Genomic DNA, 40601 nt, shown 5'->3' on the forward strand with positions numbered 1-40601 from the left:
GTGGTGAAGGCGAAGAGGTCACACCTGTTCCCATGCCGAACACAGCAGTTAAGCTCTTCAGCGCCGATGGTAGTCGGGTTTACCCCCGTGAGAGTAGGACGCCGCCACGTCAACAGAAATCCCCTTAGAGAATTTTCTCTAAGGGGATTTTCATAGTATAAAACATTTAATGCTAATGCATGGAAGTGATCTATTCTTTCAAGGTTAGCCTATGCTGAGTATGCTGGACACGTAGATAGAATGGACGGACACTATGATATCCTATGGAAGTTGTATATATCATAGTGTCCCCCCAACGAGAGACATCCACAGACGGTGTTTGTTTGGAACGTGAAAAGGGAATGTGTAAGGTTACAATGTTCAGGAGGTCTGAGAGAATTGGTTAAATATGAGCGCAAACAGGATACTTATTTAAACTGGAAATATGCGATGATGATTGTTCTTATACCGATAGGCTTTTACCTTGCCTCACTTCGTGAAGACATTTCCACCCTTCAGCATGTTGCTTTCATAGCCATCATTCTATGGCTTGCGGGAGTAGGGGTATTCGGAGTGACGAACCGTTATCAGGCTCTGAAGGTGTATGGTTACTTATATGTAAGCAGCAGTATCTTGTTTGCTTACTTGGGATTAGTGTTTATTTGGTAAAAGCGTGTTGAAGTACCGGATTTTTCTCGTTATAATAAATGAGAATATATGTTCGGAGGGATCACTATCGAACTTGTACGTTGGAGCTATTCGCGGAGGAAGATGGTGCGCGGGTATTTTGATAAATTCCCGAATACGATATTTTATTTCCGACGGATACGCAGGTACTACATTTTATACACCTTGGACTGGCAGCCCGATGATCCAGAAGTTACAAAAGAGGATCGCGACCAGATGCAGGTGTTGATCAATGAAGCGTTAGGTCGTGAAAAAGAATATAGAAAAAGAAAATCGAGAAGCATCTAAAGCTTCTCGATTTTCTTATATGAAACGACATGTGGACCGATAGGAGGGAGATCAAACACGTCACCGGCTTGCATGAATCCGAGATGGTCATAGTAGCCCTGTGCACTCATTCGGGCGTTGCACCATAGAATGTCAGCGTTCTTTTCCCCCAGGATTTCCATTGCTTTTGAAATGATTTTCGTTCCGGCTCCTTTGCCTCTATATTCTGGAAGGGTCGCCATACCTCTTAAGCGAAAGGATTTCCCATCAGGGATGTCCGGATGGTGTTCGGCGTAGAAGGAACCTATACTGATCAGCTGACCATCTTTAAAGACACCAAGATGGAAGGTGTCGTTTTCCTCATCGTTTGGGTAGTGACAGTCGTCTAAAGATTGATTAGGACGAAGGATGTCGTGCCTCAACGTCAAGGTGTCCTTTGCATCAATTGTTTTGATCTCCATATTTCTCCTCCTCAGGCCATGGATTCCCAAGCGGCGTGCATACCGGCCACTCGACCAGTCACCATAGCTGATGTAATATTATATCCACCCGTGTAGCCGTGGATGTCTAATATCTCTCCACAAAAGTATAATCCATTCATCACTTTGGACTGCATGGTATTCGGGACGATCTCTTTTATTGAGACGCCACCGCCTGTTACAAAAGCTTTCTCAATAGGCTGGCTGTCATGAATATGCACATGGAACTGTTTCAAGTAATGCGCGAGGTCATACAATTTGGCATTGGAAATGTTCGCGGCTTTCTCTTCATGACTGATCTCAACCAGTTCGAGCACATAATCGAGCATTCTTTCTGGAACAATGCCTTTTACTACATTCCGGAAGGCTTTCTTCGGTTGATCCTTTGACTCTTTTTGTAAGTGTTGATAAAGGTCCTGTAGTTTCCAGTCCGGCAGGCAGTCGATCTCGATAGTCACCGGTCTGTGTCCCTTCATAAATTCTTTGACTACATATTGAGAGCAGCGAAGAATGGCGGGACCGGAAAGACCAAAGTGCGTAAACAGCATATCCATACGGTGGGTGACGATTTTCTTATCTTTCTTGTTCAATACGGAGACGTCTACATCTCTAAGGGACAATCCCTGAAGGACTTTGTTTTTTATAAAGGCATCGTTTGATAGCAGCGGGACCTCCGTCGGGAACAGTTCCGTGATCGTATGTCCCGCTTTCTTTGCCCAGGCATATCCGTCTCCTGTACTTCCTGTATGGGGGACGGCTTTCCCGCCAACGGCTAACACGACGGCATTAGTCTGTATTTTTTCACCGGACTTCAAAATAATTGTATGTTCCTGCTCTCCGTAATCAATCGCTTCAACTGGGGTGGATTTACGAACTTCCACTCCGAGTTCATCGAGTTGATTCAATAGGGATTGGACGACGTCCTTGGCTTTGTTGCTGACTGGAAACATGCGGCCGTGGTCTTCTTCTTTCAGAGCTACGCCCAGCCCTTCAACGAAATCAATGATGTCATAATTATTGAAGACAGAGAATGGACTGTAAAGGAACTTTCCGTTTCCCGGGATGTGCTTGATGACTTCTTCCTCAGGCAGGCGGTTGGTTACATTACAACGTCCTCCCCCAGATATAGCCAGCTTAGTTCCGAGTTTCTTCCCTTTATCGATTAAGAGGGTTTTAACCCCTTGTTCTGCTGCTGCGATGGCAGCCATCAAACCAGATGGGCCACCACCGATTACCGTTACTTGATAGGTCATGGTGTACTTCCTTTCTTTTTTCCGTTCTTTCCTTGTTTACCCTCTATCTATGATAAAATAGATAGGGTCGATTCTACAATTAAATTGAAGGTGAATAAATAAATATGTCGAAGATTTTAAAAGGAACGTTACTATTAACAGCAGGAACCTTTCTCTCCAAGTTTTTAGGTATGATTTACACCGTTCCATTTGAAAATATGGTTGGACCTGCGGGAACAGACCTATTTGCCTATGGTTACACGCCTTACAGTATTTTATTAAGCCTGTCCAGTATGGGAATCCCTGTAGCTGTTTCGAAGTTTGTATCGAAATACAACACGCTGGGGGACTATGAGACCGGACGCAATATGCTGAAGGCAGGAATGGCTTTGATGGCGGTTACAGGCTTCATCGCTTTCCTGATCCTGTTTTTCTCAGCTGAGCAGGTAGCCATTTGGACGGTTGGAAGTGGTTCTCCGCTTATTGAGGACACAACCTTAGTGATCAGAATGGTTAGTTTTGCTTTACTGATTATTCCACCGATGAGCATCACGAGAGGGTTCTTCCAAGGGAATGAATCGATGGCGCCGACAGCCGTATCACAGGTAGTCGAACAGATTGCCCGGATTGCTTTTCTTCTTGTGTCTGTATTCATTATTATACAGCTTATGGACGGGCGTACGGAAGTCGCCGTCGGATTCGCCACATTCGGAGCTTTTATTGGAGGACTTGCCTCCTGTGTTGTTCTTTATATTTACTGGCGGAAGCGAAAGCCATATCTAGATCGGCAATTAAGCGCTCAGGAGTTCACGAACGGACTTTCGACGAAGGATATGTTCAAAGAGCTCTTTACGTATGCCGGTCCATTCATCTTGGTCGGAATCGCAACGCCTTTATACCAGATTGTCGACCAATTCACGCTGAAAAAAGCGATGGAGGCGGCTGGTTTTGCGTACAATGATGCTTATTCCACAATCAACTTTTTGAGTCATAAGCTCGTCATGATTCCAGTTACGTTCGGAATCGGCCTGTCACTGGCGCTTCTGCCCGCGATCACGCAGTCGTTTACAAACAATAACTTGCAGCACTTGAACCGCCAAATCAACCAAGCCCTGCAAATTGTGGCTCTCTTGATCATCCCTGCTGTCTTCGGACTTTCAGCAGTGGCGATGGAGGCGTACGCCACGTTCTTCGGAGTAGAAGACATCGAATTCAGAGGCGGACTGTTAAGGTGGTACGCACCTGTCGGACTAGGCTTGGCGCTTTATACGGTTACTTCATCCATTCTACAAGGAATCGACAGACAAAACTTTGCCGTTGTCAGCCTGGGATCCGGTATTTTGCTGAAAGTATTATGTAACTGGTGGTTCATTCAAATGTTCGGAGCGAAAGGCGCAATCCTTGCCACTGGGCTTGGTGTGACAACAGCAGTGGTACTGAACTTCTGGAGAATCTTCACATCCATTACATTCGACTTAAAGCCGCTCTATAAACGTACATTGCTAATTTTAATCCTGACGGTATTCATGACGGTTGCCGTCTTGATCGCACGTGTACTCCTCGGCTTTGTATTCAATCCGATGGAAAGCAGACTGGATTCTCTCATCGTATTGACTCTAAGCATCATCATTGGAGGGGGCGTCTACTTGTGGTTAATCTATAAAACGACGCTTCTCGAGCGTGTACTCGGCGGACGAATCAATATGCTCGACAAGTTTCTAAAGCGTTCGTAAAAGGAGGACATCTTTTTGAGATTAGATAAATTGTTAGCCAATATGGGCTATGGAACACGAAAGGAAGTCAAGACCATGCTCAAAGCAGGGCATGTGCGGGTGAATGGTACCCCCGAAAAGAGCCCTAAAACCCACGTGGACCCGGATGCGGATTCCGTAACGGTCATGGGGGATGAGGTCGAATACAGGGAATTCATTTATTTAATGATGAACAAGCCCGGGGATCTTATTTCGGCGACAGAAGATGCTCAAGATACAACAGTCATTGATATTCTGCAGCCGGAGGATCATGTATTTGATCCTTTTCCGGTTGGGCGTCTGGATAAAGACACTGAAGGGCTTCTGCTGATTACGAATGATGGTCAGCTTGCCCATCGACTCACATCTCCAAAGAAAAACATCGGAAAAACGTATTACGCCGTGATCGAAGGAAAAGTGACGGAGGAAGATGTGGCTGCTTTTTCAAAAGGCGTGACATTGGACGATGGATATCATACAAAACCGGGTGAGCTGACGGTTCTCCACTCTGGAGAAGAGTCTGAGATCGAGCTGACCATTACGGAGGGAAAATTCCATCAGGTGAAGCGGATGTTCGAAGCAGTCGGAAAAAAAGTCGTGTACTTGAAACGTATCAAAATGGGTACCCTCGAGCTTGATCCTGATCTTGATTTAGGAGAGTACAGAGAATTGACAGATGAGGAACTCGATTATTTAATTTCTAATTCCGGTTTATAAAAAAACACACCCGGAGAGCTTCTCCGGGTGGCCAAATTGTCATTATGATATTTTTACTTTTTTCTCCGTCGTTGTCCACTTTCCACGATTCGGACTACTTACCAGTCCGTTATATTCCAAAATGCTCAAATCCCTTTGCATTGTTCGGTCGGTGATACCGAATTCTTCTGCTAGTTCGCTGGTAGTTACTGTTCCGACTTTGCTGATGTAAAGGTAAACAGATTTGATGCGGTTTAGCATTCGGGATGATGGATGATTCAAAAAACCACTCCTTATTTGTCTTGGAAATATTGTGGTGCTTAGGAACTTCGAAGTTGATTACATTCTACAACACTACTTAAGAACGTGCTACCGAATTGTCGTTATTTAACAGATTATTCACCAAATTTACAAAATATTAATGCGAGGAGGTTGGAAGATGCTGATTTTAAGGAAACTTTTCTTGAAGCTGGTTGGGATCAACAATTATGTCTTGTTCCTTTCAAGTGTGATTCTGGTTGTTTTCTCTTCTATTCTGATTACTTGGGTGGAAAAAGATACATTCCCGACACTGTTTGATGGATTCTGGTGGGTCATGACCACGGTCACGACAGTGGGGTACGGTGACTACTTTCCCGTAACGGTTACCGGAAGGTGGATTGCAATCTTTCTTTATATCTTCGGAATCGGTTTGATCGGGGTAGCCATCGGCAAAATCATCGACAGTCTTGCTATTTTCAGAAAAAAGAGAATCGAGGGTGATATTGTGTACAAAGAATCAGGTCATTTCATCATTATCGGATGGTCACAAAAGGCTCACTTTGCTATTCAGGAAATTGTCGAAACCGACAAGGATGTGGAAGTGGTTCTGATCGATCAATTGAAAGAAGCTCCGATGCTGAGTGATAACGTTCATTACATAAAAGGCGAAGCAGCCAATAGTGAAACATTAGAGAAGGCCAATGTGAAGGAAGCGAAAGCGGTCTTGATTTTCTCCGACGACCTTATGCAGAACGACCAAATGACGGATGGAAAGTCGTTGTTGATTGCCTCTTCTATTGAAGCGGTTGCGCCTGAGGTCCATACAATTGTAGAGATTATGGACGAGAAGCATATTGAGAATTTCAAGCATGTTCGTGTAGATGAATTCATCGTTTCCAATGAAACCATCTCCTCTCTTGCCGTTCGCTCTGCGTTCAGAAAAGGGATATCTGAAATCTACGGTCAGTTACTCAGACGCTCTGTTGGGGAAGACTTATACCATATCCCGAAAAGAAAAGGGTGGAGTACGTACCGCGACGCATTTGAAGCGCTCTTAGAAGAAGGGGCTACACTGATTGCGGATCGACAGGACTTAGCCATCAACCGTAAGTTGGATGAGAACATTCCCGCGTCTGCTGAATTGTATGCCGTCTGCGACAAAGAAACGTATTCCAAAATCATGAGAGGAGAAGGATGATGATGGATTTCAAACAGCTTAGTGAAAAGTACGAACAAGAGTTTATGGATAGAGTGTATCGAATTCTTTCCATTCCAAGTGTCTATGAAGAGAGTGAGACCTACCCTTATGGAAAGGCGGTCGATGATGCTCTACAGGAAACACTGAAGATTGGGGAAGATGATGGATTCACAATCAAGAACATCGATGGCCATGCTGGGCACATTGAATATGGTGAAGGAGAAGAAATCCTTGGAATACTAGGTCATCTGGATGTTGTGCCTGCTGGAAAAGGGTGGTCGACACCGCCGTTTGAGCCGACCGTGATTGATGGCAAGCTTTATGCCAGAGGTGCGCAGGATGATAAAGGTCCTGTAATGGCTGCCTACATCGCCATGAAACTGTTAAAGGACCAAGGATTTGAACCGAAAAAGCGTGTGCGTCTCATAGTAGGAACGGATGAGGAGCGGGATTGGAAGGGGATCGAGCATTATTTTGCGAAGGAAGAGATGCCGAAGTTCGGATTCACACCAGATGCTTCGTTTCCGGTCATCCATGCGGAGAAGGGGTTGCTCGACGGGTACATCACGTTTTCGCTTCACGGGGAAGATGAAGAATCTCTTGTATCGATTCAAAATCTCCAGGCAGGTGACCGCCTGAATATGGTTCCTGATGAAGCTGAGGCGACGCTCGTCTCCAGTTATGACCTTCATGAAGACTTCTATCATTTTCTGGATCAGAACAACCTCCACGGAGAGATTGATAATATCGGGAATCAATACAAGTTGACCGTGAACGGTCATTCTGTACATGCCAGTAAGCCCGAGCTTGGCAAAAATGCCATCACAGAGCTGCTTTCCTTTATCATCCAACTTCCTCTCTCCAGTCAGGATGAGAACCTGCTGAAGGAGATCCATAAAGGGTTCTCTAAAACTGACGGCAGCGGACTCGACTTGAAACGTGAAGATAATGTATCAGGTCCACTGACGTTGAATATGGGCTCTCTCACGGTTACAAAAGAGCAGAAGGCGCAAATAGGCTTCAATCTCAGGTATCCAGTTACAGCGGACTATGAGGCTGTCTGTGATCAACTGTCGAATTACTCACAGAAGTTAAACGGAAAGTGGGAAGAGTATGACCACCTACCGTCCCTTTACCTCGAGAAGGATCATCCATTCATTCAGACATTGCTTTCCGTCTACAATGAGGTGACGGGGGAGAATGAAACGGCTCACTCCATGGGCGGAGCGACATATGCACGGGCTCTGGACGCTGGGGTTGCTTATGGTGCGATGTTCAGCCACAGTCCGGATACTGCCCACCAGAAAGATGAGCATGTGCTTCTTTCGGATATGAGGAAGGCCATCGAAATCTATGCGAAAGTGATTTATGAATTAACGAAATAAATGTAAGAAAGGTTTATGCAAATGTCCGCACCATCAACGGAAAAAACGTATCGGTTCATTCAACTCTTTTACTTTTTTGCCTTCTTTGCCTTTGGGTCTTTGTTTCCACTGTTGTCTGTGTACCTGGAGGAGGAAAAAGGGTTAAATCATACGCAGATCGGCCTTGTCATTGCTGCGTTACCTCTCGTCACCATCTTTATTCAGCCGGTTTGGGGGATGCTCAGTGATGTAACGAGGAGACCGAAGCGATTGTTAATGATTGCTTCGGTTGTGGCCTCTGCGCTGGGCTTTTTTTATCCGGTTTTGGAATTGTTCCCAGCACTTTTACTTGGAATCATCGTGATTGCTCTCTTTCAATCGGGAATTGTTCCTTTGTCCGACAGCTTATCGTTGAATTTTGTACAGAAGCATCATAAGGAGTACGGCAATATACGCTTGTGGGGAGCGGTCGGTTTTGCGGTGGCTGTATTTGTACTCGGCCGGGTAACCGAAGCTTCAGGATCTTTGGATTGGATCTTTACCTTTTTCTCAAGTGGTCTTCTGCTTGCTTTAGTGGCTTTGTTTCAATTTCCGAAACGAGCCGATCACGTCTCGACCTCATTCAGACAAGGGTTAGGCGTGCTGATCAAACGTAAAGCTTTTCTGTTATTTCTTGTATCGAACTTCTTAGTATTCGGACCCGTTCTAGCTAACAATTATTACTTTGGAACATTCATCCTCTCTGTAGGTGGAACGCTGTCAGGTGTCGGGGTCGCCTTTCTGCTGGCAGCAGGAAGTGAAGCGCCATTTATGAAGTTCGCTCAGCAGGTCATCAACCGCATGGGCGTCCTCCGGGTCCTTATGTTCAGTTCTGCGGTGTCTGGGAGCAGGTGGCTCTTGTACTTCTTTGAACCTTCGAGTGAAGTGGTTTACGCCACGACAATCGTTCAAGGGATTTCAGTAGGTCTTTATATACCGGCTGCGCTAATTCTCGTTCGTGAACTGGCACCAGACAATGTTCGGGCAACGGCAGTTGGATTGTATTCCGCCGTAGGGAACGGAATCGGAAATGCGTTTTTCACCTTTATTGGAGGCGTGCTGATTGACGTGTGGAGTGTCACGGGGATGTATGGATTCTTTTCAGTGATGACTTTTACCGGGATGCTGCTCGTACTTGTAGTGATGAGGTGGACCAACCAACCTGTTAAAGGAGCTGTTTAAAGATGGCGGACCATTACTTTATTGGAATTCCTATATCTGAATCATTACAAAAGAACCTCCGGAAGTGGCAGGAGGAGCTCAGAAAGTCCATGAACTATAAAGTTTGGACACACGAGAAAGACTTTCATATTACATTGAAATTCCTTGGTGCTTCTGCCGATGAAAAGATAGAAGAACTGAAAAGGGAGCTTGCCAATGTAAAAACCTTGCCTTCGTTCAACGTTACCATTGGCCCGGCTGGAAGTTTCGGTCAGCCGAAGCAGCCAAGAGTCTTTCACGCCGGTGTAGAAAAACACGCTGCTCTTATAGCCTTGCAGGAGATGGTGGAGACAGCAGCTGTCGAACTAGGCTGGGAGAAAGAGAAGAGAGCCTACACCCCTCATGTGACAATCGCCAAGAAAGGGGCAGAAGGCCTTTCGCCTCTCCTTATCAATGAAAACAAGTTGTTCGATGAGCAGTTTGAAGAGCACGTAAATCAAATCTGCCTGTATCGAATCCATCCAAAACAGAAGCAGAAATATGAAGCGGTTGCCACGATATGGCTGAATGAGGAGGAGTGAGGATGGCTCAATTGATTAAATTGCAGGATTATACATCCCGCTATGAGTCTAATATTTATCAGTACCCTGCACAGTACATTCGATTAAAAAAAGAAAATTGGAATAAAATGAAGCATCTATATGAACAAGGAATGCTGCAACAACCTCAAGAACCAGTGGAATCCTCCTGGAATCATGAAGAGAAGAAACAGGGATGGAAGAAGTTCTTTCAAAAAGAAGAAAAACAGTCGCTTACAAATGAAGAGATGGAAAAGGAGGTTAACGATGATCTCCCTCAAACAATGGAGGAGTTGAAAAAATACTTTCTTGACGGTCTTTTTCCATTTCAATTGAAATGGGCCTCCACAACATTAAGAGAGAAGTCTTTTGTTGACCGATCTTATAAAGAGGATGACCGCCTTAAATATTTTCTGCAGCGATTTCCTGACACCTATTTCCTCATGTATCACCCGATTGTCGTTCTTCGTCAAGCTGAAATGGAAGCTCTGCCTATTCTGATCAGTCCTCATGGAATTGAAATCATCTACTACATGGAAGGACAGGTAAACGGAATCGTTGAACCGAATTCTGAGAACAGTTGGTTTGTAGAGCAGGGGGATGTAAGAAGTAAAGTTCTGAGTCCGCTTTTTGCCTTACAGCGGACGGAATCGTTTGTAAAGAGCGTATGGAAAGCGTACGACTTGAATTTTCCAGTTCAGAAGGTCGTCCTGGCTCCTGACCTCTTCGTTAAAGAAAGCCAGGAACCATATTCAACCCGTTATATCGGTCGTGAGCGGTATGAAGCGTGGCTTCATGAGAAACGGAAGCTTGTGTCTCCGTTGAAGCATGATCAACTGAAAGCAGCTGACGCGTTGTTGAAACACTGTCAGACGACGTCCTTCAAGCGTCCGGAGTGGGATGAGGATCCGAAAGAATTTATGGAAGAATAAATTCTTTCTCCGGAACAGCTTTTGGCTTTCCAATGAAGTATCCCTGTCCGAAATCAACTCCGAGTTGGTTCAGCCATTCCCATTCTTCAGCCGTTTCAATCCCTTCTGCTAAGACGTGAATCCCAATCATCTCTGCTCTCTCCATGACTTGATGTAAGAAAGCCTGATTCTCTTCATTCTTATGACAATCTTGAATGTAAGAGCGATCGACCTTTAAGTAGTCCGGCTCGAGTAGCGACAGCATCTCCAATGTACTGTATCCTGTGCCTACATCGTCCAGGGCGACCTTCATACCGGATGCCTTATATGTGTCGAGAATCTTCTTCAAATGGTCCACGTCGGTCACTCTTTCTGTTTCCACGACTTCGAACACTAAGTCAGCTGGGTCAATTTGGAATTCATTTACGATTTGGAACGTATGCTTTAAGCAGAATTCCGGTACATAGATAGTAGACGGTAAAAAGTTAATGAAAACCTTCTGTCCCTTATTCAAGTGCTCTGATTTTGCCTTTACAGCTGATCTTCTCGCCTTCTGGTCCAGCATCGACTGCAGACCGGACTTTTGGGCATAGGAGAAAAGCTGTCCCGGATTGACGGTAGGATTTTCCGTCCGCAAAAGGGATTCATAGCCGTATACTTCATTCGTAGACATATCAACAATGGGCTGCAGGTGAGAAGTGAAAGCTCCGCTGTGAATGATCGAAGCAAGGTCAGGATACTTCAGTCGTTCATATAAGTGATGGATTGATATTGGGAATGATTGGGAAGTGTCCAAATTCAGAATATGTAGCCAATAGTTCGATTGGTTCTGCTCTGTAAGAAGTTCCAGGGTGGCCACAAGGTTTGGAACAGATGTGTACTGAAAAACCATTGTACTTTCATCCTGGTAATCAAGGACGATTTCACTAGGCGGCTGGTCCATATGAACATTTTTTCGGTTGATAACGAGAGCACCTCTTTCAGGAAGGGTTACGCTCGTTCCACAAAATTGACAATCTTTACTCAATATTCTTCCTCCTTTTCTTTATTATACTAAAATAGAAAGTAGTTTCAAAAGTAATCTGTTCGATCTAGGAGATATGTCTGATGTATATATTGATAGTAAATACGCATGCGGGTCACGGAAAGGCTGACCGAATATTTCAGGCGATTCAAAAAGAGCCGGTGTTTAAAGAAAGAAATTGCCGATCATTCCGTACTTCTTATGAAGGACACGGACAGAAGTTAGCTGAACAGATCGCTGAAATGCACCATGAACATTTGAAATGTGTCATTGTCATCGGGGGAGATGGTACGTTACACGAAGTTGTGAATGGACTTCATGCCTATCCGTCTATTCCCATAGCTTTTATTCCGGCCGGGTCAGGTAATGACTTCGCGCGAGGCATAAAATCTAAATTGAAAGGGGTAGCATTGTTTAAGAAGATTGTAAGAAACCCTAAGCGTATGTCTGTTCATTTGGGAAGGTTCACGACGAATAAAAGATACAGACATGGTCAAAAAGTCTTTGTGAATAACATTGGGTTTGGCTTAGACGGAGAATTGATTCAATTTACCAATCAACCGAAGTTTCGCAAGTGGATTCGGATCTTACACCTTCATCGTTTTATTTATACTGTAGCTCTACTACCCGTTTTGAGAGACTTTCAACCTAGAAAACTAGAAATCGAGATTGATGGAGAAAAGCAACATTCGGGAAGCACCACTCTCGTTGCGGTGACGAACCATCCATACTACGGTGGTGGGATGAAGATTGCACCGGACTCTGACATGAAAAGACGGACATTTTCTGTCACCATAATTGAGGATATTCCAAAGTGGAAAGTGTTGGCCTTCTTCCTGACCGTTTTCTTCGGGAAGCATACGAAACTGAAAGAAGTTCGAACCTTTGAAGCGGGTTCCGTCAAAGTGACCTCCAAAGCCCCGGTTCCGTTTCAAGTAGATGGCCAGCCAGGAGAATGTTTCCAATGCGAAGTGAAAAAAGACGAAAAAACACGAAATATCTACTTCGGTTGAAGAAATTTTCTTGAAATAACCAAGCCGAATGAGTTAGTCTAATGAAGTGAGATTTTCGAGTCGTATAATAAAAACTTTGGCTGGGTACAAAAGTACGATATACTAGAGATAGATAATGAACGTGATGTCATCACAGGAAGATTTGAGGAATTGAAGGTGAATTGGTTGGAACATATACTTGGTAATAATTGGACAGTTACACCAGCAGGCGGTTCAACAGGAGAAGCCTACTACGCCCAGACGGAAGGAAAGCGTTTATTTCTTAAGCGTAACTCCTCTCCATTTCTTGCTGTACTTTCTGCCGAAGGAATTGTACCAAAGCTTGTGTGGACCAAGCGCCTTGAGAATGGTGACGTAATTACAGCTCAGGAGTGGCTCGAGGGAAGAGAGCTGCAGCCGAAAGAAATGAATCACCCGAGGGTCGCTGCACTGTTAAGCAAAATCCACCATTCAACAGAGCTTCTGGATATGTTGATGAGGTTAGGGAAGCATCCTTTAACTCCTGATGAAGTATTGAAAGATATAAAAGAGAATCAGACGGTATTGAACCGAGTCGATCCACATGACGAAGTACAACAGGCTGTTACCTTTCTGGAAGAGAGAGTGGATGATGTCCATCACGATGTGCATGTTGTTTGTCACTGTGATACCAATCACAACAATTGGCTGCTCTCTGCGGATGATCAGCTTTATTTGATTGATTGGGATAATGCGATGGTAGCAGATCCCGCACTGGACCTTGGCATGCTTCTTCATTCTTATATTCCAGAGGAAGAATGGGAGAATTGGTTGAAGGAATATGGAATTTCTCCTGATGACCAACTGTTTGAGCGTATGATCTGGTATGCGGTTTCGCAATCTCTTGCTTTTATTCAATGGCATCAAATGCGTGGAGAATACGACGAAGCAACGTTACGTCTGAACAAGCTGAAAAGTATGATGAGAAAACAAGGGATAATCAAATAACGCTAATATAAAACGAAGCACTTTTAGGTGCTTCGTTTTATTATTGATCTTAAACTTCTTCAATTGGGTAAAGAAAAGGCGGAACTCTGAATGAGGTTCCGCTGAGAAAGAGTTATTTATGTTGAAGGATTATTGACTGATTGTTGGGGTATATTTGAGTTTCTTTTCGCGAACCTCTGAGCTCGTTTTTTCGCTCAACTTTTCAAATGGATATATGAATACAGCATAACCTGCGAATAAAACAGAGAAAACAGCGAGTACAGTCATTTCGAAGAACTTACTAATTAGTTTCATGAGTCTCATCATCACTCCAATTTTGTTTTGTAACACGATTACTATCGTAAATCAGTAAGCGCTTACAATCCAACCCCTCATTTGGGATGAATTTCATACTGGTGTGTGGTAAGGCTCATTCAGGCGTGAATAATCCTGATATGGTCATAAATCGTTCGTTATCGTCCGTTATCCACCTGAATTCGTAAAAATCATGAAAAAGTTTTAAAAATACCGGATAACATGGTACGATTTTAACGATAAGAAGGAGGAAGATGCGCCATGCGTTTACGAAACAAACCTTGGGCTGACGACTTTATGAGAGAGAATGACCATATCGTTGTTCAAAAGCCTTTTGAATGCAAAGAGAATTGGAAAAGTATTTTTGAAAATAAAGAAAACCCACTGCACTTAGAGATTGGTTCTGGTAAAGGCCAATTCATTGCCGGGATGGGAAAACAGCATCCTGATATCAATTTTGTCGGAATTGAACGGGTTAAGAGTGTCATTGTTGGTGCTTTGAAGAAAGTGATGGATAGTGAAGCTAAGAACGTAAGGCTCGTTAATGAAGATGCGGAGGACCTTCGTGATCTGTTTGCTGCAAATGAAGTAGACCACATCTATTTGAATTTCTCTGATCCGTGGCCGAAGAATCGTCATGAAAAACGTAGGTTGACGTACCATACGTTTCTGGAACAATATGAGGGTGTGCTAGTACCTGGGGGAGAAGTAACCCTGAAAACCGATAACAGAGGACTGTTTGAGTATTCATTAATGAGTTTCTCGCAATACGGGATGCTGATTGAGGATGTATCTGTTGATCTGCACGCCGATGAGGATCCGTTGAACGTTCCGACTGAATATGAAGAGAAGTTTTCGGCGAAGGGCCAGCCGATCTACCGTTGCACAGCAAAGTTCAGAACATGATACCGCTTACAATAGCTCCAGTCTCTATGGTAGACTGGAGCTATATTTGTTTATAAGGGGGAGTTTAAATGGAATCGATGCAAATAGGTCGGGCTAAGCTGACATGGTTGAATGGAGGCGTGACTCATATGGATGGCGGTGCCATGTTCGGCGTGGTTCCGAGGCCGCTTTGGAGCAGGAAATACCCTGTCAATGAGAAGAATCAAATTGAGTTGCGTACAGATCCGGTTCTACTCGAGTTAGATGGGAAGAAGGTATTGATCGACTCAGGGATCGGGAATGGTAAGCTGACCGATAAGCAGCGGAGAAATTTCGGGGTGAAAGAAGAGTCGAGCATCGATGCCTCGCTTCAGTCGTTAGGGTATTCAAGAGAAGATATGGATATCGTCTTAATGACTCATCTTCACTTCGATCATGCATGTGGCTTGTCTGTCGTAGAAGGCGACCGTTATGCTTCTGCTTTTCCGAATGCCGTGGTTTATACGAGTCAAGTCGAGTGGAATGAAATGCGTGAGCCAAACATCCGCTCCCAAAATACGTATTGGGAAATGAATTGGAAGCCGGTTGAGCACCAAGTACATACATTTGAATCTTCCATTGAAGTGCTCCCAGGTCTCTCTATGTATCATACGAGCGGTCATAGTGATGGTCATTCGGTCATTGTGTTCAAAGACGGGGAGGAGACGTTTATCCATATGGCGGATATCATGCCTACTCATGCTCACCAGAACGTCCTCTGGGTTCTTGCTTATGACGATTATCCGGTCACATCTGTCCATGAAAAACAAAAATGGATGAAGTACGGATATGAGAGAGAGGCGTGGTATATTTTCTATCACGATGCACAGTACCGTGCGCTGAAGTTCGATTCGGAGGGAAATGTGATTGAAAAGGTGGAAAGAACGCCACATGATTATACGGAGTAAATAGAAAAGCATCGCGTTCCAGGAACGCGATGCTTTCTGTAGTTCTCGCTTACGCAGTTGTCTCGGCAACGTCAACAATTGTACCTGTTTCCGTGTCGATATAGAATTCGAACTGAGAAGTCTTGCCATCTTCCTGCTTAGAGACTCCACCACGGTATACGTCATAGTTGATACCGTTCTTGTTCAATTCCTCTGGTCTCATGTAAATCCATGATCCACTGATAGGACCTTGCTTTTTGAACGCTTCTTTCGCGATTTTAAGTGCCTTCTCAGGCGTTACACTTTGACTATTGCTCAATTGTTCTTTTACAACATAGCCGGCTAATGCTCCTACACCAGCAGCTAAGGCAACTTTTTTCCAATTCAAAACAATCACCTCACAACTATATTCTACTCACAGTATACTAAAGTTTCCCGTAAATAGGAAATCAAAACTTACACAGCGGATTTGTAGAAACGTTTTCAAAGTTCCGTTAAAATAGAGAGAGATTGTTATAAAGGAGATGTACATACGATGAATGCAGATACAAAAGAACTCTTTAAAACGTTAACCGAGCTTCCGGGTGCTCCTGGTAATGAGCATCATGTCCGCCGATTCATGAAGCAGGAACTGGAAAAATATTCTGATGAGGTCGTGCAGGATCGCCTGGGTGGCGTTTTCGGTGTCCGGGATGGCAAAGGGCCGACTGTAATGGTCGCCGGTCACATGGACGAAGTAGGTTTTATGATTACGCAGGTTACAGATAACGGGATGCTCCGCTTCCAAACGCTTGGCGGTTGGTGGAACCAGGTCATGCTCGCTCAGCGTGTACAGGTCATTACAGAAAACGGTCCGGTTGTAGGAGTGATCGGTTCGATTCCACCGCACAACTTGACGCCCGAACAGCGTAAGAAGCCGATGGATGTTAAGAATATGCTGATTGATATCGGAGCAGATGATAAAGCGGATGTAGAGAGGATTGGTATTAAACCGGGTCAATCCGTCGTTCCTATTTGTCCTTTTACACCGATGGCGAACGAAAAGAAAGTGATGGCCAAGGCGTGGGATAACCGCTATGGCTGTGGTCTTTCTGTCGAGTTGCTGAAGGAACTTCAAGGACAGACGATTCCGAACAAACTATATTCCGGAGCTACAGTACAGGAGGAGGTAGGACTTCGTGGTGCTCAGGTATCCGCTAATATGATCAACCCTGATATCTTCTACGCGCTTGATGCATCGCCAGCAAATGATATGAGCGGCGATAAGAAGGAATTTGGTCAGCTTGGGAAAGGAGCCCTATTACGTATTCTCGACCGTTCTATGGTTACTCATAGAGGAATCCGCGACTTCATCCTTGATACGGCCGAGACAAATGACATTCCGTATCAATATTTCATCTCACAGGGTGGTACAGATGCCGGTCGCGTTCATATGTCCAACAACGGTGTTCCGTCAGCTGTCGTAGGAGTATGTTCACGCTACATCCATACATCCTCTTCAATCATTCACGTGGATGACTATGCGGCGGCGAAAGAATTGCTTGTGAAGCTTGTCAAAACGACTGACCAAAACGCAGTGGATCAAATCAATCAGAACGTCTAACGTATAAAAGATGGATTCAGTACCTGCGAAGCGTAGAATCTTATGCTATGATAGTCAGACGAAGAACGAAGAGAAAGGTGACTGGTACTGTGAAGATCGTAGTCGGATCGCTGAACCCTACAAAAATTGATTCCGTGAAGCAGGTGTTTCCGGAGGTAGATATCGTTGGAATGGAAGTTGAGTCTAAAGTAGCTGCTCAGCCTTTCTCTGATGAAGAAACGCTCGAAGGGGCCATCAACCGCGCCCGGGAATGCGCCTCATCCAAAAAGGCCAGCCTCGGAATCGGGCTTGAAGGAGGAGTCATGGAAATTGAAAATGACTTGTACCTTTGCAACTGGGGAGCCCTTGTCGATCAGAAAGAAAATGTGTTCACCGCAAGTGGAGCAAGAATTCAGCTTCCCGATGAAATTAAAAAAGAATTGGAAAAGGGAAAAGAACTGGGCGAAGTGATGGATGACTATGCCAATAAACATGAGGTCAGTAAGAACGAAGGTGCGATTGGGATTTTTACAGACAACATTGTACAAAGGCAGGAAATGTTCAGTCATGTCGTCCGATTACTTAAAGGCCAGTGGCAGTTCTATAAGAAGCAGGGAGAATGAATACCTGGGAAGCGGGTAGAAGGTAAAGAACATTCTACCTTCCGCATTCCAATCAACTTGAAAAGCCGGCATCGGATAAAGATGCCGGCTTTTCGTTATTCGTAAATGTAAGCCAGTACGTCCAGCGCCTGGTCAAGCGTTTCTACCGTTACGTTTGCTTGGTTGGAAAGCTCCTTTAACGGGTGTACGAGTGATTCTGGGCGAACGAGAATGAGTGGCTTGCCCAGTTGGATGGCCGCGCTGGCATCCATGGCAGTGTTCCACTGCTTATACTTCTCTCCGAATAGAGCGACCACCGCATCCGATTTTTGAAGGAGTACTTGTGTCCTGAAATTATTTACGCTCGAAGCGGCATCATCACGGTACACATTGGACGGCTGCTCCCCCATGATAGCCTCTCCGATGTCATCTGAACGGTCGTGGTTTTCCTGGGGCCCGACAAACGTGATCGGCAGTTCTTTTTGTTTAGCTTTTTCTTTCAATTCGTTTCGCCAATCGTCATGAATTTGGCCAGCTAAGTATACAGTTAATTCCATCAGTTCAACCTCCTGATTATGTCATCTACCATGAAGTATGATTGATGAACGGGTTAGAGTCTAGTAATATGTGTTCCTATAATCAAAAAAAGATAGACTAAACGCCCATGTATGTGCTTTTATGCCAGTCAGAAGCGAGACGACCTTCTGAAAGCAAATAAAAAGCCCCTGGATACCCAGGGGCAATCGTTTAAGCTAAACGCTGATTGTGTTCATCTGTATCGTTCTCATTGTCGTTCGGGTGTTCCTCTTCGAGACGTTCGTTGTCTTCGGAGGCTTCTTCTTCGTTACGTTCGCTCTCAGTTGATTGATCATGGTCGTTGGCTTCCATTCGTTCAGCTTCTTCCTCCTGCGATAGAGGGGATTCTTCTTCTAAACTTTCTTCAACAGCACTATTCTCCGAGCTTACCTCTTCTTCAGAGTCGGGGTGAGCGTTGATCGTGAACTGGTTCACCTCCGCGGAAAGTTCCTGGGAGATACCTTGTAAGTCAGTTGCTGATTGATTTACTTTTTCTGTTGAAAGCAGCTGGTTCTCACTTGAGGCCGCGACTTCTTCTGCTGTTGCGACAGCTTCCTCAGAAATGATGCTGATTTCATGTAATTTCTGCTTCACATCTTCGTTCACATGTTCAACACCTTCGACTGCATCTTTCACATGGAAGATTTGTTTATTCATTCCCTCCACATGACTGGAAATGCGGTCAAATGCTTCTCGAGTCTGCATGACGGCTTTGTTTTGTGAGCCTTGGAAGTGATCGAACTGCTCTGCTTCCTCTGATAGTCGTGTCATCTGCTGACTCATGGTTTTCACAAGTTCCTGAATACTGTGCGCCTCTGATTTAGAACGTTCTGCAAGCTTTCGTACTTCGTCAGCGACTACAGCGAACCCTTTACCGGATTCTCCAGCTCTTGCTGATTCAATCGCTGCGTTCAAAGCAAGGAGATTCGTACTGTCAGCAATGTCCTCAATGGTTGAGACGATTTTGTTTACTTCCTGTGATTGCTTCGAAGCTTTCTGAACTTCACGAGACATGTGAGAGGCGAGATCGATAAAGGACAGCGACGTGTTTTCAAGTTCTTCAACGGTCAACAGCCCTGCTTTTCCATCTTGATCGGCTTGTTTAAGGCGATTCTCAATGTCCTCAGCAGATTTCTTCGTTTCGTCAATTGCTTCAGATACGTGTTCAATCAGCTGTGTACTTTCGTCCAGCTTGTTGGCCTGGTCTTGCGAGCCTACGGCAACTTGGTTGATGGCCGCGTTGACTTCCTGAGTCTGCATAGTCGTTTGTTCGGATACATCCGCTAATTGGTCCGAAGAGCCCCGCAGTACTTCACTTGCACCTAACACCTTTTGTAACGAATGTTCCATCCTGTCAGCCATTACGTTGAACTGCTCCGCCACTTGAGAAAGTTCATCCTGTGACTTCACTTCGATTCGGTGGGAAAGATCTCCCTGGCCAATGATGGCTGCCCCATCCTTCAGTGATTTGATCGACTTGGAAATGGAACGGATCAAGACGAAACCTATCCCAAAGGTAATCAACAGAGCGAGGCCACCGATGACAATCAACAGCATAGTCATCGTGTTCTTAAGTGCAGCTTGTTCATCTTCCATGGCTGAGTTGACTTCGTCGGTTGCAATGATCACTTCATTGATATGGTTGGAGACGTTGGATGAAATCGTTGCGAATGACTCTTGAATCGTATCGGCTTGATCGAACGTACTATTGATGGAGACGAGAGTCTGTTCATATTTCAAGAGCGTCGTATCGGTCGAACTCATAAGGCGTTCAGAAATATCCAAAGACTCCGCTTGGTCTTCGAATTCCGAAGCGCTGTCCTGGAAATCAGCAAGATGATTTCCTGTAGGGTTATTTAAGAAAGCCTGTTCAAGCATTTTCATCTCGAACAATTTAGCTTCGAGTTCAGGATTGTCGATGGAGTTGACCAACTTCTCGAACTCGTAGTAGGATTCATTGATGAACTTATACATCCCTTCTGTGCCGGAAAATCCAACTAAGCGGAACATGTTGATGAGGGGATCAAGCTCAGATGCGTATTGCTGTGCGCTTTCCTCTATTAAGCCGAATTTTTCGCTGATTTCCGGATACTCACTGTATTTTTCAGCGAATGAATTCGAACTTGTAATGACGAGTTGGATTGCAGAAGCAATCTCTTCAGCAGAAGCCTCGTCAGGGTCGTTCAAAAATTGCTGCTCCTTATTCGATGTGTAACTCATTAAGTATTTGATTTCTTCACTGTCTTGGCGGGCGGATTGGACGTGGCGGCTTTCTTCAGCAAGATCGGTTTGTTCATTGAAAAAATATGTAGAAAAACCAATAAGTACGAGCAGACTAAGTAAAGATACACCTATGATCAACCAAACCCTGTTGCGTATAGAACTCATGAAGTTCCTCCTTTTTGAATTGTTAGAACATTCTTTACATATCTTTTACAATTATAGAACTTTAGACTTACAAAGACAATAGGCTAAAAGAAGGTAAGAATGCTTTTCCATTTATATCGGTGAAAATCGAAGAAATGTTAGCACAATTTGACTGTCTTTACTCATGTCAAGAAATGATATAATATCAGATAGGGTTTTAAGGGAGGTCTCGCACGTGAAAGCTTTTTTACAACGGAAAGGTGTACATCTATCTGTACATGCTTATTTTATTACGGCGCTTAGCTACATGGCGCTTGGTTTGTTTTCTTCATTAATCATCGGACTCATCATGAAAACGATCGGTGAACAACTTCAACTAGGACCTGTTTCGGATGCGCTGCTGGAAATGGGTACATTTGTTATGGATACGAAAATATGGGGAGGTGCGATTGGAGCGGCTGTTGCTTATGGTTTAAAAGCTCCCCCGCTCGTCATTTTCGCTTCCTTGTTCAGTGGTGCGCTCGGAGCGGACTTAGGAGGTCCGGCTGGAAGTTTCATCGCTGCTCTCGTGGCGACCGAATTCGGGAAGGTTGTCAGCAAGGAGACGAGGCTTGATATTATAGTTACGCCTTTTTCCACCATCACGGTCGGCTATGTGATGGCGACGATGGTCGGACCTCCGATTGCTGCATTCATGACTGGATTTGGTTCTGTCATCAATTGGGGAACAAACCAGCAGCCTCTTATTATGGGGATCGTGGTCGCTGTCCTAATGGGGCTTGCGTTGACGGCTCCAATCTCTAGCTTAGCGATATCCTTATTACTTTCTCTCGAAGGAGTGGCAGCGGGTGCTGCGACAGTAGGGTGTGCTGCACAAATGATCGGATTCGCTGTCATCAGCTATCGAGATAATGGGTTCGGAGGGGCGATTGCTCAAGGAATCGGCACCTCGATGCTTCAGATTGCGAACGTTGTCAAAAAGCCAATCATCATTCTGCCTCCTACAATCGCGTCTGCCATTTTGGCGCCATTTGCTACGGTCTGGCTTCAGCTTGAAAATAACGCAGCGGGTGCCGGGATGGGGACGAGCGGACTCGTCGGGCAGATTATGACCTTTCAGACGATGGGCTTTACTGCGGATATCGCCCTGGCGGTTTTATTCCTTCATTTTATTGGGCCTGCAGTCATCAGCCTTCTGATTGCCATGTGGTTTAGAAGAAAAGGCTGGATCCAGCCTGGAGACATGAAAATCGAGCAGGATTAAGATAGAATAAGGTGTGGAGGTGTTAGGTATGATTCAATTAGAGTCTGATCAACAATTGAAAGATCTTATAAATCAAGAGAACGTCATTCTTCTTTTTTCAGCGGACTGGTGTCCGGATTGTCGTGTGATTGAACCGTTCCTTCCAGAGCTTGAGGAAAAGTATTCTTCCTGGACATTCGTGTATGTCGACAGAGATCAGTTCATCCACGTTTGTGCTGAGAACGATGTGTTCGGAATTCCGAGCTTCCTCGCTTTCCGTGAGGGTGAAGAGGCTGGTCGTTTCGTCAGCAAGGATCGTAAGACGAGAGAGGAAATTGAAGAATTTATAGAGCAGGTAAGCGGATGAAAAAGTTGTGCATCAGCACAGCTTTTTCTTTTCGCCTGAGAAGACAAAAACGATAGGGACAGCTGTTTTTTTTAACATCAAAGAGAAACGTGTATAATGAGAGTGGACTTATGGTAAAATGGTCGAGGCACTGATTTCTTCCCTATACAAAGGAGGAAAATACATGAAAATGACAAGTATGAAAATGAAGAAAAAGTTAGAAGAACGCCTATCTCATGAAGATTGGAAAACGACGTTCAACCGCGATAAAGATACGTTTCGAATCGAGTGGAAGGATTCTGGAGACGGAATTACAATTACGCTCCCGAATGTGATTGCCAAGTATGAATCAAGAGGCGAAGCGGCGTTAGACGAGTTGGAAGACCACGTCCAGGAAGCTCTTCGTATCATGAATGTATCACATGATTTACAAGGAAAAGAGAGTCAGATCTACCCTGTCATTCGTGCCGGTTCGTTTCCTACCGAGACGAATAAAGGGAAGAAGCTTTTGCATCAGGATCACACGGCAGAGACGAGAATCTACTATGCACTCGACTTAGGGAAGTCGTTTCAGTTAATCGATGAAGGCATGCTCGAGGAAAAAGGCTGGACATTTGAAAGAGTTCAAGAGGTGGCCTCCTTCAATGTCCGATCCCTACCTGTAGAAATGAAGAAGGATACCGTATACGGAAATGACTTTTATTTCTTGTCCACACAGGATGGGTACGATGCGAGCCGGATCTTGAATGAAGTGCTCTTAGAAGAGTTGAAGGCGGAGTCTAAAGGTGAACTCGCCATCAGCATTCCGCATCAGGATGTCATCATCTTTGCGGATGTTCAAAACCCGGAAGGCTACGATATCTTAGCTCAAATGGCGATGAAGTTCTTTGCTGAAGGGACGGTACCGATCACTTCGCTATCCTTCCTTTATGAGGACAAGGAACTGGAACCGATCTTTATCCTCGCCCAAAAGAAACCGAAATCAAAGCGAAAGGACGATTAATAAATGGATGTATTTTACAACAAGCAAGGAATCGGAGATGTACTTATTCTCCCTATCAAAGAAGGAGAGCGTAATGAGGTAAAGCATGAAGCTTACGGGGACGTCGTAAAAATCACAGACCGTAGAGACGGTTCACTCCTCGGTTATAACATTTTTAATGCGTCACAGTATTTCGATATCGAGGAAAAAGGTAAGATGCGTCTGACAGAAGAAATGCTGTCTCCGATCAAAGACTTATTCTCCAAGAATCAGTTGGATGACGTGCTTGATTTCGATTTGACACCAAAGTTTGTTGTCGGTTACGTCAAAGAGAAGGATGCTCACGAGAATGCGGATAAATTAAGCGTGTGCCAGGTAGATGTAGGGGACGAAATGCTGCAGATCGTCTGTGGAGCTCCGAATATTGATGCTGGCCAAAAAGTCGTCGTTGCCAAAGTCGGTGCGACAATGCCGAGCGGTATGAAAATTAAAGATGCTAAACTGCGTGGTGTGCCTTCAACGGGAATGATCTGTTCAGCTAAAGAACTGAATCTTCCAGATGCACCACAGGAAAAAGGAATCCTCGTTCTGGAAGACTCTTATGAAGTAGGACAACCTTTTGAGTTTTAATGACAGGAAGACCTTGTTTAAGGTCTTCTTTTTTTATAGGTAGAAGACGACATTTTGTCATATTTTTCGTTCTTTTTCTTCTAACTATATAAGTCATCTCCCTCTTTGGCTGCGAATAATGTTCTCCATATTTCCTACCATTATACTGTTTTGAGCTAAAAACAGTATTTTTAAAGGGATTGTAAACCAATTCTTCTCATAAATTTGTTAAAATACTAGATAACTACAAGAGTGATTTACATATGAAGAGAGAGTGAGAAATGATGTGGAAAGACTTAAAAAATAAGTGGATGAAATGGTTTCAAGATGAAGAGACGGAAAAGACTGAACAAACACCGGCTTCCCATCAATCGATCCAGGAACGACATGAAACGAATGCTAAAACGAAAATGACGTATAAATACCCCAAGCAGGGAGAGTTCCGATTCCCTGTTATACCAGACCAGACAACGAATCGAAGAAGGAAGGCGCCGAGCTTCCAGCCCCATGAAGAAGAACGCCCAAAACGGGAGAAGAGAGAGCGGCAGCCGAAAGAGGTCGAAGAGGAGAGTTCAACTAAGAAGGAGGAAAAAGAGGAAAGATCACTACCTGAGATTTCTTCTATTCCATTTACACCTACAGATGTACCTTCACCCATTTACGGCTACCATGCCCGTGAAATGTCTCAAAGAGTAGAAGAACTTGAGGAGATTGCCTCTACCCATCAAATCTCAGAGCCTGAAGTGGAGGTGGAGACGGATACAGAGACAGGATCAGACGACCGGGAATGGGAAGAACTGCGTACAAGGCTGCGTGAGAGAGTCAGTGCCAAGCGCCAAGCGAAGCCTGCTAGACTAAGTCAGACAGAAGAGCAGCCTGAATTGAACGATTCCCACATTGAACTCGATTCAGAACCAGAAGGACCTGACTTGATGATGGAACCGGAGCCGCATGAGCAACCAATCTCCGTTGAGTCTGATGCGGAAGTCGTTGATGAACAGGGCGACGAGGCAGCAGAACGGGTAGAGAACGAAAGTCAACAGGACCCCCATGAACATGCCGTTCAAACCGAGGAAGTGAAAGAGTCTCTTGAGGCAGATTCTATGAAGGATGTAGAAGATGTAGAAGGTGAAGCCCTTCATGATCCTGAAGCAAACGTACAGGAAGAAGTCGATTCGCCTGCTATGCAGACAGAAGACGATCTTGAAGAAGCTGACGATCATCCGTTCAATCATGTTGCTGAAACGCTATCACTTGAAGAAGAGACTGAGCAAGTCCAGGATAGGGATGACCAACAAGAGAACAACCGCGTACCTGCGGAAGTCGGAAGAGAATCCGAAAAAGAAATCGAGGCAGATCAAACAGGTGTTCAGATGCCTGAAGCAGATTCAAAAGAGGAAATCCTTGAACCAACTGATGAAGACCTCCTAAGTTCCTCGAAAGTCGAGGAAGACCCTGGAGCTGTGCAGGAGGAACCTATCCAACAACCGCTATCCAATGAATCGAAGCCTAAAAAACGGACGGTTCCCTTCAATGTCATCATGACACCAAGAGACAAACGGTCAAGGGATGCACGCGATCATCAAAAAATTCAGAGCGCAGAACGCCTTGTCGAAGAACAAAAAAAGCCGAATGAGGAGCGTTCTGAGATCTTACCTAAGACAAACATTCAGCCTGAGACAAACTCTAAACCTGAGACAAGTGCTCGGCAAGAGACAAATCCTAAGCCTGAGACACCCCCTCAAGAAGAGAAGAAAGAGCGCGTCGACTATAAGACGCCCATGCATTTATTAGATGATGCGTCCCGTCCCACAGAAGATGATGATACGTGGATCAGGGAGCAGATGGAACTTTTAGAAACAACACTAAGGCATTTCCATGTGAAGGCGAAGGTTGTAAATGCCATGAAGGGACCAGCTGTCACACGTTTTGAAGTGCAGCCGGAACCTGGAGTGAAAGTAAGTAAAATTACAAACCTCTCAGACGACATCAAGCTTAGTATGGCTGCAAGAGACATTCGTATTGAAGCACCGATCCCAGGGAAGCAGGCTGTCGGTATCGAAGTGCCGAATCATCAGTCACAGATGGTCGGGCTGCAGGAAATCTTCGAATCAGATTCTTTCCGTACAGAAGGCTCTCCTTTATCCGTGGGGCTTGGGCTGGATATCGGAGGCGATCCGATCGTCACCAATTTGAAAAAGATGCCGCACGGACTGATTGCCGGTGCAACGGGCTCAGGAAAAAGTGTTTGTATCAATACGATTCTCGTCAGCCTGCTTTACAAGGCTCACTATGATGACGTGAAGTTCCTACTGATTGATCCGAAAATGGTCGAGCTTGCACCATATAATGAGCTGCCACACCTTGTCTCGCCTGTCATTACAGACGTGAAGGCTGCAACGACAGCGCTGAAGTGGGCTGTGAAGGAAATGGAGGAGCGGTACGAGAAGTTCGTCGAAGAAGGCGTCAGGGATGTAGAACGTTACAATGATAAGATGTTGAAGCAGAATAGACAATCTGAAAAGCTCCCTTATCTTGTCATTGTTATTGACGAGCTTGCTGACCTTATGATGGTCTCACCACAGGATGTGGAAGATGCCATTTGTCGAATTGCTCAGAAGGCCCGTGCCTGCGGTATTCACTTGCTGCTGGCGACACAACGCCCGTCTGTCGATGTCATTACGGGACTGATCAAAGCGAACATCCCGACTCGTATTGCATTCAGTGTCTCTTCACAAGTGGACTCCAGAACGATCATCGATACATCAGGAGCTGAGAAGCTTCTAGGAAAAGGTGATATGCTGTTTGTCGAGAATGGATCGGGACAAGCTAAGCGGATCCAGGGAGCTTTTGTTTCGGATGATGAAATTGAACGTGTCACCAGCTATGTGAAACGGATGGCACCTCCTCAATACTTGTTCCATCAGGAAGAATTGATGAAGCAGATCTCTTCAGAAGAAGAAACGGATGAATTATTCGAAGAGGCGGTACGATTCGTTGTCGAACACAACGGAGCAAGTGCTTCGCTGATCCAGAGAAGGTTCAAGGTAGGTTACAACAGAGCGGCGAGATTGATTGATCAGATGGAAGACTTCGGGATCATTTCCGAACAAAAAGGAAGCAAACCCCGTGATATTTTGATGGGAGAACAGCAGATTGAAGAATTAATTCATGGATGATTCGGATAATATAGCGTAAAGACTTGTACTTGGAGCGGCATTTTTATATGATTGACAGTGAGTGAATTAATTTTGACCGAACGTTTAAGGAGTAAAGTCATGAAGGAAATCTATCGCAAGTTGAACGGGGAAATAGATCGTTTAACCAATAAAACATTCAAATTTGATGAACGGGTGGCAGATGGATGGTTCTCTGCCGTGTACTTTCTGAAGACGAAAGAAATTGTGAAGAACCACGTGCCTGATAACGAAGTGACTATGCAGTTTTTCCAAAAGGATCATGCTGTACTATGTGGGACGGACGAGGCGATTGCTTTGATCCACACATTTGCAGATCATCCGGAAGAGCTTGATATTTATTCGTTAAAAGACGGAGATAAAATCAGTCCATACGAGACGGTACTTACGGTTACCGGACCTTATCAGAACTTCGGCTTCCTTGAAGGGATCATTGATGGGATGCTAGCACGTCGTACGTCCGTTTCGACGAACGTCTACAATGTGGTAAAAGCAGCCCGGACGTCTGGGCGTCAGAAGCCGATTATTTTCATGGGTGACCGCGATGACCACTTTACCCAGCAATCGGGTGATGGGTACGCTGCCTTTATCGGTGGTTCGACCGCTCAGGCTACTCACGCTATGAACGAATGGTGGGGGAAAGAAGGAATGGGGACAATGCCTCATGCCCTGATCCAAATGTTCAAAGGGGATGTCGTGGCCGCAACGAAAGCCTATCAGGAACAATTCCCGAATGATCAGCTGATGGCGCTTGTCGATTACAACAATGATGTCATCACAGACTCGCTGAAAGTAGCGAGGGAGTTCGGGGAAACATTGAAAGGGGTAAGGCTTGATACATCCCGCAATCTCGTGGATAAATATTTCCTGAGAAATCAACACTTGATGGGTACATTCGATCCACGGGGAGTGAATCCGGAACTTGTCTTTGCCTTAAGACGAGCGCTTGATAAAGAGGGATTCCGCCACGTGAAAATCGTAGTCAGTGGTGGCTTTACCAAGGAGAGAATCCGCGACTTCGAGGAGCAGGGTGTCCCTGTCGATATGTACGGTGTTGGAGGGAGTCTTCTTAAGATCGGCATCGGGTTTACCGGGGATAACGTCTTTATCAACGGTCAACATGAAGCCAAAGAAGGACGAAAATTCAATCCGAACCCAAGACTTGAATATGTAGAATATCATGAAGCTGAATAATTCATACAAAAGGCACAGGCGTAAAAATCGTTCGTGCCTTTTTATGCATGGAAGTTGTAGGAGGTTGAACACTTTTTCTCTGACGGGTTCCGTGGTAAGATAATAAAGCGTTCAAGCTATTCCTGGTATCCACCGAGGATGGTCCTGAGAATAAATCGCAACTTTATGATTTTTACATACACTATACTTAAAGTGATCCACTTTATTTTGGAGGTTCTTGTTTATGACAACTTACCATTTCATTGGTATTAAAGGAACAGGAATGAGTTCGCTTGCTCAAATTCTGCATGATTCAGGAAAAACGGTGCAAGGATCTGACGTAGAGAAACGTTTTTTCACACAAGAAGTGTTGGAAAAGAAAAATATTGAGATTCTGCCTTTCGCTAAAGAGAATATACAAGAAGGTTTAACGATTATCGCAGGAAATGCATTTAGTGATGACCACGAAGAGATTCAAGAAGCCAAAAGGCTTGGTTTACCATTCTACCGCTATCATGATTTTCTGGGAGAATGGTTAAGTCAGTACACGAGTATTGCGGTGACAGGAGCTCATGGCAAAACGTCTACGACTGGACTGTTGGCTCACGTGCTTGCTGAGAATTACCCAACCTCTTACTTAATTGGAGACGGGACAGGGCGTGGACATGAAGACAGTCAATACTTTGCATTTGAAGCGTGTGAGTATCGCAGACACTTCCTATCCTATCATCCAGACTATGCCATCATGACGAATATCGACTTTGATCACCCTGACTATTTCTCAAGCATCGATGATGTGTTCGATGCGTTTCAAGAAATGGCGAAGCAGGTAAAAAAAGGGATCATTGCCTGTGGAGATGACGAGCATTTACAGCACATTCAAGCGAATGTCCCTGTGTTGTATTATGGGTTCTCTGAAACCAATGATTTTCAAGCGCAGAATATAAGAGAAGATGAAGAAGGAACGACCTTCGACGTTTTTGTAAGAAATAATTTCTATGAAACATTTACGATTCCGCAATACGGTAACCATACGGTATTGAACGCGCTGAGTGTCATTGCGATTTGCCACTATGAGAATATGACGCCTGAGCAGATTCGTAAGCTTGCGACATTCGGAGGGGTGAAGCGACGTTTTTCAGAGAAGAAGTGGCATGACCAAATCCTTGTGGATGACTATGCCCACCACCCGATTGAAATAACAGCGACCATTGAGTCTGCACGTAAGAAATATAAGGATCGTCAAGTCGTGGCTATCTTCCAACCACATACGTTCACGCGTACGAAAACGTTCCTTAACGAATTTGCTGAAAGTCTGAAACAGGCCGACCACGTTTATCTTTGTGACATTTTTGGTTCTGCGAGGGAAAATGAAGGAAAGCTTACGATTGAAAACCTGCAGGAGTTAATCCCGCAATCTGAAATCTTGAAGATTGATGAGACAGAGGCTTTGAAATCCTATGAGGACGGAGTGCTTCTTTTCATGGGAGCAGGCGACATTCAGAAGTTTCAGGATGCCTACGAGAAGCATAATGAGTAATGGACGTGCGGGTCATATGATCCCGCACGTTTCTATTTACACTAGATAAGTTATTTCGCACAATAATTGTACGATTGAGAAGGAAATTGTATTTCTTTTATCGAATTAATACCTTAAGCGTTTATAAAAGCCCTGATTTGGGAAATAACTAAAATGTTAAATACATAGTCGAAGGAGTGTGCAGGGGGATGATTATCATTTTGTACATTGCTGCGCTGATTGCAGCAGTGGCTTTTGCTGTTCTCGCCATTTACTTGGCCAGAACGTTGACAGCAGTTCGTCGTACGATGAACAATGTTGCTGACACCCTGGAAGGTGTAGAAAAACAAATGGAGGGAATAACGTTGGAAACGACGGCTCTCTTAAATAAAACCAATAAATTGGCTGAAGATGTAGGGGAGAAGTCTCAGAAGCTGAACACGCTTGTAGATGGCGTGAAAGGAATCGGGGATTCTGTCCAGGAATTTAATCAGTCGCTTCGTTCAGTATCTCGTGGGCTGTCGAAATCTGCCAACGAACATACTGAAACCGCTGCCCAAGCGATGAAGTGGGGGCAGGTTGCCGTCGATTTGTGGAAAAAAGCAAAACAAAGATAACTAAAATTTGAGGAGGAATTTACATGGCACAGCACAAAGATTCAAATGGTAGAGATTTCGTTCTAGGTTCTCTGATCGGTGGAGTGGTAGGAGCAGTCGTAGCATTGCTTTTCGCACCGAAATCCGGTCGTGAACTGCGTGACAACATCAACGAAAGCTCAGGAGAGTGGAGAGAGCGCGCAGGGGAATGGAAAGACGTAGCAGTTGAAAAGAGCGGACACTGGAAAGACCGTGCAGTCGAGTCTTCTTCTCAATTCTCCAAAAACCTATCTGAGAAGTCTACCGAGTGGTCTGACAAAGTGAAGGACTCTACGAAAGACATTCAGGATAAAGTGAAGAATATTCGCTCAAGCGAAGAAGATGAAGCGGAGAAAGCGGCTCAAGAAGTAGCAGAAGCGATCGAAGAAGCAGCGAAAGAACTTGAGAATCAGCAGAACACCACTATATCACCTAACCAATAATACACAAATAAAAGTGGGGGCTTCTGCCTCCACTTTTTTCATCGAAAGGAGACCCATATGAGCATTTCAGTATTGAATTCCCAGCAGGAGTTTGAGAAAGCTTTCGAAGAGAACCCGTCCTTCTTCTTAATGAAAAACAGTACGACATGTCCAATCAGTGCTATGGCGTACGACCAATTTAAAAACTTCAGTGAGAGTGTTGATTTCCCGTGTTACCTGCTTCACGTACAAGAGTCAAGAGAGTTGTCCAATCATATTGCAGAACAGTACTCCGTGCGCCATGAATCGCCGCAGGTTCTTTTATTTAAAGGTCAGGAAGTACTGTGGCATGACAGCCACGGTGCTATTACAGAGAAGACATTACAACAAGTTGTATCATAACCTTCACCAAATATAAAAAAGGCAAGGAGAGACTGCGCTCCTTGCCTTTTTTACAATTCAAACTCGCCTTATCCACTCTTTATACCGTTGACTTTAGTCCGATACTCAATCGGTCTCCAGGGAAGAGCGTGTCGTGGAAAGAGGCCGCCTCTTCATTTTTATAGAGTTGATAAGGTTTAGGGACGGCATTGACATCAATATCGATGTACCTGAAAATGTCCTGGAAAATAAAAGGTTCCGTATCAATTTCTTCTGCCTTCAGTGACTCACCCGGTTCTACATGATCATCTGGGTGAAGAGATTGCTTCCCTCTAAATACCTTGATTTTCTGTTTGTGCATCTTCACAGTGTTCCCCTCAAAAAACACATCAATCTGTTCATACATCGGGTAGTCGTGGTAAATGAGCAATTCTTCTAGTGAAAGAGCAGGAGCAGCATCATGGCGAATGGAATCACCTTGCTTGATGGGGGCGTCTAATTGTGCACTTGTCTCATTGATTGTAAGACTCCCGCTCTTTTCTGGCCAATTGAGTTTTTGGCCGTTTACCGTCAAGGCTGTTTCTTCAGATATGGTATTTTCCCAGACGCCCATCGTTGAAAGGACACTTTTAGCATCCCTCAGATTTCGCAGAGGTTTATGCTCAATACTGTCACGATCATTGATTTGTTGTTTCCCTTGCGCTTGTCTTCCATTTACAAAGACAGCTGGTGAGGTAAGAGAATAGGAGTTTCCATTATAGGAGATTTCAATCGAGGTTAAATCCCCTATAATATCCTCCACCGTGACCTTAGGCTGCTCTCCGTCGGTCCCTTTTGTCACCTCGATGGCATCTTGATGTTGAATAGGAGCGTCAAGGGAGGCTTCTTCTCCGTTTATTTGAACAGTCGGGCGTCTTCCAAAGGAGCCTTTCAGCGGTACGGTTTTTCCGTTTACGGTAACGACAAAGGCTTGACCTGGTTTCCCGTAAAGCTTTGAGAAATCAATACCTGCAGCCAAGAAAGCGTCACCGACTTTGAGGGATTTCATATCGAACAGTCGAATGGTGCGTTGATTGACCGTCACGCTGATGTAATGCACGGGGCTTTGTTTGGCCGCAATGGCAATTCCAATTGGTGTGACGTAATCAGGCCCTTGGGGCAGTTTGTCCTTTTCTTCGAGATTTTGAACGGCATCGATTCCCCTTATTGCTACGCGGTTAGCAGGGAGCTGCAGCTTATCCGCAAGTCTCTTCGTAAGCTCGGGTGTCTGACTTCCTCCGCCGACTAACATCACCGCTTTAGGTGACTTGCCGTTCATAAGAAGGATCTCGTCCCCGATTCGATCAGCTAGTAGTTGAATGCTTGCTTCAATCTCGGTGACTGCTTCCTCGTACTTTACAATCGTCTCAAATCCTAAAATATCTGTCATGGTCGTCTCTTTGTGTTCAGTCAACTCCCGCTTTGCCTTCTCAGCAAGAGGGAAATCAAGTAGATAGGCGTCGCTGATCGCTTCTGTAATTTCATCTCCCGCTACAGGAACCATCCCGTATGCTGTGACGGTTCCTTCATCCGTTAGGGCAATATCACTCGTACCTGCCCCTATGTCGACGAGAGCGACATTTAAACGCCTCATGGAAGGTGGAATCAACACTTGGATGGCTGCAATCGGCTCAAGTGTAAGAGCATCCATCTCGAGACCCGAGCGCTGCAGAGCAGACAACAAGGACTCTACGACGACTTTGGGTAAAAAGGTTGCGATAATATCTATCGTGACTTCCTTCCCTTGCTGGTCGATCAGAGATCCGATTGGCTGATCATCTAAGTAGTAATGCAAGACAGAATAACCGACGCAATAATAGTCGGTCGAGGTAGCTTCATCGAACTCCTGAGCAATTTCGAACTGGGCCTGTTGAACAGCTTGCAGTTCCAGGTGGGAAATGTCTTCATAAGTCATTAACGGGTGCTGGTCGACCGATTTCTGAATGGACGTGCGTTTTGTGCGAAGGGCACGACCAGCGGCAGCAACGCATACTTTATGTAAGGGTCCGTGTTTCTGTTCGAGTTCCTTTTTTACTTCGTCGATTACCCGTGAGACGGATAAGATGTCGTGGATTTGACCGTCAAGCATGGAACGCTCTTCATGCTCACGAGTCACCATATCAGCTACTTTATAAGAGTCATCGCTCTTCTCCATCATGATTCCGACGACGGATCGTGTTCCGATATCGAGGGCAAAAATTTTCTCATTCATTGATCCTGTACCTCCAGGTCGGGAAATTTCTTCAATTTCTTTTGATGAAATCCTTTTCTAAGGGTGACAACTTTCGAAATATTAGCTATAATTGTCCCTAATTATTTTAAAAGTATCATATTTTGTCTAAACATTAAACAAAACAATCAGAGGGGGAAGAAAGATGAGTAATCAAAAGCTTGATCAGTTGCGTAGTCAGTTAGACGATGTTAATTTACAGCTTCTGAATTTAATTAATAAACGCGGTGATTTGGTAAAGGATATTGGCCAGATCAAAGAACAACAGGGGACGAACCGTTTCGATCCCGTTCGTGAACGTGCAATGCTCGATCACATTTCCAACCATAACCAAGGTCCATTCGAAGATTCTACAGTCACCCACCTTTTCAAAGAGATTTTCAAGGCGGGGCTAGAGTTACAGGAGGATGACCACCGTAAGGCTTTGTTAGTATCTCGTAAGAAAAAGCCAGAGGATACGGTTGTAGATATTAAAGGGGAGAGAGTCGGAGAAGGTTCTCCAAGCTTTGTCATGGGACCATGTGCAGTTGAGAGTTACGAACAGGTCTCAACGGTTGCAAGGGCGGTCAAAGAGCAGGGACTCACGTTGCTTCGCGGCGGTGCCTTCAAACCTCGTACTTCGCCTTATGACTTCCAAGGTCTCGGTCTTGAAGGATTGAAAATGTTGAAGCAGGCAGCGGACGAACAAGGGTTGGCTGTAGTCAGTGAAATTGTGAACCCTGCTGATATTGAAGAAGCGCTAGATTACCTCGACGTGATTCAGATCGGAGCTCGTAACATGCAGAACTTCGAGCTTTTGAAAGCAGCGGGCTCTGTGAATAAGCCTGTACTACTAAAACGAGGCATGTCTGCTACGATCTCTGAATTTATAAATGCAGCAGAATACATTATCTCACGTGGTAATGAGAACATTATCCTTTGTGAGCGAGGAATTCGAACATACGAGAAAGCAACCCGTAACACACTTGATATCTCAGCAGTTCCTATTCTTAAGCAGGAAACGCACCTTCCTGTCATGGTCGATGTGACGCACTCTACTGGTCGTAGAGATCTTCTGCTTCCAACAGCAAAAGCGGCACTTGCGATCGGAGCGGACGGCGTGATGGCAGAGGTTCACCCTGATCCGGCCGTTGCCCTTTCGGATTCGGCTCAGCAAATGGACATCCCGACGTTCAATTCCTTCATGAATGAGCTGAAGGGAATCAACGTATAATAGAAGCAAATGAAGCGAGTGTGGGGCATTCCAGCCCCGCACTCTTTTTTTGATGATGGGGAGATTTCCGAGCGGATGTCTATAAGAGTTGTGAAAGAATCGAATCACATGTCTACCCCTTGAACGAAAAATAAGCATTTAAGGCTGTTTGACACAAAGGACTTTTGTGATTTAAAGAAGAACTGTTTTCCTGATTCATCGTTATTCGTTATAATATTAGGGGTATGCTAAACATAGGGAAATACCACGAACATTGCGGAACAAGCCCATCTATCGTATGATTATTTAATAATGAGAAATCGTTAGAGGCAATTGATGAAGGAGGAAGCATTATGAATGTAACAATATATGATGTAGCAAGAGAAGCAAATGTATCCATGGCCACCGTTTCAAGAGTTGTAAACGGCAATCCGAACGTAAAGCCGGCCACTCGGAAGAAGGTCCATGAGGCGATTGAAAGATTGGGCTACCGTCCCAACGCTGTAGCGCGCGGACTGGCTAGTAAGAAAACAACGACAGTAGGCGTGATCATCCCGGACATTTCCAGCATCTTCTTTGCTGAATTGGCACGTGGAATTGAGGACATCGCAACGATGTACAACTATAACATCATTCTTAGTAACTCAGACCAGAACAAAGATAAAGAGCTTCATTTAATTAATGCAATGCTCGGTAAACAGGTGGATGGACTTGTATTCATGGGTGGAAAAATCACAGAAGATCATATCCGTGAATTCAAAACGTCATCTGTTCCCATTGCTTTGGCTGCGACCGTAGATGAAACGGGAGAGACGCCTTCTGTTAACATCAACTACGAACAAGCAGCTTATGAAGCGACGGAACTTCTTCTATCTCACCATAACGAGCGTGTAGCTTTCGTAGCTGGACCGGAAGATACGGTCATTAATACGGAGAAGCTTGCCGGGTACAAGCGTGCGATGAAGGATCATGGACATGACGATGCGGATAAGTGGATTGTTCAGGGAGACTACTCTTATGATTCAGGAATCGAGGCTTTCGAACAGCTGATGAACATGGAGGACAAGCCGACCGCTGTGTTCGTATCAGCAGATGAAATGGCTCTTGGAGTCATTCACGGAGCACAGGACAGTGGATACAGTGTACCGGAAGATCTTGAAGTCTTCGGTTTCGACAACACGAGACTGGCAACGATGGTAAGGCCGACCCTTTCTACAGTTGTTCAACCGATGTATGACATTGGAGCAGTAGCAATGCGCTTACTGACAAAATTCATGAATAAAGAAGAAGTTGAAGAGCAAAGCGTAATTTTACCTCACCGAATTATTGAAAGAAACTCAACTCAGCAGAAATAGTTCCGATATAGATAGTAGACTGTATCTGTACGAAACTGAGGAGAGAGTAATATGACAAAGAGAGATTTATTGACTCCCATAGGGATTACCGTCGGTTTTATCATGGTAATCTTCGGTATTATGGTGAACACAGGGTTTAGCGGCATTACTTCATTTATACAGGCATCGTCCATCGTCATCGTAATCGGTGGAACGGTAGCGGCTTTATTTGTTAACTTTAACTGGAGTGAACTCAAGCTTACATTTAAAGTAACAAAGGAAGCATTCAAAAGTAGTGAAATGAGCCTTAGAGAGTTGATCTCTCTTTTTGTTCAATTGTCTGAAAGGGCGAGGCGTGAAGGATTACTGGCTCTAGAAGCAGAACTTGAAGAAGTAAACGACCCATTTATTAAGAAGGGGATTTTACTTGCTGTAGATGGCATTGAACCTGAAGTAATCAATGACATTATGAATGCAGAAATCGTAGCTGTTGAGGAGCGTCACCAACGCGGAAGATCGATCTTCGAAAAAGCAGGTGAGTATGCACCGGCTTGGGGAATGATTGGTACATTGATTGGACTTGTCCTCATGCTGCAAAGTTTAACGAGCCCAGAGACCTTGGGACCGAAAATGGCAGTCGCCCTTTTAACGACCTTCTATGGTACGTTACTTGCGAACCTAGTCTTTATTCCAATGGCTTCCAAGCTTGAGAATAAAACAGAGAAGGAAATCTTCATGAAGCAGGTTATTATCGAAGGGGTCATCGGTGTTCAGTCTGGACAGAACCCTAAGATTCTTGAAGAAAAACTGAGTGCCTTTCTTTCCGAGGAAGATAAAAAAATCATAGAGGAAGAAAAGCAGGAGGACGATCTGGAAGAGGCCGCAAATGAAGCTTAGACGAAAGAAGAAAAGCAATAATAACGGTGCTCCCAAATGGATGACGACCTATGCAGATATGGTCACGTTAATCCTCGTATTCTTCGTTCTGTTATTCTCCATTTCACAAATCAACCTTGTGAAATTCGATGCTATTGCAGAGTCTTTCCGAAATCGGATGATCTTTGATTTTTACCCTTCGCCGATTGAAAGCGAAAATCCGACGGAAGCAACCAAAGTTCAGGAGAACGGGGAAACAACGAATGAGTTTGAAGAGCCTACTGAGGATCCGGGGAATATAGCTGAAAACGATACAGCAGCAAGAGAAGCAGCTGAAGACTTAGAAGAGTTGAAACAAGAGGTAGACCAATACTTAGAAAATAATCAATTGAATGATATCATCTCAGCTAACCAGACAGAGCGTGGAATTGTGCTTGTCTTAGAAGAACAGCTGTTGTTCGAGACGAGTGAGGCTGAAATATTGGATCAGGCAAAGCCGTTCTTAAGTAAAGTAGGGACGCTCCTAATGAATATCCCGAACTTCATCAAAGTCGAGGGACACACCGATAACCGGCAGATCTCTACGTTCCGTTACCCGTCGAACTGGGAGCTTTCCGGTGCACGAGCAAGTAGTGTCATAAGGTATCTGGTCAACAATACACAGGGTCTCGCCCCTTCACGTTTTACAGCTGTTGCTTACGGTGAAACGCGTCCAGTCGTACCTAATGATTCACCAGAGAACTGGAGCAAAAACCGTAGGGTAGAGATTGTCATTCTGAAGCCGGATTATAATTAAGTAGAAGAGAGGACGTGCAGTGTGCACGTCCTCTTTATTGTATCTAGTGCTACTGTGCGGCGTTAATGACCGACGGAGTTGTTGTATTTTTTTTGGTTGTGAATGAGTTGCAGAGATTTCTCAAGGACTTTGGCGTTCTTCTCTGTAATCTCGTTCTTCCTCGGAATGGGCTTGTAGCTGTTTTCTGGATCGTGCCAATGCGTGGGCAGCGTCACGGGGGACTTCTTCTGCCAATGATCCAGCCAGTTCGAAGGGAGTGCCCCTTGGAAAGGTTCTTGATCGTTCATTACCTTCCAAATCTGTGCCCATGCCCGCGGGACGACCCGCCAAATATCATAGCCACCACCGCCTAAAGCGATCCACCTTCCATCGCAATACTGATGAGCCAGTTCATGGGCCAGCTGTGGAATCCGCTCATAGATTTTCATAGTGGAGCAAAGGTGAGTTAAGGGATCGAGAAAATGAGCATCTGCTCCATTTTGAGTAACGATCACATCCGGTTTAAAGAATTCCATTATTTCCTTGAGAGCGGTTTCATATAAGTCTAAAAAAGAGTCGTCTTCTGTAAAGGCATCGATTGGAAGATTGAACGAGTACCCATATCCTTCTTTGAGGCCTCGCTCATTCACGTTCCCTGTGCCAGGGAAGAGGTATCGTCCTGTTTCATGTATCGAGAATGTGCATACGTTTGGATCGTCGTAGAACGCCCATTGGACACCGTCTCCATGGTGAGCGTCCGTATCAACATAAAGGACTTTGCAGTTGTACTTTTCCCTGATATACCGGATACCTACTGCCCCGTCGTTATAGATACAGAAGCCGGAAGCCTTCCGTTTGAAACCATGGTGAAGTCCGCCTCCTAAATTCAGTGCGTGTTCACATTCGCCGGTCATAACGGCATCGATAGCTGAGAGGGTACTGCCGACCAGTAGGGAAGATGCCTCATGCATGCCTTCGAACATCGGAGTATCTTCCGTCCCAATTCCGTATTCCAATCCCTCTTCCTCTGTCAAAAGTCCCTGCCCAGCTTTTTTGACAGCTTCGATGTATGTTTTACTGTGAGCCAGCTCCAGCTCTTCATCTGATGCGTATCTGGCATCAATTAGATCCCCTTCATCGAGTGCGCCTGACGACTCAAGTAAGTCTTTAGCCAACAGAACCCGCATTTGATTAAATGGGTGATCATCCCGGAATTTGTACGTCGTAAAGTCTTCGGAAAAAACAAATCCTGACCGACAGCTCATGGTGTCATCCCCGGCATCTGTGGCCACAGTACTTCATAACCTTCTGCCTTCAAATCTTCGATAATCGGAAGTGGGTTCATCGTTTGAAGGCGAACGACAATGATTTTATAAGCCTCATCGGGCTTATACGGGTAGATTAGAACGGAGCTGATGTTCACTTTACGCTTTCCGAATACTTGAGTCACCTTAGGGAGAATGCCAGGCTTGTTGATGACCTTCACCTCGATTTGCGAGCTTTGGACGTGTGTTCCGGTTAATTGGATCAACGTATAAAGCATATCCTTTTCTGTCAATATGCCGACCAGCTTGTCGTTTGTTGTTACGGGTACACTGGCAATTTCGTGTTCATAGAAAATTGAGGCCACTTCTTCTACGAAGTCCAAAGGGTGGACTGTAATCACAGGAGATGTCATGATCGACTCAATCGGATGCTGCAGCTCATCGGGGTTCGTGTCCCCATCAAAAATGGAGGGACATGCATCTCGTACATCGCGGTCGGACACGATTCCGATGACTTGATGTTCGTCATCAATGATCGGTATATGGCGGATGTGGTTTTCCTGCAAAAGCTTCAAAGCCGTCTCTATACTTGCATCTGCTTTAAGGGTAATGACCTCACTCTTCATAATTTCCTCTACAAGCATGCGTTTACCTCCTTGCCTGTCGATATTGATGTCTCGTCAGGAACCTCAGCGTATCAAATTGCTCTACGGATTCCTCGGATACGTGCTTGCCTATTTTGACCATCAAACAGTTGGCGGGGTGGGAGATGATTTCAGGATCATCTGTCGGTGCAGGTGTCAATCCGCCGGCAGCCATCATCTTTTCCATGACTTTCCTGTAGTCCCATATGTTCAGACCCGTACCTTTCAAATCCCAATGCCAATGATATTCAGTAGAAATGATAATGTAATGCTCCATATATTCATCTTTCATAGAGACTTCGAGTAAACGTGATCCGACTCTGTAGCCTCTGAACTTCGGGCTCACTTCTATGGCACCGAGTTCAATCAAGTTTTCCATTTTCCCTTCCGACCATCGTTCTAATGGATCTGGATGAAGGTAGGTGACATATCCGATGATGTTCTCGTCGTGTCTGGCAATAATAATGCGACCTTCATCGAAATCAGCTATTCCCTTCACAGCCTCAAACTGTTTCTGTGCCGGTCTGAAAGCTGTCAGGTGGTCGTCAAATGTGTACGCCGATAGCTCGTTAGATGAAAGGGGACCCTCTATGACGACAGGGCCATATTCTGAATCAAAAGAGTCACTGTAGTACGTCTTCACATGCTCCATATATTCACCGCCTTATAAAAGAAAATATTGGCTATTCCCAATTATACATCAAATTTTTATTTTGTCATGAACAGAAAGGGAATGCTTTTCACCCAAAAAGAAGGCAGTGACTATTTATAGTCACTGCCTTCCAGGCTGTTGAGAAACTTTCCTCAACAGCCTTATTTTTCTATATATTTCGACAATTACATTGTATAATGAAGAAAATGAATCAAGGAGCGATGCCCCATGATGGGTACACCGGTCAAC

Annotated in this window: 40 protein-coding genes and 1 rRNA gene; 30 read left to right on the forward strand and 11 right to left on the reverse strand. The window is 44.8% G+C overall.

Going from position 1 to position 40601, the window contains the following annotated elements; genetic code table 11:
• The 3 genes from rrf to LCM20_RS19275 all read left to right on the forward strand — a co-directional run.
• Window positions 1–110 (forward strand): 5S ribosomal RNA (gene rrf / locus LCM20_RS19265); the annotation flags it as partial.
• A 268-nt stretch (window positions 111–378) separates the two neighbouring features.
• The gene (locus LCM20_RS19270) at window positions 379–648 is read left to right on the forward strand and encodes a hypothetical protein (RefSeq protein ID WP_225197121.1); all 270 of its coding nucleotides are present in this window, start codon (window positions 379–381) and stop codon (window positions 646–648) included.
• Between the two features lie 102 nt (window positions 649–750).
• The gene (locus LCM20_RS19275) at window positions 751–954 is read left to right on the forward strand and encodes a hypothetical protein (protein WP_225197157.1); all 204 of its coding nucleotides are present in this window, start codon (window positions 751–753) and stop codon (window positions 952–954) included.
• Here the strand turns inward: LCM20_RS19275 and LCM20_RS19280 are convergent.
• Both LCM20_RS19280 and LCM20_RS19285 read right to left on the reverse strand, forming a co-directional pair.
• Entirely contained in the window at window positions 951–1394 is a 444-nt protein-coding gene (locus LCM20_RS19280; protein ID WP_225197122.1) for a GNAT family N-acetyltransferase, read from the reverse strand. The two genes, LCM20_RS19275 and LCM20_RS19280, sit on opposite strands and share 4 nt — an antisense overlap.
• A gap of 11 nt (window positions 1395–1405) precedes the next feature.
• Entirely contained in the window at window positions 1406–2665 is a 1260-nt protein-coding gene (locus tag LCM20_RS19285) for an NAD(P)/FAD-dependent oxidoreductase (RefSeq protein WP_225197123.1), read from the reverse strand.
• A 104-nt stretch (window positions 2666–2769) separates the two neighbouring features.
• Between LCM20_RS19285 and LCM20_RS19290 the strand changes: the two genes are divergently transcribed.
• Together LCM20_RS19290 and LCM20_RS19295 are read left to right on the forward strand one after the other, a co-directional pair.
• On the forward strand, window positions 2770–4377 hold the full coding sequence (locus LCM20_RS19290; protein WP_225197124.1) for a polysaccharide biosynthesis protein: 1608 nt from the start codon (window positions 2770–2772) through the stop codon (window positions 4375–4377).
• A 15-nt stretch (window positions 4378–4392) separates the two neighbouring features.
• Window positions 4393–5112 (forward strand): pseudouridine synthase, encoded by a 720-nt coding sequence (locus tag LCM20_RS19295; protein WP_225197125.1) that lies wholly within the window; start codon window positions 4393–4395, stop codon window positions 5110–5112.
• 42 nt (window positions 5113–5154) lie between these two features.
• On the opposite strand, the gene LCM20_RS19300 is transcribed toward LCM20_RS19295, so the two are convergent.
• Complete coding sequence (locus LCM20_RS19300) at window positions 5155–5352, reverse strand: DeoR family transcriptional regulator (RefSeq protein ID WP_412098011.1); 198 nt, start codon at window positions 5350–5352, stop codon at window positions 5155–5157.
• A 178-nt stretch (window positions 5353–5530) separates the two neighbouring features.
• On the opposite strand from LCM20_RS19300, the gene LCM20_RS19305 reads away from it, so the two are divergent.
• From LCM20_RS19305 to LCM20_RS19325, 5 genes are read left to right on the forward strand one after another with little or no spacing between them, the layout of a single operon-like run.
• Window positions 5531–6550, forward strand: a complete 1020-nt coding sequence (locus LCM20_RS19305; RefSeq protein WP_225197127.1) for a potassium channel family protein — start codon at window positions 5531–5533, stop codon at window positions 6548–6550.
• Window positions 6550–7935, forward strand: coding sequence for a dipeptidase PepV (gene pepV / locus LCM20_RS19310; RefSeq protein WP_263622201.1), 1386 nt, complete (start codon window positions 6550–6552; stop codon window positions 7933–7935). Before LCM20_RS19305 ends, pepV begins: the two co-directional genes overlap by 1 nt.
• A gap of 15 nt (window positions 7936–7950) precedes the next feature.
• A complete protein-coding gene (locus tag LCM20_RS19315; RefSeq protein ID WP_318247334.1) occupies window positions 7951–9135 on the forward strand; it encodes an MFS transporter in 1185 nt (394 codons plus the stop codon).
• Window positions 9136–9137: 2 nt separating this feature from the next.
• The gene (gene thpR, locus LCM20_RS19320; RefSeq protein ID WP_225197128.1) at window positions 9138–9695 is read left to right on the forward strand and encodes an RNA 2',3'-cyclic phosphodiesterase; all 558 of its coding nucleotides are present in this window, start codon (window positions 9138–9140) and stop codon (window positions 9693–9695) included.
• 2 nt (window positions 9696–9697) lie between these two features.
• Window positions 9698–10624, forward strand: a complete 927-nt coding sequence (locus tag LCM20_RS19325) for an NERD domain-containing protein (RefSeq protein ID WP_225197129.1) — start codon at window positions 9698–9700, stop codon at window positions 10622–10624.
• Here the strand turns inward: LCM20_RS19325 and LCM20_RS19330 are convergent.
• Complete coding sequence (locus tag LCM20_RS19330) at window positions 10611–11630, reverse strand: EAL domain-containing protein (protein WP_225197130.1); 1020 nt, start codon at window positions 11628–11630, stop codon at window positions 10611–10613. The two genes, LCM20_RS19325 and LCM20_RS19330, sit on opposite strands and share 14 nt — an antisense overlap.
• 80 nt (window positions 11631–11710) lie before the next feature.
• On the opposite strand from LCM20_RS19330, the gene LCM20_RS19335 reads away from it, so the two are divergent.
• From LCM20_RS19335 to LCM20_RS19350, 4 genes are all read left to right on the forward strand, one after another.
• Window positions 11711–12640: a diacylglycerol/lipid kinase family protein gene (locus LCM20_RS19335; RefSeq protein WP_225197131.1), complete on the forward strand. Its 930-nt coding sequence runs from the start codon at window positions 11711–11713 to the stop codon at window positions 12638–12640.
• Between the two features lie 165 nt (window positions 12641–12805).
• Window positions 12806–13606 (forward strand): phosphotransferase family protein, encoded by an 801-nt coding sequence (locus tag LCM20_RS19340; protein WP_225197160.1) that lies wholly within the window; start codon window positions 12806–12808, stop codon window positions 13604–13606.
• Window positions 13607–14161: 555 nt separating this feature from the next.
• Window positions 14162–14806: a tRNA (guanosine(46)-N7)-methyltransferase TrmB gene (trmB, locus tag LCM20_RS19345; RefSeq protein ID WP_225197132.1), complete on the forward strand. Its 645-nt coding sequence runs from the start codon at window positions 14162–14164 to the stop codon at window positions 14804–14806.
• A gap of 68 nt (window positions 14807–14874) precedes the next feature.
• Window positions 14875–15732, forward strand: a complete 858-nt coding sequence (locus tag LCM20_RS19350) for a YtnP family quorum-quenching lactonase (protein WP_225197133.1) — start codon at window positions 14875–14877, stop codon at window positions 15730–15732.
• Window positions 15733–15781: 49 nt separating this feature from the next.
• Here the strand turns inward: LCM20_RS19350 and LCM20_RS19355 are convergent, their stop codons facing one another.
• Complete coding sequence (locus LCM20_RS19355; RefSeq protein ID WP_225197134.1) at window positions 15782–16099, reverse strand: PepSY domain-containing protein; 318 nt, start codon at window positions 16097–16099, stop codon at window positions 15782–15784.
• 147 nt (window positions 16100–16246) lie between these two features.
• On the opposite strand from LCM20_RS19355, the gene LCM20_RS19360 reads away from it, so the two are divergent.
• On the forward strand, window positions 16247–17314 hold the full coding sequence (locus tag LCM20_RS19360; protein ID WP_225197135.1) for a M42 family metallopeptidase: 1068 nt from the start codon (window positions 16247–16249) through the stop codon (window positions 17312–17314).
• An 89-nt stretch (window positions 17315–17403) separates the two neighbouring features.
• Complete coding sequence (locus LCM20_RS19365) at window positions 17404–17916, forward strand: DUF84 family protein (protein WP_225197136.1); 513 nt, start codon at window positions 17404–17406, stop codon at window positions 17914–17916.
• A 95-nt stretch (window positions 17917–18011) separates the two neighbouring features.
• Here the strand turns inward: LCM20_RS19365 and LCM20_RS19370 are convergent, their stop codons facing one another.
• Both LCM20_RS19370 and LCM20_RS19375 read right to left on the reverse strand, forming a co-directional pair.
• Entirely contained in the window at window positions 18012–18452 is a 441-nt protein-coding gene (locus tag LCM20_RS19370; RefSeq protein ID WP_225197137.1) for a YtoQ family protein, read from the reverse strand.
• Window positions 18453–18642: 190 nt separating this feature from the next.
• A complete protein-coding gene (locus LCM20_RS19375) occupies window positions 18643–20859 on the reverse strand; it encodes a methyl-accepting chemotaxis protein (protein ID WP_225197138.1) in 2217 nt (738 codons plus the stop codon).
• A 214-nt stretch (window positions 20860–21073) separates the two neighbouring features.
• Here LCM20_RS19375 and LCM20_RS19380 point away from each other — a divergent pair, with 214 nt between their 5' ends.
• The 10 genes from LCM20_RS19380 (at window position 21074) to ytxJ (ending at window position 31366) form a co-directional block, all read left to right on the forward strand.
• Window positions 21074–22102 carry a PTS transporter subunit IIC gene (locus tag LCM20_RS19380; RefSeq protein WP_225197139.1) on the forward strand — a complete coding sequence of 343 codons (1029 nt, stop codon included), beginning with the start codon at window positions 21074–21076 and terminating at the stop codon, window positions 22100–22102.
• A gap of 28 nt (window positions 22103–22130) precedes the next feature.
• Window positions 22131–22448, forward strand: a complete 318-nt coding sequence (locus LCM20_RS19385) for a thioredoxin family protein (protein ID WP_225197140.1) — start codon at window positions 22131–22133, stop codon at window positions 22446–22448.
• Between the two features lie 163 nt (window positions 22449–22611).
• Entirely contained in the window at window positions 22612–23430 is an 819-nt protein-coding gene (locus tag LCM20_RS19390; RefSeq protein ID WP_225197141.1) for a DUF1444 domain-containing protein, read from the forward strand.
• Window positions 23431–23433: 3 nt separating this feature from the next.
• Window positions 23434–24039, forward strand: coding sequence for a YtpR family tRNA-binding protein (gene ytpR / locus LCM20_RS19395; protein ID WP_225197142.1), 606 nt, complete (start codon window positions 23434–23436; stop codon window positions 24037–24039).
• Window positions 24040–24329: 290 nt separating this feature from the next.
• Window positions 24330–27197, forward strand: a complete 2868-nt coding sequence (locus LCM20_RS19400) for a DNA translocase FtsK (protein WP_225197143.1) — start codon at window positions 24330–24332, stop codon at window positions 27195–27197.
• Window positions 27198–27296: 99 nt separating this feature from the next.
• Entirely contained in the window at window positions 27297–28409 is a 1113-nt protein-coding gene (locus tag LCM20_RS19405; RefSeq protein WP_225197144.1) for a nicotinate phosphoribosyltransferase, read from the forward strand.
• A 223-nt stretch (window positions 28410–28632) separates the two neighbouring features.
• Complete coding sequence (gene murC / locus LCM20_RS19410) at window positions 28633–29928, forward strand: UDP-N-acetylmuramate--L-alanine ligase (RefSeq protein WP_225197145.1); 1296 nt, start codon at window positions 28633–28635, stop codon at window positions 29926–29928.
• A 188-nt stretch (window positions 29929–30116) separates the two neighbouring features.
• A complete protein-coding gene (locus LCM20_RS19415) occupies window positions 30117–30524 on the forward strand; it encodes a DUF948 domain-containing protein (RefSeq protein WP_225197146.1) in 408 nt (135 codons plus the stop codon).
• Between the two features lie 23 nt (window positions 30525–30547).
• Window positions 30548–30985 carry a YtxH domain-containing protein gene (locus tag LCM20_RS19420; RefSeq protein ID WP_225197147.1) on the forward strand — a complete coding sequence of 146 codons (438 nt, stop codon included), beginning with the start codon at window positions 30548–30550 and terminating at the stop codon, window positions 30983–30985.
• 57 nt (window positions 30986–31042) lie between these two features.
• Complete coding sequence (ytxJ, locus tag LCM20_RS19425) at window positions 31043–31366, forward strand: bacillithiol system redox-active protein YtxJ (RefSeq protein ID WP_225197148.1); 324 nt, start codon at window positions 31043–31045, stop codon at window positions 31364–31366.
• A gap of 79 nt (window positions 31367–31445) precedes the next feature.
• Here the strand turns inward: ytxJ and LCM20_RS19430 are convergent, their stop codons facing one another.
• A complete protein-coding gene (locus LCM20_RS19430) occupies window positions 31446–33596 on the reverse strand; it encodes a cell division protein FtsA (RefSeq protein ID WP_225197149.1) in 2151 nt (716 codons plus the stop codon).
• Between the two features lie 163 nt (window positions 33597–33759).
• Here LCM20_RS19430 and LCM20_RS19435 point away from each other — a divergent pair, with 163 nt between their 5' ends.
• From LCM20_RS19435 to motS, 4 genes are all read left to right on the forward strand, one after another.
• A complete protein-coding gene (locus LCM20_RS19435; RefSeq protein WP_225197150.1) occupies window positions 33760–34827 on the forward strand; it encodes a bifunctional 3-deoxy-7-phosphoheptulonate synthase/chorismate mutase in 1068 nt (355 codons plus the stop codon).
• 332 nt (window positions 34828–35159) lie between these two features.
• Window positions 35160–36161, forward strand: coding sequence for a catabolite control protein A (gene ccpA / locus LCM20_RS19440; RefSeq protein ID WP_225197151.1), 1002 nt, complete (start codon window positions 35160–35162; stop codon window positions 36159–36161).
• 51 nt (window positions 36162–36212) lie between these two features.
• Window positions 36213–37037, forward strand: a complete 825-nt coding sequence (gene motP / locus LCM20_RS19445) for a flagellar motor protein MotP (protein WP_225197152.1) — start codon at window positions 36213–36215, stop codon at window positions 37035–37037.
• Entirely contained in the window at window positions 37027–37812 is a 786-nt protein-coding gene (gene motS, locus LCM20_RS19450; protein WP_225197153.1) for a flagellar motor protein MotS, read from the forward strand. The genes motP and motS overlap by 11 nt, the downstream gene beginning before the upstream one ends.
• Before the next feature lie 62 nt (window positions 37813–37874).
• On the opposite strand, the gene LCM20_RS19455 is transcribed toward motS, so the two are convergent.
• Genes LCM20_RS19455 through LCM20_RS19465 form a run of 3 tightly spaced genes read right to left on the reverse strand, consistent with a single transcriptional unit; the run spans window position 37875 to window position 40352 of the window.
• Window positions 37875–39056, reverse strand: coding sequence for an acetoin utilization protein AcuC (locus LCM20_RS19455; RefSeq protein WP_225197154.1), 1182 nt, complete (start codon window positions 39054–39056; stop codon window positions 37875–37877).
• Window positions 39053–39700 carry an acetoin utilization AcuB family protein gene (locus LCM20_RS19460; protein WP_225197155.1) on the reverse strand — a complete coding sequence of 216 codons (648 nt, stop codon included), beginning with the start codon at window positions 39698–39700 and terminating at the stop codon, window positions 39053–39055. Before LCM20_RS19460 ends, LCM20_RS19455 begins: the two co-directional genes overlap by 4 nt.
• A gap of 4 nt (window positions 39701–39704) precedes the next feature.
• A complete protein-coding gene (locus LCM20_RS19465; protein WP_225197156.1) occupies window positions 39705–40352 on the reverse strand; it encodes a GNAT family N-acetyltransferase in 648 nt (215 codons plus the stop codon).
• Window positions 40353–40601: the final 249 nt, after the last annotated feature.

Origin of the sequence: Halobacillus litoralis (assembly GCF_020171725.1) — a bacterium.
GTDB classification, from domain to species: Bacteria; Bacillota; Bacilli; order Bacillales; family Halobacillaceae; genus Halobacillus; species Halobacillus litoralis_F.

Excerpts from the sequence above, each read along its gene's own strand:
- trmB (WP_225197132.1), top strand. The coding sequence starts at position 14,162 with ATGCGTTTACGAAACAAACCTTGGGCTGACGACTTTATGAGAGAGAAT.
- LCM20_RS19455 (WP_225197154.1), bottom strand. The coding sequence starts at position 39,056 with ATGAGCTGTCGGTCAGGATTTGTTTTTTCCGAAGACTTTACGACGTAC.
- LCM20_RS19275 (WP_225197157.1), top strand. The coding sequence starts at position 751 with ATGGTGCGCGGGTATTTTGATAAATTCCCGAATACGATATTTTATTTC.
- LCM20_RS19465 (WP_225197156.1), bottom strand. The coding sequence starts at position 40,352 with ATGGAGCATGTGAAGACGTACTACAGTGACTCTTTTGATTCAGAATAT.
- LCM20_RS19400 (WP_225197143.1), top strand. The coding sequence starts at position 24,330 with ATGAAATGGTTTCAAGATGAAGAGACGGAAAAGACTGAACAAACACCG.
- LCM20_RS19405 (WP_225197144.1), top strand. The coding sequence starts at position 27,297 with ATGAAGGAAATCTATCGCAAGTTGAACGGGGAAATAGATCGTTTAACC.
- LCM20_RS19375 (WP_225197138.1), bottom strand. The coding sequence starts at position 20,859 with ATGAGTTCTATACGCAACAGGGTTTGGTTGATCATAGGTGTATCTTTA.
- LCM20_RS19300 (WP_412098011.1), bottom strand. The coding sequence starts at position 5,352 with ATGCTAAACCGCATCAAATCTGTTTACCTTTACATCAGCAAAGTCGGA.
- LCM20_RS19460 (WP_225197155.1), bottom strand. The coding sequence starts at position 39,700 with ATGCTTGTAGAGGAAATTATGAAGAGTGAGGTCATTACCCTTAAAGCA.
- LCM20_RS19350 (WP_225197133.1), top strand. The coding sequence starts at position 14,875 with ATGGAATCGATGCAAATAGGTCGGGCTAAGCTGACATGGTTGAATGGA.
- LCM20_RS19325 (WP_225197129.1), top strand. The coding sequence starts at position 9,698 with ATGGCTCAATTGATTAAATTGCAGGATTATACATCCCGCTATGAGTCT.
- motP (WP_225197152.1), top strand. The coding sequence starts at position 36,213 with ATGACAAAGAGAGATTTATTGACTCCCATAGGGATTACCGTCGGTTTT.
- LCM20_RS19370 (WP_225197137.1), bottom strand. The coding sequence starts at position 18,452 with ATGGAATTAACTGTATACTTAGCTGGCCAAATTCATGACGATTGGCGA.
- ccpA (WP_225197151.1), top strand. The coding sequence starts at position 35,160 with ATGAATGTAACAATATATGATGTAGCAAGAGAAGCAAATGTATCCATG.
- LCM20_RS19285 (WP_225197123.1), bottom strand. The coding sequence starts at position 2,665 with ATGACCTATCAAGTAACGGTAATCGGTGGTGGCCCATCTGGTTTGATG.
- LCM20_RS19430 (WP_225197149.1), bottom strand. The coding sequence starts at position 33,596 with ATGAATGAGAAAATTTTTGCCCTCGATATCGGAACACGATCCGTCGTC.
- LCM20_RS19360 (WP_225197135.1), top strand. The coding sequence starts at position 16,247 with ATGAATGCAGATACAAAAGAACTCTTTAAAACGTTAACCGAGCTTCCG.
- motS (WP_225197153.1), top strand. The coding sequence starts at position 37,027 with ATGAAGCTTAGACGAAAGAAGAAAAGCAATAATAACGGTGCTCCCAAA.
- LCM20_RS19315 (WP_318247334.1), top strand. The coding sequence starts at position 7,951 with ATGCAAATGTCCGCACCATCAACGGAAAAAACGTATCGGTTCATTCAA.
- murC (WP_225197145.1), top strand. The coding sequence starts at position 28,633 with ATGACAACTTACCATTTCATTGGTATTAAAGGAACAGGAATGAGTTCG.
- thpR (WP_225197128.1), top strand. The coding sequence starts at position 9,138 with ATGGCGGACCATTACTTTATTGGAATTCCTATATCTGAATCATTACAA.
- LCM20_RS19390 (WP_225197141.1), top strand. The coding sequence starts at position 22,612 with ATGAAAATGACAAGTATGAAAATGAAGAAAAAGTTAGAAGAACGCCTA.
- LCM20_RS19335 (WP_225197131.1), top strand. The coding sequence starts at position 11,711 with ATGTATATATTGATAGTAAATACGCATGCGGGTCACGGAAAGGCTGAC.
- LCM20_RS19435 (WP_225197150.1), top strand. The coding sequence starts at position 33,760 with ATGAGTAATCAAAAGCTTGATCAGTTGCGTAGTCAGTTAGACGATGTT.
- LCM20_RS19385 (WP_225197140.1), top strand. The coding sequence starts at position 22,131 with ATGATTCAATTAGAGTCTGATCAACAATTGAAAGATCTTATAAATCAA.
- LCM20_RS19290 (WP_225197124.1), top strand. The coding sequence starts at position 2,770 with ATGTCGAAGATTTTAAAAGGAACGTTACTATTAACAGCAGGAACCTTT.
- LCM20_RS19420 (WP_225197147.1), top strand. The coding sequence starts at position 30,548 with ATGGCACAGCACAAAGATTCAAATGGTAGAGATTTCGTTCTAGGTTCT.
- LCM20_RS19415 (WP_225197146.1), top strand. The coding sequence starts at position 30,117 with ATGATTATCATTTTGTACATTGCTGCGCTGATTGCAGCAGTGGCTTTT.
- LCM20_RS19305 (WP_225197127.1), top strand. The coding sequence starts at position 5,531 with ATGCTGATTTTAAGGAAACTTTTCTTGAAGCTGGTTGGGATCAACAAT.
- ytxJ (WP_225197148.1), top strand. The coding sequence starts at position 31,043 with ATGAGCATTTCAGTATTGAATTCCCAGCAGGAGTTTGAGAAAGCTTTC.
- LCM20_RS19280 (WP_225197122.1), bottom strand. The coding sequence starts at position 1,394 with ATGGAGATCAAAACAATTGATGCAAAGGACACCTTGACGTTGAGGCAC.
- pepV (WP_263622201.1), top strand. The coding sequence starts at position 6,550 with ATGATGGATTTCAAACAGCTTAGTGAAAAGTACGAACAAGAGTTTATG.
- ytpR (WP_225197142.1), top strand. The coding sequence starts at position 23,434 with ATGGATGTATTTTACAACAAGCAAGGAATCGGAGATGTACTTATTCTC.